The following is a 56232-nucleotide window of genomic DNA, read 5'->3' as shown; positions in this document are numbered from 1 at the left end:
GCTGGACGATTTCGGCGGCGGCTATCTGATGGGCGAGTATCTGGCGAAGAGGGGCCATCGCCGCATCGCCCATGTCACCGGGCCATCCTTTTTCAAGGAGGCGATGGCGCGTGCCGCCGGTTTCGAAAAAGGGCTCGCCGACAATGGCGTGCCAATCTCCGCCGATCTGCGGTTTGAGGGAAGCTATCTTGCCCCGTCAGGGCGGGAAGCGGTCACCTGGCTCAGGGAGAAGCACGGCGGACACCTGCCGTCGGCGATGTTCTTCGCCAATTATCTGATGGCCTCCGGTGCGCTGACCGAATTCTACGACCATGGGATCAATATCCCTCAGGATATCGCCATCGCAGTCTTCGATGACCTGCCTCAACTGGAATATGTCAGGCCGAAGCTGACCTGTGTCGGCAACAGTCCGACAATGCTTGCCAAGCGCGCCACGGAAATGCTGCTCGAACGGCTGGGTGGCAAAGTCGAGGGCGCGCCGCGCACCGAAGTGATCCCATGCGCGTTGAGCCCATTCGACAGCGCGTGACGCCAGATGCCGGCAAAGGGAACGGAGGTCCCTTCGCCAACGTTCGACCGAACAACATCCAAGGGAGGAATTGATGACTGACAAAACGACCCGCGACCGGCCATTGGCCAGCCTGAATCGCCGTCGGCTGATCCAGGGCGGCGCCACTTTCGCTGCCGCCGGCCTCACAGGCTTCCCGTTCATCAACAGGATGGCCGTGCGCGCTCAGGAAGCGCCGCTGAAATTCTGGCAGTTCTATGCGCCTCGCGGAGACGTGAAGCCGCAGGTCCAGTGGTTCGAAAAGCTGGTGGCCGACTGGAACGACGGCCACGACCAGAAGGTCGAGCTCGAATATGTCGTCAACAGCGAATACATCTCCGGTTCCAAGCTGGCAACGGCCTTCGCGTCGGGCGAGGGTCCTGACATCTTCCTCATCAGCCCCGGCGATTTCCTGCGTTATTACAATGGCGGCGTGCTTGCCGACCTGACGCCGCATATCGAGGATGGCGCCAAAGCCGATTTCCCGGAAAGCGTCATCGCCAACCGCATGGTGGACGGCAAGATCTACGGTGTGCCGATGGAAGTCGAGCCGATGGCCTTCTACTATTCGGTCAAAGCGTTCGAGGATGCAAAGCTCAACGAGAACGACGTGCCGAAGACCTGGGACGAGCTGTTGGCGGTCGCCAAAAAGCTGACGACGCCCAGCCGCTACGGCGTGCTGTTCGAAACGACTCCCGGCTATTACCAGAACTTCACCTGGTATCCGTTCCTGTGGCAGGGCGGCGGCGAATTCCAGGGCAAGGACGGCAAGAGCGCCTTCGATTCGCCGGCCACCGTCCAGGCGCTGAAACTCTGGCAGGATGCCATCAATACCGGCGTGGCGCCGCGTCAAGTGGTCGGCGGTGGTTTCGACATAGTCGCCAATCTCGGGGCAGGGCTGTGCGCCATGCAGAACTGCGGCATCTGGGGCATTTCGGCGATGGACAACAACGCCAAGGATGTGCCCTACGGCATCTTCAAATTGCCGACGCCGGCCAATGGCAAATACGTCACTGTCGGCGGCGGCTGGGCCTTCGTCGCCAATGCCGGGGGCAAGAACCCAGATGCCTCCGCCCAGTTCTGCGCCTGGGCGCTGGCCTCGATGGACCAGGCCTCGATCGACCGTGTCGTCAACTGGTGCACGGTCGCCAAGAGCGACATGCCGCCGCGCAACAGCGCGCTGAAGGCCGGCGCCGATGTCTTCAGCACGGGCAAGTTCGGCACCTTCGCCAAGGAGATCCACCCGGGAACGCGTGCCGAGCCGCGGGTTCCGCCGGAGGCGTACAAGATCATCTCCGACGCCATCCAGTCGGCACAGCTTGGCGGGGTTGATGCCCAGCAGGCGGCGACGACGGCCAGTCAGCAACTCGATGCGTTCCTCGCTTCCTATTCCGGCGCGCCGATCCTTTAGGCCCTTTCCAGCATGGATCAGTTGAAACCGCCAGCCGCGGGCGCGAATTCCGCCCGCGGCCTCACCGCCAAGCAAAGGGAGCGCTGCGCCGCATGGCTGTTCGTCCTGCCCGATGCGGTTGGCCTGCTGGTGTTCGTCGGCGTGCCGATGCTGCTGTCGCTCGCCGTCGGGTTCTTCGAGGTCAACGGCTTCGGCGGCTACAGGTTCGTCGGGTTCGGCAATTACAGGCGCATGTGGGGCGACCCGCTGTTCTGGTCGTCCGTGAAGGTGACGGTAGCCTATGCCGTCATGCTGGTGCCGGCGCTCTACGTCGCCGGACTGGGACTGGCGCTTCTGGTGCAGAAGACCAACCGCTTCAACGCGGTCATGCGCTCGATGTTCTTTGCGCCGCAGATGGTCAGCCTGGTCGTGGTGGCGCTCGTGTGGCAGCTCATGCTGGTCGAAAAGGTCGGCATCGTCAGCCGGCTGGCGCCGCTCGTCGGCCTCGGCGGAATTTCGCTGCTCGGCGATCCAAATCTGGCGCTGTTCACGCTGGTGCTGGTCAGCGTCTGGTTCCTGATGGGTTTCTACATGCTGATCTTCCTCGGCGGGCTCCAGGACATCCCGGCAGAGTACTACGAAGCCGCAAAGATCGACGGTGCCGGGCCGGTGACAAGCTTCTGGTACATTACTTTGCCCCTGCTCAAGCCGACCAGCTTCTTCGTCCTCCTGGTCTCGCTCGTCGCGGCTGTCGCCGGCGGCCAGGTCTTCGACCTGATCTATGTGATGACCAAAGGCGGTCCGGTCAATTCGACCTCGGTGCTGATCATCTACATCTACAAGCAGGCATTCCAGTTCGGCGCGTTCGGCTATGCATCGGCAATGGCATCGCTGCTGGTGCTGGCGCTGATGCTGGTCACGGTCTTCTTCTTCGTGCTGACGCGCGGCGGACGTTTCGAGCATGACTGACGGCCGAACTCATTCCGGCCGTTCGCAGATACGAGCGGCGAGGCTTGCCTGGATGCTGGCGACCGCAGCGCTTGGCCTGATGACGGTGTTCCCGCTTGTCTGGATGCTGGTCATCTCGCTCAAGCCGGCGAGCGACGTCTTCACGCCGAGCCTCATTCCGGAACGGCCGACGCTCGGCAATTTCCTCTATGTGCTGACCGAGGTGCCGTTCCTGCGCTATCTCTTCAATTCGTTCTTTGTGTCGGCCACAGTAACCGTCGCTGCGCTGTTCTTCCATTCGATGGCCGGCTATTCGCTCGCACGGCTGCGTTTTCCGGGCCGCGACACGCTGTTCCTCGCCATGTTCTCGACCTTTCTGGTGTCGCTGCCGGTAATCATCGTGCCGCTGTTCATCCTGACGCGGATGCTGCACATGCTGGACAGCTATGCCGGGCTGATCATTCCGGCGATCTTCAACGCGTTCGGCATCTTTCTGCTCAGGCAATACTACCTGTCGCTGCCCAGGGAACTGGAAGAAGCGGCGATCATGGATGGTGCCGGCTACTGGCGCATCTATTGGAGCATCATCCTGCCGCTCAGCCGGCCGATCCTGTCGGCACTGGCGATCCTGTTCTTCCTCGCCAACTGGAACGCTTTCCTGTGGCCGTTGACGATCACATCGGACCTCAACCTCTGGGTGGTGCAGGTAGCCATTGCGAACTTCAAGAGCCAGTACGCCGCCGCCTGGAATTATGTCATGGCCGCCTCGACCATCGTCGCCGTGCCGATGCTGGTCCTCTTCGTGATCTTCCAGCGCCAGATCATGGAATCCATCAAGACAAGCGGCCTGAAATAACCGCTGAAGCAAGAGGAGAAACACATGGATAATGCCGGCCTGTCGCCGCTTCGCGGGCTCGCCAAATTGCGCGACGCCAAAACCCGCCGGTTCTCAAGCTACGACCGCACCGGCGGCAATGACGACCGGCTGCACATTGAACCCGGCCAGACGGTGGTGATTGCCGAGCATGACGGTGCCGGCATCGTCACGCATATCTGGGCGACGCTCGCCTGCGAGAGCGAGGCGTTCCTGCGCAAGATCGTATTGCGCGCCTATTGGGATGGTGAGGCACATCCGAGCATCGAAACGCCGATCGGCGATTTCTTCGGCATGGGCCATGCCCGCACCCGCAATTTTGCCAGCCTGCCGGTGCAGGCAAGTCCAGAGGATGGCAAGGCCTTCAACTGCTACTTTCCGATGCCGTTTGCCAGCCACATGCGCTTCACCGTCACCAATGAGGCTGAGGACGACCTGCTTTTCTATTACTATGTCGATCTCGAACTGCATGAGGAACTCGAGGAAGGCCTGGGCCGCTTCCACGCCCAATACAGGCAGCAGCGACCTGACGGCATAGACGAGACGGGGCTGGCCAACGAGCAGGTCCTGTTTGGCGGGGAAAACACCGACGGGAACGGCAACTACACCATCCTGGAGGCGGAAGGTCATGGCCACTATGTCGGCGTACTCTATTCCGTCTATTCGCGGCGGCGTTCCGCACTATGGGACTGGTATGGCGAGGGCGACGACATGATCTTCGTCGATGGCGAGCCGGGCATTTCCGTGCCGGATACAGTGCGCAAGCCCGATCCGCGCATCGGACCGAAGGCCGAACTGATCGACGATCGCGGCGAGACCGGCCCCGGCGCCAACGATGCCTGGCCGCCGACGCTGCACGGCACCGGCACGGAAGATTATTTCAATACGGCATGGTGCCCGACACAGGACTACAGCGCGCCCTATCACGGCATCATCGCCGCCGGCGGGCCGAACTGGACCGAGCCGGTTACGCTCTATCGCTGGCACATAGAGGACCCGGTCATCTTCCACAAACGCATCCGGGTGACCATCGAGCACGGTCACGCCAATCGCCGCTCGGACGACATTTCGTCGGTCGCCTTCTGGTATCAGGCCGAACCGCACAAACCGTTCGAAGCGCTTGTCGATGTCGAGGACCGCATCCCCACCTATCGCGCGCCTTATCACAATTGGAATGCCGCCTTCGACGAGAAGAGGCGTTAGGCCGGGATGCGTTCGAATTGAACCGTGCATCCCGCGCTATCTGTGTCGGGGCACGACCCTGCCGCAGCGTGCCGTCTCAGCTGCGAGGTGGAAGTTGCTGGACAGACCAGGTGTTGCCGTCGGGATCCTCAAAGAAGACAAATCTGCCCCAGGGAAAATCCTTGATATCGCTGACCTCGATACCTTGAGCGGCCAGGTACCGGTGAGCCTCATCGATATCGGGCACGACGAGTTGCAGGCCCCTTATGGATCCCGGGGGGCTGTCGACGAGGCCCTTGCCCATGGCAATCGAACAGGCCGAACCGGGCGGCGTCAATTGCACGAAACGTATCTCGTCGCTTACGGTGTGGTCGTGATCGAGATGAAAGCCGACCTTCCCAACATAAAAGGCAATTGCTCTATCGACGTCCGATACGGGGACCGGGACCAGCTCCAGCTTCCAATCCATGACAGCCCTTTCGCAGCTTGATCGCCAAGTGGTGCCGAACACCGTGGGCGCCATCCCGCCATCTTCCCAATGCCATTGTCGGCGCGGGCCGCTCAGTCAGTCAAGAGATACCCGGGCTCGGGCAACGTGAGGACTGGTCTCATTGCTGAGACGGCGTTCGGAACCGATGAGCACAAGCTCAGTTAGGCGGAGGACAACCACCTTTCGGATCAGCAAGGCCGACTTTAATGATCGGAACGCAGGCGCCGAATACAACTGTGGGAAGGTTGAACGGGCGTCGTTGACGCGCGAAGGGATTGCTTGGAAGCGACGCTCGCCGAAGCTGGCGAGATCGTCGGACGGCGAAGCCGAAGCGCAATTATGCCGTGAATGCCTACGATTCGGCCTGCCTTCTCCTTGCCGCGATCAAAGACGCCAGCACTGTATCCAAGGGGACATCCGAGCCGGCGCGACGTTCTGGCGGCGGTGCACAATATCCGTTTCAAGGGAATCGCTTATCGCGAGCCCGTTCGGTGGGATGAAAAGGGTGACAATCTGGCCGCTGTGACTGCACTCAACGGGGTGGAAAACGGCCGCTTCCGACAGATCGCCGAAATCCAGCAGATGCAGAGTGTCGAGCAGACCTGACGCCGACAGGCTCTCCGACCGAACCGGTTTCCGCCGCTTTGCCAGGACGATTTTCACAGGACCACGAAACAATAATCTCCGGTCGCCGTTTCGCCCGCAGAACCTTTCGAGGAGGCGACGATGAGCGCAACCGGCTTGGACGTTTTCGACAAAACGCTGCAAATAACAAACATCTGGCTTGACGAGATCATGGCGGATCTTGGTCCGGATCGACACGTCGCCTGGCATACATTGGGCGCCGTTCTGCGAACCCTTCGCGACAGGCTGCAGATCGGACTGGCGGCCAAATTGGGAGCGGAACTGCCGCTGCTCGTGCGCGGCGCCTACTATGATCGCTATCGGCCCGCCGACATGCCCGACAAGACACGCTCGCTCGAGAAATTCCTGCAACACATCGCCGATGAATTGAAATCGACCCGTCCTGTCGATCCCGAGGATGCGGCACGCTCTGTGCTGCGTGTGCTTGCACGGCATATCGACCTTGGCCAGTCGGCAAAGGTGCGGGATGCGCTGCCAAAGGAAATCCAGGTCCTCTGGCCTGAAAGCGTGGGCGTCAAATAGCGGCGATCCTGCTCATGCGGACGCGCGACGGACCAACTGCCACGAAACGCTGAAAAGGGTAGGTATTGCGCCCGGTGTTGCCGAGATCAATGAGATCAGATGATCGGCAAGATGGTCGTAGTGGGCAGTTTCGGGGCCGATTGTCGTCAATGCCGGATGACTGAATTCGCCCTCGTCGATATTGCCGCAGCCGATGACTGCAATGTCGCCGGGCACGGAGAGGCCGGCCTCCTCGAATGCGTGCAGGGCGGTCACGGCGGCAAGATCGGATTCGACGAAAAGCGCGGTCGGCCGATCCTTGCGGGCGGCCAGCGCCGTAGCATTGGCAAATGCAGCCTTGCGCGCCTCTGCACCGCCGATCACCAGGTCGTCTCGCAGCGGAAGGCCGCGTGCTTGCAGGAAGCTGCGATAGGCGGCGAGACGGCTCCCGTCCACCGCTTGCTCATGCACCATATAGGCGATGCAGCGATGGCCAGCTCGGTAGAGGTAGTCGAGTGCCTCGAAGACGGCCCTGCCGGTATGCTGGCGCACAACCGAAAAGCCTGCCGGCTCGATGGTCGGATGGAAGATCACCGCTGGCCGGCCCGCGGCCGCCAGGCGCGCGGCCAAGAGCATCACCTCGGGCTCGGAGAGATGCTGCCAGTCGGCGATAATGCCGTCTGCCAGCCCGCTCTCGATTTCCCTCACGATCCGGTCGGTTCGCTCCAAGGTGTCTCCCGCGGTGATAATTGTCGAAAATCCCCTCAGCGCCGCTGCAGATTGGATATCCTGCGCGATCCGGTCGCTGAACGGCACGCCGAGACGAGGCAGTACAAGGCAGATTCGCTCGGCCTGCTGGCGGCGCAGCTGCCGCGCGGTGCGGTTTTGCACGTAGTTGAGCTCAGCGACGGCCTCGAGGATGCGCTGCCGCGCCTCCTTGCCGACGAACTTCAGGCGCGTGCTGTCGCCGCTGAGCAGGTACGACACGGCAGCGGTCGATACATTGGCGCGCCGGGCGACATCGGCCATGGTCGGCGCCTTTCTGCGATCGGAACTTCTCTCGTGCATTGTTGGATCCGCTACGCGACGTGACATGATCAACTGTCGCTCAGCCGGATTTCATTCCAGCTTCCATGCCCGGCGGCAAGGATCTCGGGCCTTGCCTCGCCGGCCTCCTCCATCAGGGCAACGATGCGGCCTCGCAGCCATGCACGCGTCTCTGCGTGATCGGGCGAAGCTATGAGATTGGTTAGTTCGTTTGGATCGGCATCGAGGTCGTAGAGCCTCGCCTCGACATAGAAATCGCTGCCGGAATCCCGCCAGCCGTCTTTTCCCGGCGCCTCGACCTCATATTTCCACCGTCTGGTGCGCAACGCGCGGCCGACATGGTGCTCGCTGATTTGAATGAATATCTCGTCGCGCGGCGGCCGTTCGCCCTGCAGTGCGTCGAGCAGCGAGACGCCCTGCATTGAATTGGGCACTTTCAGGCCGGCCGCGGCGAGCAGGGTCGGCGCGAGATCGACGAGGCTGACCAGGCCTTCATATGTGCCGATGCGCTGGAAGCCGGGGCCGTGGAATAGCGTCGGCACGCGGATCGACGCCTCATGACAGGAACGCTTGTATTCGTTGTTGCGAGTCTTGAAGTGACATCCGTGGTCGGAGGTGAAGAGGATGATCGTGTCGTCAAGCCGGCCAAGGCTGTAGAGCGCCTCGATCAGCCGTCCAAACGCCTCGTCGAGGCGTGCGACCATGCCCAGATAGCCGGGGAAATGTTCCGCTGTCGTGCCGCCAAGTGCGGCGAGATCGCCGGGAATGGCGAGCTTCTTGCGGATCCTGTCCTCGTATCCGAGCGGGGCAGGGTAGTTGTCCGTCTGGTTCTGGTGATGCGGCTCGAGGAAGGACAGGAATAGAAAGAACGGCTCGTCTTCCCTCGATGCGACATAGCGGATTGCAGCGTCGGTTAGGGCATCGACGCGGTATCCCGGCAGCTTCACCGCCTTGCCGTCATTGTCGTGGACGACGGTGTCGAAGGGGCCGGAAGTGAACTCCAGGATGTTGGAGGCCAGCCAGTAGCGATAGCCGCCGCGTTGTTCCTGGGTGACCGGCTCGGCGGAGCCCAGGTGCCACTTGCCGATGTAGGCGGTGTCATAACCTGCCGCGGTGAAATGATGCGCGAGCGTGCGCTCGCTCTTCGGCAGTGGGATGTCGTTGCGGTAGCAGCCGGTGATGGTCGGGTACCGCCCCGTCTGGAATACGGAGCGGGCGGGTCCGCAAACGGGCTGGCAGGTAAACGAATTCGCCACGAACGTGCCGGTCCCGGCGAGGCGGTCGAAATTTGGCGTAAGCTCGAGCGGATTGCCATGGACGCCAACGGTGTCCCAACGCTGCTGGTCGGTGAAGAAGACGATTACGTTCGGTCGGCGGGACGTCATAGGGTGCAATGGCTCCGAATGGTCATTTCATGCCTGCCAGCATCACGCTGCGGACGAAGTAGCGCTGCGTGAAGAGGAACAGCAGCAGGCTCGGGATGAAGAGAATGATCCCGCCCGTCGCCGTCAGGTTCCACTGGGTGAAGAATTCCTGGTTGAAAAGCGTCAGTCCCGTCGTGATCGGCCGCATTTCGGTGGTGTTGACGGCGACCAGCGGCCAGAGGAATTCGTTCCACTGGAACACGAAGGTGAGGAGGGCCAGCGTCGCCAGTGCCGGACGGACCTGCGGCAGCACGATGCGCCAGTAAAGGCCGAGTTCCGAGCAGCCGTCCATCCGTGCAGCGTCAAGCAACTCGTCGGGAATTGGACGGATGAACTGCCGCATCAGGAAGATTCCGTAGGCGCTCATGGCGAATGGAAGGATAAGGCCCTGATAGGTGTTGAGCCATCCCATCCGCGCGGTGAGCACATAGAGCGGGATCATGCGGATGAAGAATGGGATCATCAGCGTCGACAGCACCGCGACAAACATGACGCGCTTACCGGCGAATTCCATCTTGGCGAAGACGTAGCCGATCAACGGATCGAAGATCAGATGGAGGAAGGTAATCCCGCCGGCGATGATGAAGCTGTTGAGCGTGAAACGCGCGAACGGCGCCTTCTGCCAGATGTCGATGTAATTCGTGAATTGCCACGTCTCGGGGATCAGAATCGGAATGCCGCTGAAGACGTCGGCATCGCTCTGCAGCGACAGCGAAAGCATGTAGAGGAACGGAAAGATCGACAGCGCCACGCAGAAGAGCAGCAGTAGGTAGGACGGGAGCGTTTTTGCCAATGTCATGCCAACCTCAATAGGTGGTTTCGCGGTTGAGCAGGCGGAACTGAACGAAGGTGATGGCCAGGATCAGCAGGAACATCAGGAAAGACAGCGCCGAGGCGTAGCCGATGTTGAGCTCGAAGAAGGCTGCCTCGAACACGTGCAGGCTGAAGAACCGCGTCGCGTCGGCCGGTCCGCCCTTGGTTATCAGGTAGGCCGGCGCCAGCTCCTGCAGTTGGCTGATCGTGCTGACGACCGCGATGAACAGCGTGGTCGGCGTCAACAACGGCCAGGTCAGATAGCGGAATTGCTGCGTCGGCGTGGCGCCGTCGATGGATGCGGCATCATAGAAGTCGGACGGGATCGACTGCAACGCGGAGAGGTAGATCAGCATGGCATAGCCGACATCCTTCCAGACCGTGATGGCGATGAGGGTCGGCAGCGCGGTCGAGGTGTCGCCGAGCCAATTCTGGGTCGGCAGCCCAAGCTCGGCAAGGAAGCTGTTCAAGATGCCAGTGTAGGGATCGAGAATTGCCTGCCACATCAACGCGACGATCACGAAGGAGGTGATGTAGGGAAAGAAGATGATTGCGCGGATCAGAGTGCGCCCCGGGATCGGCCGGTTGAGCACGACTGCCAGTCCGAGGCCAATGGCGATGCTGGCCGCGGTGACGCCTATCGCGAAGGCCAGCGTCACGAAGAGCGACTGCCGAACGCGCGCGTCGCCGAGCGCAGCAACGTAGTTGTCCAATCCGGCGAATCGGCTCTCGCCGATCAGCGGCTGGCCGCTGTACAGGCTCGCCCAAAACTCTAGTCCGATCGGATAGAAGAAATAGACCGAGAAATAGAGGATTGCTGGCGACAGCAGCAGGTAAGCGAGAAGCGTTTGCCGGGTGCGCCGGCTGAAGCGGCCAGTTCGCCGGGTCGGCATCGCGCCGACGCGAATGTCCGTATCGGCCGTATCGGTGCTGCCGCTGATAAACATCGGCCTAGTTGTTGGCCAGGATGACGTTGGCCTCGGCCGCGAATTTCGGCATGATCTCGGCTGCTGGCTTCTGATTGTAGATGATATCCTCGAGCGCGCTTTGCAGGAGCTTCTCGATTCGCGCGTGCTTGCCGGTGAGGCGCAGCTCGGCGGTGACGTCTTGCGCGTAAGGCAGGCATTTGCTGAAGCTGCCGATGACCGGATCGGCCTGAACCTCGGCGTTGTTGGCCCAGGATTTGCGCGGCATCGTCATGCCCGCTTCCTTGGTAGCCGCCAGTTCCGTGTCGAGCGCGACGAGCCGCTTCAACAACTCCCAGGCCTCTTTCGGGTGCTTGGCGTCCTTAGGGATCATCACGCTGACGCCGCCCGCGAACGTCGCCTGCACCTTGTGCTTGAGTGATGGCGCAACCGCCCAGTTGAGCTTCGGGCTGCCCGAGCGGATCGGCTTCACGTCCCACGGACCGGTTATGATCATGGCGACCCGGTTGGCCGTGAACAGCTTTTGCGGACCCTCATAGTCAGCACCCGCCGCCGGCTTGGTCGCTGCTTTTTCCTTGTGGATCAGGTCGGCGAGGAACTGGATCGCTTCGATCGCCTCAGGACTGTCGAGATTGACCTTGTTTGTCTTGGGATCGTAATAGCTTACGCCGTTCTGCAGCAGCCACGACGAATAATATCCGATGCTCGGGTTGGGAGCGAAGCCGAAGCGGGCGCCGGTCGTCGTCGCCTTGGCAACCTTCAGGAACTCCTCCCAGGTCGCAGGCGGCGCGTCGAAGCCCGCCTGCTTCAGCATATCGACGTTGTAGACGAGGGTGGCGCAGGTGAGGTGGATCTGGATGCCATAGTACTGGCCGCCGAGTTTGTTGCGCTCCACGGAATAGGCTTGCCAGTCGTCGGGATAGCCGATCGCCTTGCCGTCTTGTTCGATGAAGTCGTTCAGCGGCCGCAGCAGATTCCGCTGGCCGAATTCCTGCACCCAGCCGCCGGGTTCGGCGACGAGATCGGGCGGGCTCTTCGCAGCAAAATCCGCCACCAGCTTGGTGCGCATATCCGGCCACTGGAATTTCTCCCACTGCACCGACCATCCGGGATGATCGGCCTCGAACTTTGCTATTGCGTCGGCATAAGCTTGATACGCGTGGCCGGCGTTCCAATAGAGCGTCAGGGTCTCGGCATGGGCTGCACTCGCGGTCGTCAGGGCCACGCCTAAAACCACACCGTGCAGGAACCCGACTGACTTGTAGCGGCGCATCTTGGTCTCCTCCAGGTTTGCCACCGCCTTCCTCACAATGGATGGCGACATATTATTCGATTAATATTCCCGCTATACCGCCGTTTTTGTCAAGCTCCGACTGTAATGCAGTGCATAGTTCTGGCCGAACTCGGGCGGAGCTATCTACAGCGCGCGATGCCGAAGTTGCTGGTCTGGACGATCGCGGCCTAACCTGGAAAGATCGTGAAACCGCCATCGACGCGGATTACCTGCCCGTTGATGAAGCGCGCGCGCGGACCGGCGAGGATGGCAACCGCTTCGGCGATCTCTTCAGGCTCCGCATACCGGTTCAGCGATTTCTTGCTCGAATCCATGCGCTGTGGATCGACCACGCGGCTCGCCTGGAACCGTGCGGTCTTGGTGGCGCCGGGGCTCACCGCATTGACGCGTACGCCATCGTCGATCAGTTCCTTGGCGAGGCAGCGCGTATAATGGACGACAGCCGCCTTGAGCGTCGAGTAGACCACCTCGGGCGAGCAGCCGATATGCGCTGCCGCCGAGGCGATGTTGATCACCGAGCCCGAGCCACGCTTGACCATCGGCGGAACGAACGCCTGGCAGACCAGCATCGTGCCGATGAGGTTGTTCTCGGTTAGAACCTTGATGTCTTCGTAGTCGATGTCCAGTGCGTTGTTGGGATTGGGCTTTACGCCCTTGGCGCCGATGTCGCCGCCGGCGCAGTTTACCAAGACGTGCACGTCGCCGAGCTCCGCCTCGATCTTCCTCTTCATTTCCGCGACAGCTTGCTTGTCGCCGATGTTGCCGGTGACCGCGGTGATGCGCGTCCCGTGCTTCTCCAAGCCCCTGGCAGAGTCGCCGAGGTCCGCGAATTCGCCATATTGAGATGGCCGGGCCCAATCGAGGTCGTGGACCGCGACGTTTGCGCCAAGTTCGGCCAAGCGGTCGGCCATCACGCGGCCGAGGCCGCGTCCCGAGCCGGTGACGAAGGCGGTCAGGCCGCTGAGTTCTCGGGCAGTCATGCTGATTTCTCCATTGCAATGAAATCGAATTTCATCATGTTGGCGGCGCTGCGCCGGATCATGTCGAGCTCGTACGAAACGAGCGCACCGTCATCATTGCGCTCCCATGGCGTGCGGTAGTCGGCGTCGTCCGCAAGGCGGTTCAGGCGCGCGGCACTCAGGCAGGCCGCGAATTCGCGGGCGGTCTTCGGCGCATATCCGTTCCACCAGTCGTCGGTGAGACAGCGAACGTGACGAGCCTCCAGCGCGCCGGGCTCAAGCACCGCCGTCAGCGTGTCGTGGTGCCCGCCAAGGATGGCTGCCAGTTCGGCGAAAGGCACGGCGCCGTCGCCGATCGCGCAGCGGACCAGGCGATAGCCCTCATCCGTGAACTGGACGCGATAGTCCTTGAGGTGAACGTGGCGGACATGGGGCGCGATCCGGCGCGTGAAGGCAAGCGGCGCCTCGCCGACAGGAAAGGTGTTGCCGGTGTCGTAGGTGATGCCGACACCCGGCCCGCCAAGTTCGCAGAACGCAGCCAGTTCGTCGCTGCCGAAGTCCTGATGGTTCTCGATGCCGAGCACGCGTCCCTCGGCCGCCGCACGCGGCCCCCATTCCGTCAAGGCAGCGCGAATCGTTGCGTTGAACTCGCTCCATTTCGGACCCCACGCATTGCGGTCGCCGCACAGGACAGGCGTCAGTGCGATACGGATCGTCGTCGCCTCGAGCAGGCGCGCAGCCCGGAAGGCGTTGTCCAGCGGACCTGCCACCAGCAGTCCGCCGCTCACCACCGGGACGATGTCTAGCGCGGCAAGACGCCTGCGCAGGGCGACGATTTCGGCGTCAGTCAAGTCGGTCAACCAGGGTTCGTAGATCTCGAGCGTGCGTGCGCCCAGTTCCTGCGCCAGCGTGATGAAGCCTTCCAGCCCCACGCCGTCCGGATTGTGCCGCGGCGTGCCGCGGCCCTGCAGGCCGAGATAGTAGGTCAGTCCGTAGGGGTTGAGGCCGAGACGAAGCATCAGCTTGGCGATTCCAATGGAGAGCGGAGAGGCGTCACTAGCGCAGACCGGCATCGACGGTTATGGACTGTTTGGTGATCATGCGGCTGTCGTCGGCCGCCAGGAAGAGCACGGTGCGTGCAATCTCCTCGCCCAGCAGGACGCGGCGGATCAATTGCCGCTGCACCGTCTGGTCGACTGCCTCCTGCGTCTTGAACCACAGCTCGCGCTGCCGCTCGGTCATGACGGCGCCGGGTTCGATCGCATTGACGCGGATGTTATCCGGTCCGAACGACCGCGCCAACGCACGCGTCAGCGCCACCACGGCCCCCTTGGCGGTGGCATAGGCCACCATCTGGTCCGCTCCGAACCGCCAGGCAATGGAGGAGAAGTTTATGATCGAGCCGAAGCCGAGTTCCTTCATATGCGGATGCACTGCCTGCGCGGCGAAGAAGTGATGCCTCAGATTGACATCGAAGCTGCGGTCCCAATAGTCGGCCGTTACCGCGTCGATGGGATGGCGCTGATCATTGGCTGCGTTATTCACCAGGACGGCGACCGGACCAAGCCGCGCGCGCACGCCTGCTACCGACGCCTTTAGCGCATCGACGTCGGTCACATCGCAATGGAGATATAACGGAGCCTGCCCGGCGGCACCAGCGAGCTCGCGCACCAACGCCTCCGCTGGTTCGTCCTGCACATCGAGAAAGGCTATCCGGGCGCCGTTCGCCACGAAGGCGCGGACCATATCGGCGCCAATGCCGGAGGCGCCGCCGGAGATCAGCACGACCCGACCGGTCAAGCTCGGATAAGTCGCGAATTGTACGGACATCAAACTACAGAAGCGCCTTGGTTGTTGGATCGAACAGACAGGCGCGCGACATGTCGATGCCGAGCGTTATCGTCTCGCCCATGACGGGAGCGTCATCCGGCTCGAAACGGCCGGTGATCTCCAGGTCACCCAGCCTGAGCACGGCAAGCGTCTCGGCCCCGGTAGGCTCGACCAATTCGACCGGCGCCTGCATGGACGCCACAGCAGGTTTGCGCGACTTCAGATCGGTCGTGAAACGGTAGATGTGTTCCGGCCGGATACCGAGCACGACGTCCTTTGGCGCACCGGCGGGCATCGGCGCGGCAAGGGCGAGGCTGGCGTCGCTGCCGTCAGCGGCGCGTACCGAGATGCTGGTCGAGCCCGTAAGCCGGGCGGGAATGAAATTCATCGCCGGCGATCCCATGAAACCGGCAACGAACATGTTGGTCGGCCGGTCGTAGATCCGTTTCGGCGTGTCGAACTGCTGTACCGAGCCCTGGTTCATCACCGCAATGCGGGATGCAAGCGTCATCGCCTCGACCTGATCGTGGGTGACATACACCGTGGTCTTGCCGACGCGATGGTGAAGCTTCTTGATTTCGGTACGCATGTCGACGCGCAGCTTGGCGTCGAGGTTGGACAAGGGCTCGTCGAACAGAAACAGCTTCGGGTCGCGCACGAGGGCACGCCCCATCGCAACGCGCTGCCGCTGGCCTCCCGAGAGCTGGCCGGGCTTGCGTTTAAGCAGTTGTTCGATCTGCAGGAGTGCGGCAACCCGCTGGACAGCTTCCGCCTGCGCTGCTTTTGGCACGCCGCGGCTCTCCATGCCGAAGGTGATGTTCTGGCGCACCGTCATGGTGGGATAGAGGGCGTATGACTGGAACACCATCGCAATATCGCGGTCCTTGGGTTGCACCGAGTTCACCAGCCGGTCGCCGATCCATATCTCGCCCGACGTGACGGTTTCCAGTCCGGCGATCATGGCGAGCAAGGTTGACTTGCCGCAACCCGACGGGCCGACAAGGGCGACGAATTCTCCGGTCTTAGCCTCGAGATCGATGCCGGCAAGAATCTCGAGCGAGCCGTAGCTCTTGTGAAGGTTGCGGATCATCAACGCGGACATGGGCGACGCCTCATTTGATGGCGCCCTGGGTGAGGCCGCGCACGAAGTATTTTCCACCGAACAGATAGATGAGCAGCGGAGGCAACGCGCCGATCAGCACGGCTGCGCTCATCACATCGTAAGCACGCGCGGTCGTGCCGCCGGCCGTGAGCGCGACCAGTGCCGCTGTGATCGGCTGCTGCTGGCCCGATGTGAAGACGACGCCGAACAGATACTCGTTCCAGATGCCGGTGAACTGCCAGATGACGGTGACGATCAGGATGGGCGGCGACAGGGGCAGGATGATCTTGCGGAAGATCCGCCAGAACCCGGCGCCGTCGATGCGTGCCGCCTTGATCAGGTCGTCCGGTATGCTGACGTAGAAATTGCGGCAGAACAGGGTGGTGAACGAGATGCCCTGGACGACATGGATCAGCACCAGCCCATATGTGGAATTGGTCAGGCCGAGCTTGCCGAGCAGGAACGCCCACGGCATCAGCGAAATCTGGCCGGGCATGAATACGCCGAGCAGCATCAGATTGAAAATCAGTTCAGAGCCCCTGAAGCGCCATTTGGAGAGGATGTAGCCGTTCATGGCGCCGAGAATGGTCGAGATGATGGTGGCGGGGATCGTCATCGCCAGGGAGTTGAAGAAATTGCGCTTCATTCCCTCGCAGGTACCGCTGACGCAGTAGGATCCCCAGGCCTGCGCCCACGCATCGAACCGGAAGCTGCGCGGTACGGAGATGAGGCCGTTGCGGGCAATCTCCGACTGCTCGCGCAATGAGTTGAAGATCACCACCAGCAGCGGCACGAGATAGACGACCGCGAAAAGCGTCAGCACGGCATAGACAAGGAAGCGGCTCCAGAAATGCCGGCGCGTGGCAGCGGCTTCTTCCGGATCAAAACGGGCATTAGGGGCAATTTCAGCCATTGCGGCCCTCCGCTCGCCGGCGCCAGACGATCCACAAGGAATACGGCACCAGCACAACCGCGACCGCAGCGAGCATCATCATCGCCGCGGCGGCACCTTCGCCGATTTGGCCGCGCTGGAACATCAGGTCGTAGACATAGATGGCGGGGAAGGTGGTGGACACACCTGGGCCGCCTCGCGTCAACGCCGCCACCAGGTCGAAGGTCTTGATGGCGAATTGTATCTGAATGACCGCCACCGCCAGGAATATCGGGGCGATGGTTGGCAGGATGACCCTCCGATAGGTCCGGAAAACCGACGCGCCGTCGATTTGCGCGGCCTTGACGAGATCCGGATCGACCGACCGCAGACCGGCCAGGAAAAGTGCCATTGCGAAGCCGGACGACTGCCAGATACCGGTTATGATCACCGCATAGATCGCAGTGTTGCGGTTGGCCGTCAGGGCGAAGCTGAAGTCGGTCCAGCCAAGCCCGCGAACGAAGGCCTGGATACCGTCGACAGGATTATAGAGCCAACTCCACACCGTACCGGTGACGATGAAGGACACCGCCAACGGATAGAGGAAGATGGTGCGCCAAACCGCCTCGCCGCGGACGCGCTGGTCGATCGCGATCGCGAGCAGCAGGCCAACGGCCATCGAGCCAACGATATAGAAGCCGCTGAACAGGAAGAGATTGGTATAGGCGATGTTCCAGCGCCGGTTTGCCCAGAGCGAAGCGTAATTGTCCAGGCCGACGAACCCATAGGTCGGCAACAGCGACGAATTGGACAGCGAGATGTAGAGCGTCCAGAGCGTGAAGACGAAAACATAGATGAAACTCGCCGCTATCGACGGCGCCAGCACCAGAATGGGCACCATCGTGCCCAGGCGCTCGCGCCACGGACGGGCCGCGGCAGCTGCGGCTGGTACAATCAGATCATGGGTGGACATCGGGCTGCTCCGGCGAGGTCTGGCCGGGAGCTTCACCCCCGGCCATCATCGGCAGCGTCACTTCTGCGCTTCGGCCGCATCCGCCATCGCATTGGCCGCGTCCTGCGCACTCATATCCGGCGTTGCTACAAACTCCGTGATGCTATCCATTATTGCGCCGCGGACCTTTTGCGGAACCGTCATGTTGTGCGCCATCGAACGCACGAGCGTGCCGGCGGCGATCGAGGCTTGCAAATCCTTTTGCGAGAGTTGCTGGCAGGGATTGAAGCCGTTCGAAAGATCGACATCGAGGCGCGCCGGAATGGACCCTTTGGTCTGATTGAAAATGGTCTGGAATTCGGGCGACAGGATGATGCTGGCAAGCAGCTTCTGTCCCTCGATATAGTCCGGGTCCTTCTGCTTGAAGAACACGACCGAATCTGAATTCAGGATGAAGCCCGGCTTGCCCCAATCGGTCGGCGCCTGGGCGCAGACATAGTCGGTGCCCTCCTTGAAGCCGCCGGCCGTCAGCAGGCCGATCGTCCAGTCGCCCATGATGTGAAAGGCGGCCTCGCCGCGGCCGACCAGATGCGACATGGTATCCCAGTCACGCCCGTTCATGCCGGGATCCATGTACTTCGAGGTCATGGTGCGGAACTGCTCGAAGGCCTTGACCATGCCGTCACTGCGCATGGCGTCGACGTCGCCCTCGACGAAGGCTTTCTTGTAGAGATCGAGGTCCTGACCGTACACGACCACTTCGAAGACGGTCGAGTCGGTCCAGTCGGCGGTCGAGTGCGAAATGCAGATCTTGCCGCTGGCCACGATCTTGTCGCAGGCGGCATTGAATTCCGCCCATGTCTTCGGCATCTCGGTGACGCCCGCGTCCTTCATGACCTTCGGCGATGCCCACAGCCAGTTGATGCGGTGGATGTTCATCGGCGCGGCCACCCAATTCCCGGTCGGCTTCATCACCGGCAGCAATTCGGGAGCGACGACCTTCTCCCAATTTTCCGCTTTCGCCAGGTCGTCGAGATTGGCTGTCATGCCCGTCTCGTTCCATTCGGCGATCTCGGGGCCCTTTAGCTGCACAGCGGGAGGGGCGTTGCCGGCGATCACATCGGCACGCAGTTTGGCCAGGGTATTGGCCGTATGGCCCGCGATGGAGGTCTGCTGCCAGGTGCCACCCTTGGCGGTAAACATCTCGCCGAGCTTGGCGATAGCCTGGGCGTCCGATCCGGTGGCCCATTGATGCAAGAGGTTGGTCTTCGGCTCCGCGAGGGCTGTTCCGGTAATCAAGGTGAGGGCGGTAGCGGCCGCAAAGGCCGTCCTCAGGTATTTCATCGTTTCACTCCCATATATGATGCACGGTTCGTATCGACCGCTTGTGGCCCGCGATTTGAGGTCGTGGCCGGCGAGATGCAGTAATCTCCGTTCTTTCCAAGATGACATATCTGGGCTATCAGTCAACGTGCTTTGTGCCCATCATGAACAAACCTTCGCTTAGAAATTGGCTAATCGACAGGCCGTCCGCGTCGCCGGAGAGCCTGATCGTCCGATGCCTGCGCGAGCGCGGCGTGCTTTCTGCGTCGCAAATTACCCGCATTACCGGTTTGGCGCGGTCGACGGTTTCAACCGCGCTCAATGGCTTGAGAAAGTCGGGGATGGTAATCGAATCCCCGGCCCATCATGACGCGGCGAGGGGTATTGGCAGGCCTGCCACGACATTGACGCTCAATCCCGCTGCGGGCACCTGCGTCGGCATCCATCTGGGCCTCGACGAGATGCGGTGTGTCGTCGCTGACGTCTCGCATTCTTTCGTTGCCGAACAAACCATCCCCATGGGTCTGGACTACCAGCCGCAACAAGCGGCCCAGCTCGCCAAGTCAGTAATTGCCCGATGCTATGAAGAGAACGGTCTGCCGATGGCGGGGCTCCTGGGGGTTGGGGTCTCCGTCTCGGGCCCAGTCAGCCGCGAAGGAGTGGTGCTGCGCGCGAGTATCGTTCCGACCTGGGCCGGGGTCAACATCCGCGATGTGTTCGGGCCGGTCCTCGAACAGCCGATCTTCGCCGACAATGAGAGCAACTGCTCGGCCATTGCGGAGCTGATGTGGGGTGCGGCCGTCGGCCAGGACGACTTCGTGCTGTTCAAGGTCGATCTGGGCGTCGGCGGGGCCATTGTCCAGCACGGTCGGCTGGTGAGCGGCATCGCCGGCGGCGCCGGCGAATTCGGGCACATCAGCATCGATCCCAGCGGCGACCTTTGCCGGTGCGGTAATCGAGGATGCCTGGAGCTCTATGCCAGCTTTGCCCGACCGCTCGAGCAGATTTCGCGCATCCTGCGGCGGCCGGTCACGATGGACGACGTGATCATGATGGCCGAGCAGGGCGACGTGAGGGCGCTGCGGATGATCGAGGACACCGCCGAGTTCGCCGGCCGTGGCCTTGGCCTGATCGGTTCGGTTCTCAATCCGCCGCTCATCATCATCGGCGGCCGCATGGCCTTGGCGGGCGACATTCTCCTGGCGCCACTGATCGCATCATATGAACGCCACACGCTCATCAAGTCCCGCGATGTGGCGCCTGCGCTGCGCACGCGGATAATCGTTGGCAAGCACACGGAGAACGACGCATTGCTCGGCGCGGTCGGCCTCGTGCTGCGTCACAACAGCCGACTTCAGTGACCCGGCTTGCTTCGGGTGGCGCTCTGATTTTGCGAGCTGCTCGCCGAAGCAGCGGAACTGATGTTTGCCTACGCGACACGCACCGTGCGCTGTCTCGGCTTGATCGCGGTGGCGAGCAGCAGGCCGGCGATGATGAAGGCGGCGCCGGCGAGATCGTAGTCGTGCAAGCTTTCGCCAAGGACCAGATAAGCGAGAACGGCGACGAAGGCGGTCTGGAGATAGAGCAGCATGCTGGCGCGCCCCGCACCAAGCGTCTCGACGCTACGGTTGTAGAGATAGTACATCAGAGCACCGCCGGGGCCGGCAACATAGGCGAGAGCCAGAAGGCCGTTCGCATGCAGCGCCGAACGATCCCCGGAAAACAGTTCCCAGAGATAGAAGGGCAGTGCGGCCAGCGCGCCGGCTCCCAGCAGCAGGACCACCATCGGCAGAAGCTCGATAGCGAATTTGGCGCGACGCAGCAGCACGGTGTAGAGGCCCCAACAAAACGCGCTGCCGACGATCCACAACTCGCCGGAATTGAACTGCAGCTGCATCAGCGCGGCAAGGTCGCCGCGCGCCACGATCACCACCATCCCAGCCAGAGCGACCAGCGCTCCAAGCGCTTTCCAGACACCAAGGGGCTCGCCGAGCGCGAAGCGGGCAAGCACCATGGTCATGATCGGCGACAGCGCCATGATGATGCCGGCGGTCGTCGCGTTGGTGTAGTTGAGGCCCGTGTAGATCATGCCCTGACACAAGGTTAGCCCGATAGTGCCGATGACCAGCACCTCGATCACCCGGGATTGGATCAGCACGAGCATCGCCCCGTGATGACGATGGACGATCGGCAGCAGGATCGCGCACGCGAGCGTCAGCCGCCAGAAGCAGAGCGCCCAAGGCGGCATCTCGGGGGCAACCCACTTGGCGGCGATATAGACGCCGGCCGACAGGAGCCAGCAGAGCGTCGCGAGGGAATAGGCGAGCGAAAGTGATGCTCCGGGTGTCGCCTTCGCTACACTTGGATGTGCTATCGGCAGCGATTGGATATCCGTCTCCTCCCACCGCAGACTTTAGCAGATTGGCAGCGTCTTGCTAAGCAGCAACAACAGCTGTTTCACCAGATGGCGCAATCGGTGGGTCATTGTGGGTCCCGCCGTTCACGGTCTCCTTCCATTCGAACGCATGTTGGCCCATGAGCAACTCGATACCGAACAGCGCAAGCCGTATCGATTTCGCGCGACACGAATGTGAGATTCATATCGCGCGACAGATATTCGCGCGGTTGCCACAATCTTCTCGCGCCATATTTCTACCGAGAGCAGATCTGTCGCGAATTCCTGGTTCCTAGGATCACGAGCGCCGCTGTTTCGAAGCAATTGGAAGAATAAGCCACTGACTTCCGTTTACACAAAGAGCGCGACACAGATCCATGCGGAGGACGTCCGATGCATGCCGGCTTCCGAGGAAGCGTACTCGTAGCGGTGTTGGGCACCGTCATGGCAAGCTGCGCTGGCATTCCGGCGCAAAAAACCAGGGCAATAACCGGCTATGGCCCCAACCCCACTTTACCGAAACCAAGACCGACGCTGATCCCGACTGTTAACATCGCCGAGGCGAAAGGCTGGCAGAAAGAAGGTATGCCGACCCCGGCGAAGGGGCTGACGGTGAACGCCTTCGCCATCGGCCTCGACCATCCGCGCTGGCTACATGTGCTTCCGAACGGCGACGTGCTGGTTGCTGAAACCAATGCCCCTGCCAAGCATGATGAAGGCTTCAGTCTTAGAAAGGTCTTCATGGACCTGGCTATGAAGCGGGCTGGCGCCGCGACCAAAAGCGCCAACCGCATCACGCTCCTGCGCGACACCGATGGCGACGGCATTGCGGATGTGCGCACGACGTTCGCGGAAGGCCTCAATTCGCCCTTCGGCATGACGCTGTCCAAAGGCAAACTCTTTGTCGCGAATACCGACGCGCTCGTCGCTTTCCCCTACTCCAATGGCCAGACCCGAGTCAGCACGTCGCCGGAAAAGATCATCGACTTGCCGGCCGGGGACCTCAACCATCATTGGACCAAGGACGTGATCGCAACTCCGGATGGACGCAAGCTCTATGTCACCGTTGGTTCCAACAGCAACGTTGGAGAAAACGGCATAGCCGCCGAGAAGAACCGCGCCGCTGTCCTTGAAGTGGATCGGTCTACCCGCCGCACTCGGGTCTTCGCCTCGGGCCTGCGCAACCCGAACGGGCTCTCCTGGAATCCTGAGACTGGCCAGCTTTGGGTCGCCGTGAACGAGCGTGACGAGATCGGCGACGACCTTGTGCCGGATTACATGACCTCGGTTCGTGACGGCGCTTTCTACGGTTGGCCCTACAGCTACTACGGACAGAACGTCGACGAACGCGTCAAGCCGCAGCCCCCCGATCTCGTGGCGGCAGCGATCAAGCCCGATTACGCCCTGGGCTCTCATACCGCCTCGCTGGGACTGACCTTCTCCAAAGGCGCGCGGCTCGGTCCGGCCTACGGCAACGGCGCCTTCGTCGGCCAGCACGGCTCGTGGAATAGAAGCGTGCATAGCGGCTACAAGGTCATCTTCGTGCCGTTCCATGGTGGCAAACCGAGCGGTCCTCCGGAAGATGTGCTCACTGGCTTCATCGGGCGTAATGACGAGGCGATGGGCAGGCCGGTCGGCGTCGCTATCGATCAGACTGGCGCACTGCTCGTCGCCGACGACGTCGGTAATGTCATCTGGCGGGTCCGCCGGGCGAATGGCCGTTGAGCGCAGGTGGCCTTTCTGATTCCGATCTCACCAGCCTTCGGCTACATTCGGCGGAGGCGGATATCCTAAACAATTAGCTAGCAGCACGCCCGAAGATAGTCGTGTCAAACATGCTTGCGCCCGCCTGCCTCGCGGAACCAGCTGTCAGGATAGGGATACCACCAGCCCTGAATCTCCGGTCTGTGGTCGATGATGACCATCTTCGAGCGGCGGAATGCATCCAGACCCTGGCGGCCGAGCTCGCGGCCGAGGCCCGAAGCCTTCCAGCCCCCGAACGGCAACGCGTCATTGTCTATCAGCGGATTGTTGACCCAGACCATGCCGGCCTCGAGCCGCTCCGCGGCCTCATGCGCTTCGGCTAGATCGGTGGTGAAGACCGAGGCGCCGAGACCGAAGGGGCTGTCGTTGGCAAGCTCTATCGCCTGGTTGAAATCCTTGACCCGGCAGATTGCGGCGACCGGCCCGAAACACTCTTCGCGCACGATTGCCATATCGGCGGTGATGCCGGTCAGGATGGTCGGCTCGTAGAACCAGCCTACATTATGTGCCGGCGGAATGCGTCCGCCGGTGATCGCTTTGGCACCGCTGCGGATTGCATCGTCGACCAGCCGGATGACCTTCGCACGCGCGGCCTCGCTGACCAGCGGTCCGATCTCGGTTTTGTCGAGGCCGTTGCCGATACGCAGCGCGCGCGTTTTCTCGGCAAACAGATCGACGAAGCGGTCGTGAACGGCATCAACCACGAAGAACCGTTCGGCCGAAGTGCAGACCTGGCCAGTGAGATGGAAGGCAGCCGTGACGCTGCCGGCAGCCGCCACGTCCAGTGGGGCGTGTTGGCTGATGATCAGGGGATCGCTGCCGCCGGCCTCGATAACGCAAGGCTTCATGCGCTCTGCACATGCGACGGCGACAGCCTTGCCGGCGGCGACCGAACCGGTGAAAGCAACCGCATGCGTGCGGTCCGAGGCGATCAGCGCCTGCGCCGTTGCTGCTCCGCCTGGCATGCAGGAAACCAGGCCCTTCGGCAGGGAGCGGAACACGGTCATGTAATCCAGCGTCGACAATGTTGTCGCTTCGGCGGGCTTGATCACGCAGGCATTGCCGGCGGCAAGCGAGGCGGCGACGGTCCAGCACATCAACAGGATCGGAAAATTGTAAGGCATGATGTGCACCGACGTGCCGTAGGGCTCGTAGCGGGCATACTGGAACGAACCGGCCTGCGTCGTGCCGGCGATCTTGCCGGCGTCGTCACGCGCCATTTCGGCGTAATAGCGGAAGATCGGCGCGCAATTGGCGATCTCGCCGATCGCCTCCGGATAGGGTTTGCCCATCTCGCGCACCATCAGCTCGGCGCAGTGCGTGAAGTCGGCCGCCTCGATGGCGTTGGCGACGGCGTGCAGATGCCGGGCACGGCTCTTGGCGTCGAGCTTTTTCCAGGCCGTTTGCGCCTTGGTCGCTGCGGTGAGCACGGCGTCGATCTCGCCGTCGCTGGCTGCGGTGATCGCGCCGACGGTTTCGAGCGTCGCCGGATCGATCACCGGTTTTGCCGCACCGGTCATTGGCCGATAATCCGGATTGACGAAGAAGGTCGGCCGGTCAGGTGAAAAGTCCATTCTGTCCTCCCGTGTGCACGGAACCTTTTTGAGAATTCACCCTGCCGAGACAGGCGGCGTGGTTTTCGAGAACCGAAGCGGAGCGGAGATTAAAGTCCATGAGCATCGGAAGCGGAGAAAACGGCGTCACGTGTCCGGTAGGGTAGAATTATCGTGAAGGTTCAGCGGATCATGTAGACTTTCTTGATGGTCTCGTGGACGGTGCAGACGCCTTTCCAGTCCTGCGGAAAGAACGCTGCGGTGTCCGGTTCGATCTCGATCACCTCGCCGGATTCGTGGACATAGGTGCAGCGTCCCTCGAGGAAATGGCAGAACTCATCGCGGGTGACGTGGCAGTGCCATTTGCCCGGCGTGCAGACCCACAGTCCGCATTCGGAGCGGCCCTCCGGCCCCTTGTGCAGCAGCTTGCCGGAACTGCGGGATTCGCCGTCGATCAGGGTGGGGATGACGCCCCAGTCGACCAGGTCGGTGAGGGCGAGCGGCGATTTCATGATCGGTGTCGGCATGTCGGGAGCTCCAGTGGCCGGCTTTAGGCCAGCATGTAAACGTTGCGGATGGTCTCGTGGACGGTGCATTCGCCGGTCCAACCGGCCGGGAACATGACAACCGTGGCGGCGGATACCTCGATCACCTCGCCGTCGACCGATCTGTAGGTCGCACGGCCGGCAACGAAATGGCACAATTCGTCGCGCGGAATCGCCAGCCGCCAGCGACCGGGCGTGCAGACCCAGATGCCGGATTCCGGCTGGTTGTTCGGCCCTTTGTGCACCAGCCTGCCGGTGGAGTGCGAAGCGCCTTCCAGCGCGTCGGGCTGGGTGCCCCAGTCGACGAGGTCGGTGCGGGTCGAGGCTTGGTGGAGGTGTGGGGCAGAGATCACAGCAATTTCTCCAGCAAAGCAGCCGCTTTCTCCGGGCCGTTCTGCGACTGCATCTGGGCCGACGTCTTGGCCAGCTTGGCCCTGATTGCCGGGTCGGTCAGGCAGGTTTCGATCCTGGCGATGAGCTCGGCGTCGCTCCAGTCGTAGCGCGGCATGCCGAAGCCGTGGCCGGTCTCCTCGACCCGCGTCGCATTGTCGTGGCCGTCCCAGACGTAGGGCATGATGATCGCCGGCTTGCCGAAATACAGGCACTCGGTGAACGAATTGTTGCCGCCATGATGGATCATCGCATCGACCTGCGGGATGACCGATGGCTGCGGGAACCAGCTCTCGACGATGACGTTTTCGGGCACTTGCGCGTACTGCTCCTTGTAGCCGCCGACATTGACCAGCGCCCGGTAGCGCGTCTTGCCCAACGTTGCGACGATGCGCTTCAGCAGATCGACATCGCCGGCGCCAAGGCTGCCGAAGGAAACATAGAGCAGCGGCCCGTCATTATTCTTCGCAAAAACCGGCACGATGTAGGGCTTCTCCTGCCGCACGCAGCCTTCCAGATATTGGAATTTTGCCGGGTCGAGCGGATAGCGGCGCTTGAACTTCGCCGCCTCGGGATAGAGCAGCAGATTGAGGTACGGCGAGGCCTCGAAGAACTGGCCGATCGGATACGGCGCTTCGTTGTTCGCTTTCAAAAACGCATTGAAGTCGTCATGGATCGGCTTGATGACGGCGTTGAAATGGTCGCGGTAACGCCGATGGCAGGCGTGGTCGTTCTCGCCGCAGCCGGACAGATGTGGCGGGATGTCCTCGTCCTCGATCTCGTTTTCCGAGCAGGAGATGACGCGCACCCAGGGCTTGCCATACTGCTTGATTGCCGGGAACAGGATGACGTTGTCGACGCAGATGACATCAGGCTTGATCGTCGCAAGCACGCCAGGCAGATCCTTCTCAGCCCATTTGGCGCTGTCGACGATCGCCGTCCAGCAATCCTTCACGTAATTGTCGACCTGGTCGTAGGGCGATTTGCGGAAGTTCGGGATGTGGCCGTTGATGAAGTCTTCCCAGAACTTGGCCATCTGTTCCGGCGGCATCGGCTCGGACAGGTTCACCGGATGAGCCTCGAAGCCGTAGCCCTTGTAGACGTCGACGAAACCGGGGTCCGACAGGAACACCGCTCTGTGGCCGCGCGCCTCGATCGCCTGGGCTATGCCGACGGAATTGAGCGCGGGGCCATAGGCGGCCTCCGGAAAGAACGCGATCGTCTTCTGCGCCATGAGAGGTTCTCCTTCGATCAATCCGCGAAAATTCTGACGTCAGCCGCATCCCAGCCGAGCTCGACTGTATCGCCCGACGAGACCGGGCGGCGGTCGGCGGCGTCGGCGGTGACGCGCACCAGGAACGGCTTTGGCGACAGGGCGGTGCGGACGTGCAGCTGCAGATCGAGTCCCTGATAGGCCAGCGCCTCGACCGCGCCGAAGATACGGTTGGCCGTTTCTGCCGACGGGAACAGCCGGATGCGTTCGGGCCGCACTGAAGCTACCGCCGCAGCGCCGGGCGAAATTGTTGCGGGAACATCGCCGGCGATCCGCACGCCGTTGCTTGCCAGCACGCCGTCGCCGGCGGCTTTGCCCGGTACGAAATTCATGACGCCGATGAAGTCGGCGACGAAACGGTCCCCCGGGTGCTCGTAGACCGCATGGGGTGTATCGCATTGCAGCAGCTTGCCGTCCCTGAGCACTGCCATACGGTCGGCCATGACGAGCGATTCCTCCTGATCGTGGGTGACGATGACGAAGGTGATGCCGACCTCGTGCTGCAGCCGCTTCAGCTCCAGTTGCATGGCCCCGCGCAATTTCTTGTCGAGCGCGCCAAGAGGTTCGTCGAGCAGAAGCAGCCGTGGTCGCTTGACCAGCGCTCGGGCAAGCGCGACGCGCTGCTTCTGCCCGCCGGACAATTGCTCCGGCTTGCGGTCGGCGAAGGCAACGAGTTCGGTCGTCGCCAAAATGGCGTCGACAAGGGAGCGGATTTCCTTTGCAGGCAAGCGTTCCATTTCGAGGCCGTAGGAAACATTGGCCCTGACGCTCATATGCGGAAACAGCGCATAGGACTGGAACATCAGATTGACCGGCCGCTTATTGGGCGGGGTCCTGCCGATGTCGCGGCCGTCGAGCAGGATGCGCCCGTCATTGGGCGTCTCAAAGCCGGCCAGCATGCGCAGCAGCGTTGTCTTGCCGCAGCCCGAAGGTCCAAGCAAGGCGAAGAATTCGTTCTCGCGGATATCCAGCGAAATGCCGTCGACCGCCGTCACCCGGCCGAACTTCTTCGACACGTTGTCGATCGCCAGCAGCGTGCGGGGCTCGTTCATTGGCCGATCACCCCACGGTTGAGCCGCTGCGACAGGGTCAGCGCGGTGATTGAGACCGCCATGACGATAGTCGCCAAGGCATTGATCTCCGGCGTGATGCCGAAGCGAATCATCGAATAGATCTGCATCGGCAGCGTGGTCGAGGCGCGGCCGGCGCCGGCGGTGAAGAAGGCGATGATGAATTCGTCGACCGAAAGGGTGAAGGCGAGCAGCGCGCCGGCGACGACGGCAGGCAGGATCACCGGCAACGTCACCCGCCGAAATGTCGTGAGCGCGGAAGCACCGAGATCGGCAGAGGCCTCGACGATCGACCAGTCGAAGCTTTTCAGCCGCGCGCGCACCACGGAGCAGACGAAGGCGAGATTGAAGACGACATGGGCCAGGATGATGGTGTGCAGGCCCAAGGTGAGATCAAGCATCGAGAAGAAGCTGAGCAGCGCGATCGCCAGCACGATGTCGGGAATGATCATCGGCGCAAAGATCAGCGCCTCGAGACCTTTGCCGTATTGCCGGCGTATTTCGACGCCGATCGCCAGCAGCGTGCCGAGCAGCGTGGCGATGGCGGTCGAGACAAGCGCCACGATCAATGTGTTGAGCGCGGCAGAAAGGATTGCGGCGTTTCCGATTAGCGAGACATACCATTTCAGCGAAAAGCCCGACCAGACGGTCGGCAGCCCGCCTTGGTTGAACGACAGCGCCACCAGCACGGCGATCGGGATGTAGAGGAAGGCCAGGACCAGTGAAAGCACGAGCCAGAGCGCGCGCCTCGTGGCGAGGGAGCGCTCAGCCATCGGCGCCTCCTCTCGCTTCGGCGGTACGGCCCGAGGCGCGATCAGCAGCCAGGGCCTGCGCCGTCAGCACCAGCAGCATGATGGCGATCAGCACCATTGCCAGTGCCGCACCGAAGGGCCAGTCATTGGCGGTCAGGAACTGCTCGTAGACGACATTGCCGATCATCTGGAAGCGCCCACCGCCGAGCAGAGCAGGGGTCACGAAATTGCCGATCGACAGCACGAAGACGAAAACAGCACCGGCGGCGATACCCGGCACGGTCACTGGCAGGATGACCCGGCGAAATGTGGTCACGGCCGACGCGCCGAGATCGCGCGAGGCCTCTGCGAGCTCCGGATTGAGCCGCGACAGCGGCGCGTAGCAGGCCAGGATGACGAAGGGCAGATAGTTGTAGACCAGACCGGCGATGACGGCGCCTTCGGTATAAAGCATCGACGGCGGCTCGCCGGTGTAGCCGAACCAGCGCAGCAGTTGTGTGATCAGCCCTTCGCGGTTGAGCAGCACGATCCAGGCATAGGTACGGATCAGGTAGTTGGACCAGAAGGGCAAGACGGCAAAGAACAGAAACACCGGCTGCCGTTGCCGGGGTGCTGCCGCGATCGCATAGGCGGCGGCATAACCGATCACCACCGCGACCAGGGTTGCCGTGCCGGCAATGCGCGCCGAATTGAGGAAGATGCCGGCATAGAGCGGGTCGAACACCAGCCCGAAATTCTCCAGCGTGAAAGTGTAATCGATGCCGCCATAGATGCCGCGCCGAAAGAAGGCGAGCGCCAGCACCAGCGCGCATGGCACGACCATCAAGGCGGTGAGCCAGGCCAGCGCCGGCGTCATCAGCAAGAATGAGCGAAGTCTTGTTTGGGACAAGATTGCGGTACCGCATTCAACGGTCGGCGGCGAAAACCCCGCCGTCGACCGGGATTTCTGATTTTGATGTCGGTTATTGCGCGGCCTTGATTTCGCTGACGATCTTCGAGTAGTCGCGTTGGGCATCGCCGACATCGCGCAACTGCTCGAACTTGACCAACGCTGCCACCGGCATGCTCATATTGGGAAATTTGGCGAGAAAATCCGCCGGCAGGCTTTCCATGGCCGGCTTGTTCGGTACCTTGTAGTCGATGTTCTGGGCCGCCCAGGCGTGGTTCTTGGCGTCCAGCATGAAGTTGATGAACTGGAAGGCGGCGTCCTTGTTGGCCGATGCCTTCATCACGACCATCGTATCGACCCAGAGATCCGAGCCTTCTTTCGGTATGGTGTATTTAATTTGTGGATTCTCGGCGATCCCGTAATTGCACCAGCCATCCCAGGCCTGAACCATCAGCGCCTCGCCCGAGACCAGCTTTGAATAAAAGGTCGTGTCGTCATAGGCCAGCAAGGTCTTCTTGGCCGAGATCAGCAAGTCCTTGACTTCGCCGAGCTTTGCCGGATCGGTCTCGTTCACCGAATAGCCCTTGGCGAGTTGGCCGGCGGCAAGCAGCCAGCGGTCGGTCGCCAGCATCGTCGTCTTGCCCTTGAGCGCATCGGACGGGGCGAGAAGGTCGTTCCAGCTGACCGGCTCCGCCTTCACCAGATCCGAACGGTAGCAAAGGCCGGTGGTGCCCCAAGTGTAGGGCACGGAAAAATTGTTGCCGGCGTCGTGCGGCAGCTTCGCCGCCTCGGGATAGAGATTAGCGAGGTTAGGGATCTTGGCATGGTCGATCGCCTCGATCAGGCCGAGCTTGTTCAGCACTTCGGCGAAGGGCGAGGAGACGAAGACCACGTCATAGCCCTTGCCGCCGGACGCGACGAGCTTGCCCATGATCTCCTCGTTAGTGGCGTGAACCACGACTTCACCGGAGACACCGGTCGCCGCCTTGAAAGCTTTCATGGCATCCGGCGCCATGTAGCCGTCCCAGTTGGAGATAACGAGGTCGGAGGCAGCCGCCGGCGCTGACAGCGCCAGGCCAAGGCCAAGTGCGATCAAGGACTTCCTTAACGGACGGTGCCGCAGGTGGGTGGTGGTCATGACAGACTCCCATTCTGGTTGATCATCGAACTAGTCGTCGGACCAGCGCCTGCAGCCGTAGCCGCTTTGATCCTGTTCCCCGGTCTTTTATTGCCGATTGATCTCACAGTACTATTGCAGAAAAAAGTACGTCAATCCATAATTTGTCAAACTACGGTGAATCCCGGCCGATCGCATCCGCAAGGGCAATCGGCCAAATCTCAGCCGCCAAATCCTTCACGAGAATTGCCATGCAAGTTGCAGCTCGACGTCCCCGTACCAACCATCTCGACCTTGCACAGCGCATTCTCGATGTGGCCCGGAAACGCGGCTTTGAACCCGGCGCTCATCTCCCGGAGCAGCAGATCGCTTCGCTCTGCAACGTATCCCGAACTCCGGTGCGGGCCGCGCTGCGTCTGCTCACTGAAAAAGGCGTGGTTCGATGGGAGGCTGAGTCCGGCTATCGCTTGGCGGTAGACCTCACGAGCCAGGCGACCGTCGCCGCCGACCTGCCGAGCGCCGAGGAGGATGAACTTGCCGACATGATCCTGCGAGACCGCTCGGCGCGCCGACTGGACCAGACGGTCACCGTCGGCGCGCTGATGCGACGGTATAATGCCGAGCGCAGGACGGTACTAAAATCGCTGAAGAAACTGGCCGAGGAAAATCTTCTGGACCGCGCGCCGGGGCAGTCCTGGCTTTTCAGGAGAGCGCCGGACGATCTTGGCGCACAAGGGGAGAGCTATGAATTCCGGCTGTTGCTGGAACCCGCCGCCCTTCTGGCGCCTGGATTCCGGCTGGATGGGACGCGCGCGGCAGCCTTGCGACAGGGCATGGAAATGCTGCTGGCTCTGCCCGACGCGGCATTCGATTCCAGAGAGTTCCAACGGCTGGACATCGATTTTCACGGGATGATCGCCGGTGGCTCCGCCAACCGCTTCGTCGCCGAGGCGTTGGCCGATCATCTCAGGCTGCGCCGGCTGCCGGGAACGTATGCCGGCGTCAATGTCTTCCGGCTGAAGCAATCATTGCGCGAGCATCTGACCATACTCGACCATCTGGAGAGCCAGCAGTACGAGGTTGCAGCCGATCTGCTTCGGGTCCATCTGCGGCTTTCACGCAGCCAGCGACCGCAGGCGGCTAGTCGCGGGGCGCCCGCGCTGTTCGGCATGATCAGCCGGCCGGAATAACGAGGATCATGCGCAAAGGCAGCCCGACCATCGCACTGTTTCCGGAAGCGAGCTTCGGCGCTGCGCTGAATTGCGTTGGCATAGCGCAGGCCCTGCGCGCTCGTGGCGCCCGTCCGGTGTTCATCTGCCATGCCGGCTTTTCTGGCGTGTTCGCCGACTATGGGTTTCAGGAATACCAGTTGCCGACTGACGATCCGTTGACCGACAGCGAACGCCAGAGCTACTGGCAGGCCTTCGTGCGCCGTCATCTGCCGCATTTCAGGCTGAGCCCCATCGATCAGCTCGAAACCTACGTTGCCCCGACCTGGCAAGCAATCGTAGACACTGCGGTCAACGCCGAGGCGCCGCTGCGCCAATTGCTGGCGCGGCTGAAGCCGGACGCCGTGGTGCTCGACAACGTCGTCATGTTCCCGGCATTGGCGACAGCCGGCTGCCCGTGGGTGCGCGTCGTCTCCTGCGCCGAAACCGAGCTTCCCGATGCCAATGTGCCACCCTATCTGTCCGGTCTCGCCGCCGACGACCCGAGCCGCGCGGCGTTCGAGGCGCGCTACCTGGCAGCGGTCGCTCCGGCCCATGACCGCTTCAATCGGCTTCGGACCGACGCCGGTCTTGCGCCCTTGCCGACGGGTCTTTTTCTGGAACCTTCGCCCGCCCTCAATCTGCTGCTGACCCCAACGATTGTGCGAAGGCAGCGCGCCGAGCCGCTCGACCCTGCCAGCTTCGTCTATCTCGAAGGCTGCGTTCGCTCGGAAGGGCCGTTCGACGTGCCGGTTTTTCCGCGCGATGGCGGACCGCTGGTTTATGTCAGTTTCGGTAGTCTTGGCGCCATGGATGTCGGCCTGATCCAGCGGATGCTCGCCGTTTTCGACAGGCTGCCGGCCCGCTTCATTGTCAATGCCGGAGGTCTGCGCGACAGCTATCGCGCCGTTCCGGACAATGTCTATCTCGATGCCTGGTTTCCACAGCCTTCGGTCGTGGCGAAATGCGACCTCTTCATTCATCATGGTGGCAACAACAGCTTTTGCGAAGCACTGCGTTTCGGTGTGCCGTCGCTGGTCATGCCCTATTGCTGGGACGGGCATGACAATGCGCAACGTGCCGAGGAAACCGGCGTCGGGCGCCACATCAGCCGCGATGGCTGGACGGAAGACGAATTGGAGCGAAGCATTCTTGGCCTGATGGCCGATGCTGCAATGCGCGCACGCCTCCGGGAGAATGCAGTGCATATGGCGCTGACACCCGGAACGGACGTGGCTGCCGAAGCCATTCTCGCTCTTGCAAGGACCCGACCTGATGCTTGACACCACAACAACGGATGCCTCGACCATGAACGGCACCAACGACCCGAAAGACTGGTTGGCCGCTCACGCTGTCAGCGAGGTCGAGTGCCTGGTGCCCGACATGAACGGCGTGCTGCGCGGCAAGGCCCTGCCAGCGGCCAAGTTCCTCAAGGCGATCGAGGACCGAGCACTCTATCTGCCGAGCAGCGCGTTCCTGGTCAGCATCGACGGCCGCTATTCCGGTTCCGTCGACGAGGGGTTCGCCTACCAGGACCCCGACATGCGGATGGTGCCGGATGTCGCAACACTCTGTCTGGCGCCCGGTGGCGGGCCAGGCAAGGCCTATGTCTTCGCCGATGCGTTCCACATGGACGACCGGCCGTGGATGGCTTCGCCGCGGCACGTGTTGCGGGCCGTGCTCGATCTATATCGCCAGCGCGGCTGGCGGGCGGTGGTGGCGCCGGAGCTTGAATTTTATCTCACCGCGCCCAATCCCGATCCCGACAGGCCGGTGACGGCGCCGGTCGGGCGCAATGGCCGCTCCGAAAGCGTGCAGCATCCCTATGACATGGCGGCACTGGAGCAATTCGAGCCGGTGATCCGGCGCCTCTATGACTATGCTGCGGCAGCCGGACTGCCGCTCGACACGCTCATCCATGAATCGGGCACGGCCCAACTGGAGATCAATTTCCTGCATGGCGACGCGCTGCCGCTGGCAGACAAGGTGTTGCTGTTCAAGCGAATGACGCGCCAGGCCGCGCAGGAATGTGGCATGCAGGCGACCTTCATGGCCAAACCGATAGCTGCACAAGCCGGCAGCTCAATGCATCTCCACATGTCTGTCGTCGACGAGGCCGCCAACACGCTGTTTGCCGGGCGTGACGGCGCCGACACCGAGATGTTCCGGCATTTCATCGGCGGCCTGCAGAAATACATTCCCAAGGTGATGCCGCTGTTTGCGCCGAACGTGAATTCGTTCCGCCGCATCCGGCCGAACCACAGTGCACCCGCCAACATCGAGTGGTCGCACGACAACCGCTCCTGCGGCCTGCGTGTGCCGGCCGGCGGGCGCACCGCGCGGCGCGTGGAAAATCGGCTGCCCGGCGCCGATGCCAATCCCTATCTGGCGATAGCCGGCTCGCTGCTTTGCGGTTATCTCGGCGTCGAGGAGAAGATCGCTCGTTCGACGGAAGCGTCGGGCAATGCCTATCGCAGCAGGAGCACGCTGCCCAAAACCATGGAAGAGGCGCTCGACCGCTTCGCTGCGTGCGATCCGGTTCGGGCGGTGCTCGGCGAGGATTTCTTCCAGACCTATTTGCGCGTCAAGAGCGTTGAGCTCGACCTGTTCCAGAGCGTCGTCACCTCTTGGGAACGCGACCATCTGCTGCTCAAGGTGTGATGATGGGCTTCAATTCTGGGGGCTTCAACTCCGGCCTGGATATCGGCAAATCCTACTATGTCGCGACGGCCAATCCGGCTCCGGACCATCCGGCGCTGCAGGGCGACGTCGACGCCGATCTGGTGGTGGTCGGCGGCGGTTGTACCGGCCTCTCCGCAGCCTTTCATGCAGCCGAACGCGGCCTGAAGGTGGTGCTGCTCGAAGGCGGCAAGATCGGCTGGGGGGCGTCGGGGCGCAATGGCGGCCAGATGATCCCCGGCCTGCGCAAGGGCGCCAAGGGGCTGGTCAAGCTATATGGGCCGGAACGGGGGAGGGCGCTGTTCGATCTCGCCTTCGAGGCGCGGGCCCTCGTGCTCGGTCTGATCGAGCGCCATGCCATCGATTGCGACCTCAGGCTCACCGGCCATCTGGCTGGTGCGGTCAACGGTTCCGACCTGCGCGACCTCGAAGAAGAGGCCGAGTGCCTTTCTACGGTGATGAACTTTCATGATGTCGAGATGCTGTCGGCAGCGCAGGCGCGCGGAATGGTGAACACACCTTATCACGGCGCGATGTACGAGAAGCTCGGTGGCCATATGCATCCGCTGAACTACACGCTCGGTCTTGCTCGCGCCGCGGCTGCGGCGGGCGTCACCATCCACGAGAATTCGGTGGCGCTGCGGCTGGAGCGGGAAGCTTCCCCCCGGGTTTCGACGGCCAAAGGCTCGGTCCGGGCCAGGCATGTCGTACTGGCCGGCGATGCGCTGCTCCACGGGCTTGAGCCGCGCGTCAACAGCCGCATCATGCCGGTCGGCAACTACATCATCGCCACCGAGCCGCTGGGCGACACGAGCGACGTCATCCCAAGCAATGTGGCCGTCTCCGACACGCGCTTCGTCGTCAATTACTACCGGCTGTCGGCGGATGGACGCCTGCTGTTCGGCGGCGGCGAGCGCTATACGCCGTCGCCGCCCGCCGACATTGCCGGCTTCGTGCGGCCGCACATGGAAAACACCTTTCCGCAATTGCGCGGCCGCCGCATCGATCACGCCTGGGGCGGGCTGGTCTCGGTGACGACATCGCGCCTGCCGCATGTCGGTCGCTATGGCGACGTCTATTTTGCGCATGGCTATTCGGGCAAGGGGGTGATCCTGTCGACGCTGTCGGGCAAGCTGCTCGCTGAGGCGATCACCGGTGATGCTTCGCGGCTCGATCTGTTTTCGACCCTAAGCCCGCTGCCGTTCCCCGGCGGCACGGCGCTGCGCGGCCCGCTCTATGTGCTCGGCATGCTTTGGTACGCAATGCGTGACCGCATCAAACATTGAGCGCAGGCATGCGCAATGAGGCCGAGCGCCGCCACCAAGCGATTAACGGCTGATTTCGCGGCGGCGTCCGACTTGATCGATGCTTGAACATGGTCCGCAGGCAATGGTCGCGAGTCGGTTCGTGCCCTGCTCCCGAAGCCTGAGCGCCGATAGACCTGCCTGCTATTTCCTCAGCTAATAGATCGATATGATTGCAGGATTAACTGTTTCATAGCCCAGGCGCGGCTCCGATTTGTCTTTCGAAATCGCGCTGGAGACAGTTCCGGTTGAACTGCAATCCAATTTTGTTTCCCTGTTTTTCTTGATCGTGCTGCCCGACAGGTCGGCGCCGGCCGACGTTACTTCTGTACTGACCACTCTCTTTTTCTCGTGCGCAATGGCGGCGGTGGATACGGCCATCACAATTGCCGCGCAAACAATCGTCAATCTCATTGTTTCCCCCTTAGAGCACCGCAAAAATGTGGTCGACTGCCTTGAGACGCCGGCGAAGACGGTACTCGCGCTTAGCCGGCCCATGCAGCTTCCGACTGCACAAGATTGTAACTACATTAGCTGCAGCGCAAGTAACCATTTCGGACTAGGGAACGGGTTCCCTTCAATCGAAAGCGTTGGGCTGCCGGCGAAAAAGCAGGCGTTTTAGCCGTTCTCGCCGCCGAGCGCCTTCCAATTTTGGGACAGAGGTTGGCTGATGCCCCTAAACTCACGGCTACGCATTGGTTGGATCTATGCAGCGACAAGGCCAACCTTGGCAAAGCCTCTACATGGTCACCTTCGGGCAGCACCAGTCTTGGAATTCACGCCCTCAAGCAAGGCGAGCAGGCCTTTCAGAATTTCGATTGGCGGCGGCGGACAACCTGGAATGTGCAGATCGACAGGCAAGGCCTCGGACACTCCGCACACCACCGCATAGCTGCTGGAGAAACAGCCGCCATTGCCTGCGCAATCTCCCAGTGCGACCACCCATTTTGGGTTGGGGGTTGCGTCGTAGGTCAGCTTCAATGCCTCGCGCATGTTTTTTGTGACCGGCCCGGTGACGAGCAGTACATCGGCATGGCGCGGTGATGCGACGAACCGGATCCCAAAACGCTCGATGTCATAGAAGGCGTTGTTCAGCGCGTGCATCTCAAGTTCGCAGCCGTTGCAGGAACCGGCATCGACCGCCCGGATCGACAGGCTTCGCCCCAATCGTTTGTGAGCAGCCCCATCGAGCGCGCGTGCGAGTTCGTCGACTGCCGCGCTGCTTGCCAACGGCGGACGCTCGGTGAGAGGGGGGCGTATCAGGCTTTCAAAAAGAAGCTTGCGCATGACAGCGTGCCTTCAGAGATCATGGCCCGAATAAGAGCAGTTGAACGATTTGTTGCACAGCGGAAAGTCGGCAACGATGTTTCCTTCGATCGCCGCTTCAAGGAGCGGCCACTGAAACCATGACGGATCACGGAGGTGACAGCGCTCGACCAAGCCGCCCTTGCCAATGCGCAGCCAGGCCAGAATGTCGCCGCGAAAACCTTCGACGAGCGCCATGCCTTCATGCGATCGGTTTGTCTGCGCGAAATCGACGCGGATCGGTCCGTCTGGCAGTTGTCGCAGGACTTGTTCGATCAGGGACAGGCTCTGTTCGACCTCGTGGATACGAATCCATACACGGGCGTTCACATCGCCTTCCTGGAGGAGAGGTACATCGAAGGCGAGTTCGCCATAGGGTGGATAAGCGAGATTGCGTCGGGCATCGAAGTCCCGACCGGAGGCCCGGCCAACGTAGCCTCCGGCGCGATATTGACGAGCGAGTTCCACCTTCAGCCGGCCAGTTGCGACAGTCCGATCCTGCAGCGACGCCGTGTTGTCGTAGAGCTCGACCAGCGCGGGAAACCGCTGCCTGATCTCTGCGATCAGGGACCTGAGCGCTGTCGTGCCCTCATCGCTCAGGAAGCTTGCCACGCCTCCGGGCACGATGCAGTCGCGCATCAAACGGTGACCGAAGGCAGCATCGCTTGCCCGCAATACGCGCTCACGCAGCACCCCACAGTGGGCATGCATGAGCGCGAAGGCGGCATCATTGCAGATTGCGCCGATGTCGCCCAGATGATTGGCCAGGCGCTCCAACTCGGCCATGAGCGCTCGCAGCCAGACCGCGCGTGGGGGAACCTGGACACCCAGCGCCGCCTCGACCGCGCGGGCAAAAGCGAGGGAGTATGCCACGGTACTGTCGCCAGAGGTTCTGCCCGCCAATTTGGCTGCACGGTCGATGTCGGACCCCGCCATCAGGCCTTCTATACCCTTGTGCGCGTATCCGAGGCGCTGCTCCAGCCGGACGACCGTTTCACCGCTCGCCGTGAACCGGAAATGGCCCGGCTCGATGATGCCGGCATGCACGGGCCCGACTGGGATCTGATGCAGGCTCTCCCCCTCGGCAGGCAGGAAACTGTACGGGAAGGCAGTCGCAGCAGACGTCCGGACGCGGGTACTCAACGGATAGCTGACACCCCAGTGGCCATGATCAAGCCACCGTCTCATATCAGGCGCGCCTTGTGGCAGGAGCCCGAACAGGTCAGCAGCCGCACGTTCGAGCCGCAATGCGGGCGGATGCAGCCGGCCGACCGATGGGTAGCGGCCACTGGGGCATTCCAGGCTGACGACGCCGATGTCCCCGGCGCTTTCATCGAGAAGTGCCATGTGGACGGCGCCTGGCTCACCCCATAGGCCGAGCAAGCTCCAGTGGCCCTCGGCCAGTTGCTCGACGGCAAAGCCCCATTTTTTCGGAGTCACCACGGCGCGCGACCACGGGAAATGATTTTCGACACGTTGGCCAGCAAGGATGAGGTCGATCAGCGCGGGCATGCTCTTTCTCTCCTCTGCTCACCCCAGGATACTTGCGACGTGCTGGAACCATGTGACCAGCGGTGGCGGCAGATAGATGCCGGCGGCAAACACCAACGCCAAGTGGGAATACATCGGAATGTAGGACGCCTCGGCGGGTGCAGTGCTGCCGCGCGGTTCGCCGAAAGCGACGCCGGTCAGTCGAAGCAGCAGGGCGCCGAAACCGAGCAGAATCCCGAAAACCAAGGGCATCGCCAAAAGAGGGTGTCTTGCAAATGTCGAACTCACGACCAGGAATTCGCTCATGAAGATACCGAGCGGAGGGAGGCCGGCAATGGCAACGACGCCGATGACGAGCGCCCAGCCAAGGGCAGGATGTGTTTCCGTCAGTCCCCGGATTTCGGCGATGTTCTGTGTCCCCTTGACCTGGGCAATGTGGCCGACCGTGAAAAAGATCGCCGACTTGGTCAGGCTGTGCATGACCATGTGCAGCAGCCCGGCAAAATTGGCGAGCGGGCCTCCTATGCCGAAGGCGAACACGATGATGCCCATGTGCTCGATCGAGGAGTACGCGAACAGGCGTTTGATGTCGCGGCGGCGGTAGAGCATGAAGGCCGCGAAGACAAGCGACGTCAGTCCCATCGTGATCATCAATGGCCCAGGTGCGATCGCTTCCGGGCTTGCCGCGAGCAATAGCTTGAAGCGCAGCACGGCATAGAGTGCGACGTTTAACAGCAAGCCCGACAGCACTGCGGAAATCGGCGTTGGACCCTCAGCATGCGCGTCTGGCAGCCAGGCATGTAAGGGCGCAAGGCCGACCTTCGTCCCGTAGCCGAGCAGCAGAAAGATGAAGGCGACATTGAGCAGAGCCGGATCGAAGCGCGCGGCGTGAGCGATGAGCACCGTCCAGACCATCGCATTCGTCCCCTCGCCAACAACCGGCTGTGCAGCCATGTAGACGAGGATGGTGCCGAACAGTGCGAGCGCGATGCCGACGCTGCCCAGAATGAAATATTTCCAGGCTGCCTCCAGCGCTTCGTGCGTGCGGTAGATGCCGACCATGAGCACGGTGGTCAGCGTGGCAAGCTCCACCGCCACCCACATCAAGCCAATATTGTTGGACACGAACGCCAGGTTCATGCCGAACATCATGACCTGGTACATTGCGTGATAAAACCGCAAGTTCGGGACTGTCAGCCGCCCGGTCTCCAGTTCGTGGGCAATGTAGGAAGCGCTGAAGACGCTGGTGGTGAAGCCGACGAATGTGTTGAGCACGATGAAGACGATATTGAGATCGTCGACGAGCAGATACTGCCCAGGCTGCGGGCGGTCGGTGACAAGAAGCGACAGTGCGGCGAGCAAGGTCAGCAAGCTCGCAGCGACATTGACGCCCGCCGATATCCGGTATTTCGGCAGCGCCGCCAGAAGTGCGGCCGCGAAGACCGGTATCAGCAAAATGGCGGCCACCGCATCGAGGGAAAACGCGGTCAACGGTGTTCTCCCCTGTAGTCGTCGAGCGCGCCGACATCCACCGAGTCGAACCTCTCGCGGATGCGGAACAGGAAGACTCCGATGACGATGAAGGCGATAAGGATCGAGAAGGCGACACTGATCTCGACGACCAGAGGCATGCCCTTGGCCCCCGTGGCGGCGAGGACCAGACCGTTCTCGAGCGACATGAATCCGACAACTTGGCTGACGGCGTTGCGGCGGGTGACCATCACCAGCAGCCCCAGCAAAATGATGGACAGCGCGAAAGCCAGGTCCTCGCGGGCGAGGGGATCAGCCTCGGGAGTGACGCGCAGCATCAGGACCATGGACAGGGTCACCAGGCCTATCCCCGCAAGCATCGTCGTACCGATGCCGACGGCGGTCTCGACGTCACGATGGATGCCGAGCCGCTGAATGATGCGATGAAGCCCGACAGGAATGACGATCGCCTTGAAGACGAGGGCGATTGCCGCCGTGACGTAGAGATGATGCGCGTCCTGAATGTATGCCTGCCAAGCTACGGACAGGGCCAGCACGATTGCATGAAGCGCAAAAACGTTGATCAGAGCAAAGAGGCGATCCTGATACAGCATCATGAAACTGACCAGCACCAGGCCGCCGGCGAGCAGGTGAGCGATGTCGAAGGTGAGGCCGTTCATCAGAGGCTCCGTGAGACGAACAGCAGGAGCGTGCCGAGCAGGGCCAGCATCAGCGCTGCCCCGAGGAAATCCGGGACGCGGAAGACGCGCATCTTGGCGATGGCAGTCTCAAACACGGCGAGGAGAACGCCACAGACGGCAAGCTTGCCGACATAGGCGACGACACCCGGAGCAAGGGATTCCAGTCCTGCACCGGCGCTCGCCAGTCCCCAAGGTAGGAAGACGCAGGAAATCAGCGACACATAGAGCAGAAGCTTGAGGAAGGCGGCAAACTCGATCATCGCCAGATGGCGACCGGAATATTCCAGCACCATCGCCTCATGAACCATGGTGAGTTCCAGATGGGTCGATGGGTTGTCCACGGGTATGCGGGCGTTTTCGGCGATCGCCACCATCACGAGGGCGATGAGCGACATCCCGAGCGACACCCGCAAGCCAACCTCCGGTGACCCCATGAAGGCGGCGACCGTTGAGAGTTGCGTAGCACCCGCGACGAGCGCCAGGCTGAACACGATGAGCAGCATGGCGGGTTCGGCCAGCGAAGCGATCATCACCTCGCGGCTCGAGCCGATGCCGCCGAAGCTCGTGCCGACGTCCATGCCTGCCAGCGCCAGGAAGAACCGGGCGCTTCCCAGCAGTGCGACAATGGCTATGAGATCGGCGGTCCAACTGAATGTGAGGCCGGCGGCGAATGTCGGGATGAGCGCCGCGCCGACCCAGGTGGTGGCAAAGATCAGATAGGGCGTCACGCGAAACAGCCAGGATGCGTTGTCCGCCAGAACGACTTCCTTGCGCATCAGCCGCAAGAGATCGCGGTAAGGTTGGATCAGGGAAGGACCCTGGCGGCGCAAGAGCCGTGCCTTCACCTTGCGCACGAATCCGGTCAGGAGCGGCGCCAGCAAAAGCACCAGCGCCATCTGCGCGCCTTGAACGGCCAACTCGAGAATCACGGCCATAGTGCGAGCACCAGGAGCAGGACAATGAGAAAGAGAAAGACGAGGGTCAGGTAGCGCCTGATCGTCAGGAACTGCAGATGGTTGAGGTGGTCGGTCGCAAAGTCGAGGGCCCGGCCGATAGGCAGGTACAGCGTCTCCCAGATCACATCATGCATTTCGACATTCAGACGAGCCGGACCGGTCTCGCCAGGTGCCGGCATTTCGACGGTTTCCCTTGCACGGAATACGAACGTGCCGAAGACGCGGCGGATAGGCTGCGCGAAGCTGACGGCCGTGTACTGCGAGCTCGGGACCACATCCGGGAAGCCACAACCCCAGGCGGGACCCCGACGGAGTGCATGTGATGCAAAGCGATGGATCACATATGCCGCAGCGGATGCGGAAAAGGCGATGAACAGGAACACCAACAGGCCGTTGTAGGAACTGCGGCTCGCTGCAATCGGCACGATAGACAGCCAGGGCTGGGCCACCTGCACAGGCATCCGACTGCCGATCAGTGGCAGTGTCACCGATGAGAGGCCGTCTATCACAAGACCGGGCAGAATGCCGGCCAGGAGACAAAGGGCAGCGAGAATGAACATTGCCGCCAGCGAGTAGCGGTCGACCTCATGCGCCAGTTCCACCGCGGCCGAGCGTGGCCGGCCGAGGAATGCAATCCCGAACGCCTTTACAAAGCAGGCCGCGGCCAGTGCCGCTGACAGCGCCAGCAGACCGCCAACGGCGGGCACCATGACCTTCAGTCCCCATTGTGGCAGATCGGGGCTCTGCAATATGGCCTGAAAGGCCAGCCATTCGGAGACGAAGCCGTTGAAGGGTGGAAGTGCCGAGATCGCGACGCAACCGACGAGAAAGGCAAAACTTGTAAAGGGCATGCGGTGGATGAGACCGCCCAGCTTCTCCATATCCCGCTCTCCGGTTGCCGTCAGCACGGCGCCCGCGCCGAAAAACAGCAGGCTCTTGAAAAAGGAATGGTTGAGGACGTGGAACAGCGCGGCGGTGAGCGCCAGCGCTGCAGCCGATGGCATGGCGTTCGCCTTGAAAGCGAGCGCGAGACCAAGGCTTACGAAGATGACGCCGATGTTTTCAATGGTGCTATAGGCAAGCAGTCGCTTCAGGTCCTTTTCCATCAGCGCGTAGAGGATGCCGAGAACCGCCGTCAGCCCGCCAAGGAAAAGCACGGCAACGCCCGACCACCATGCCGGCTCACCGAGCAGATCGAAAATAACGCGTATGAAGCCATAGACTGCGACCTTGGTCATCACGCCGCTCATGAGAGCCGAGACGTGGCTTGGCGCGGCCGGATGGGCGAGTGGCAGCCAGACGTGCAGCGGGACGAGTCCGGCCTTGGAGCCGGCGCCCAGCAGCATGAGAACCAGGACGAAAGCAGCGGCGAACGGGGTGGGATCGGCGGCTCGCATCGCGTCGAATGTGTAGGTTCCATCGGATCCGGCGAGCAGGCCGAACGCAAGCAGCAGCGCGAGTGTGCCGAAGCTCGCCATCACGAGATAGATGTAGCCCGCCCGCGCATTGTCCTGCTTGCGATGGTGCGCCATGACGAGCGCCCAGGAGGCGAGCGACATGAATTCCCAGGAAAGCAGGAAAGTGAAGGCGTCGTCGGCCACCACGACAAGGTTCATTCCGGCTAGGAAAGCCGGGAAGAACGGCAGCACCCGATGCGGCGCAGACTCATGCCTGCCGTAGCCGAGGCCATAAAGACTGGCCATGGAGCCGCCGAAGTTGACGACGATGAGGAAGAAAGTCGACAGCGCATCCAAACGGAAATGAGCGCCAATCCATGGCAATCCAAGAGGCAACGCCACAGTCGACGGGGTGACGGGATTGTCGGCGATGCGGCTCGCGAGAACCATGAGCACGGCCGCCGATATACCTAGCGTCAAGCCGTAGATCAGGCGTGTTCCCAAGTCGGATCTGCGGCTTTCCGCAATCGCAAGCACCGCAGTCCCCAGGAGCGCAGCGACGCCCCACAGGAGGACCGCGGCCCCCGAAATCACGCCACGCTCCTCACGGGGAGTTTGGCATCCGTATCGACTCCGCCAAGGATTTTGGCGGGGTCAAAATCCGCTTTCAGTCGCACGCCGCGCCCGCCGATTTGGCTGGAGGCGCCTTCAGCGATCAATTCCACGCCGGCGAGGTCAAGTGCCCCGATCAGCTTCATGAGAGAATCGACGTTACCCCGAATAATCGACTCGCTGGCTTCCATGCGTTGAATTGTCGGCACGGAAAGACCGGACAATTCGGCAAGCCTGCGCTGGTCGATGCCAAGGAGCGCCCTCGCGGCACGCAACTGTGGAGCAGTTATCACGGTCGCATCCCCCTTTTTGATCAGCTTTGAGATATTATCTCTACGTCTTGCAGCATATATTAAAATGCGGCGCATTCAATTAGTGATGCGTGACGCATCTGTATTGAGGCTGTAGAAAACCGGGCGATACGCCCTGCCTCGAACCAAAGCCATGCGGCCATTCCCGTCACGGCCAGTCTTGTCGCCAGCCATCTCGGATTTGCGCGTGATGGGGCTGGCAATGGGCCCTTAGCTCGGCCGGCCACTCGATTGGAGCCGCCGCGGGCGCGTCGGCTATCTCTTCGACCTCACTCTACGCTATGAGTGGGTATGGCTGAGTTCGCTTGCTCTTGTCGTTGGGCCGATCTCATCGTGTTCGTGCTTCAGGATCGGCCAAAACAGATAGCTGCCGAAATCCAGGAACAGCGCCTTCGCGAATGTGCTGCCAAATCTGGCATGCGGCAAAGCTCTGCAGCGCTACTGCCAAAGCCGCCTCATGCGAACGGAGACGTCCTCCAGGACTGGCATGGAGGCCAGCACGAGGAGAATGGCCGCCAGAAACAACGTCGCCGCGAAGCCGACATGCTTGAAACCCACAGCGCCGACGACGCCGCCGAGAAAGAACAATGCTGGTCGTCACGCTCTCGCTTTATGCCATCCAGAACGCGCTGCTCAGCCGCAGCGGCGCCGGTCTGCGCTAGGAGGCCCGGATGTCCTCCCCGCGATCAACCACCACCAGCCGGCTTGGCCGCTTCGGCCTCGGGCTGACGGCCATGATGGTGCTGGCTTTCCTCATGGCGCCGCTGATCATCATCGTGCTGTTCTCGTTCAAGAGCAGCGGCGATTTCACCTTTCCCATCACCGGCTGGTCGCTGAAATGGTACCGCGAGTTCTTCTCGATGCAGACCTGGATGGATGCCCTGCGCAACAGCCTGGTTCTGGCTGTCTCGACGACACTTTTGGCGACGCCGCTAGGCACCATGGCCGCGCTCGGCCTCGCGGCGCCTAATCTGCCAGGTCGGCGCACGATCTCCGCCTTGCTGCTGGTGCCGATGATCGCGCCGGTGGTCATCGTCGGCGTCGGCATGTATTTCGTCTTCTCGATGGCCGGCCTGACCGCGACCCTTCCCGGCCTCATCCTCGGCCATACCTCGCTCGCCGTTCCCTTCGTCGTGGTGACCGTCTCGGCCGTTCTCACCGGTCTCGACAGGCGGCTGCTCTGGGCGGCCGCCAGCATGGGGGCGCCACCCTTCCTCACCTTCCGCAAAGTCACGCTTCCGGTCATTCTGCCGGGCATCGCGTCGGGCGCGCTGTTTGCCTTCGCCACCTCGCTCGACGAAGTCGTGGTGACGATGTTCCTCGCCGGTCCCGGACAACGCACCTTGCCGCGCGAGATGTTCACCATCGCGCGCGACACGCTGACGCCGACCATCGCGGCTGCTGCCACAGTGCTGATCGCCGCCTCGATCGTTTTGCTGATTGCGTCCACAGCGCTCGGCCGCTCGAATCGATAGCGCCGGCCGTCCCGACAAGGAACCCCTCGGCTTCTGGCCACGGGTTTGTCGATCAAACGCATGTTGCCCAAAACTGCACAGCGGCTCGGGACAGCGGCTCGGATTGAAACAGGAGCGCAAAAGCGCGTCAGCGGATCGTGGTCTATCGCGTAATAAAGCCTTTCAGGAACGCGGCCAGCGATGGAAGTCGAGTTAATCCTGATCGTCCAGCAAAGCGATGGCATCGAACGGTTGTTCGCGCGGCACCCGGATTTCGGCGCCGATACTTTGAAGGCTGGCAAGGAGTGCCGACACCCTTTCGGGCTCTTCCGGGTTCTGTTTCAGCACGCCGCCGGCAAGTCGGGTCAGCGGGCTATGGAGGAATTGCCGCTAGCGGGCAAAGGTGATGCGGATCGCTCCATAGGGTCCGAAATCGGCAGCGATAGTGTCACTGTGGCGACACTCCACGGGCCGGATGAACGAGCCCGACAGCACGACCTGTCCGGCGGATATCTGCATGCCGTACTGATGCAGCCGGTTGGCCAGCCAGGCGATGCCCTTCGCCGGATGATCGAGCACCCCGGCGCCGAGCCCGGTCTCTTCGACCTCGCCATTGCGCGACAGGATGGCGCCGATCCAGCGCAGGTCGGCCTCGCGCGGTCCGGCACGACGGCCGCCGACGACGACGCCGGCATTGGCGGCATTGTCGGAGATGGTGTCGAAGAAGGTCCGTATCCTGCCGCTCTCCTTGTTGACGCGCTCGATACGGGTGTCGAGGATCTCCAGCGCCGGCGTGATGTAGTCGGTGGCGTCGAGCACGTCGTCGATCGACACGTCCGGACCGGCCAGCGACGCCTTCATGACGAAGGCGATCTCGGCCTCGATGCGCGGCTGGATGAAGCGGCCGGCTGGAACGGTGCCGCCGTCATCGAAGAACATGTCGTCGAACAGCACACCGGAATCCGGAATGTCGATGGCGAGCGCCGACTGCATCGCCTTGGAGGTCAGGCCGATCTTCCAGCCTTTGATCGTCAGGCCCGAGGCCACTTTTCGTTTCACCAGCGCCGCCTGGACGAGATAGGCGTCATCCATCGTCGCCCCGGGGAAATCGAGGCTGAGCAGCCTGATCTGGCGGCGGTCGCGCTCGGCCTCGAACAGCCTCGCGGCCGCGTCGACCTGTTCCGGCGTCATCATCGACCGGTCCCTTCGTCGACGACGCCGTTGCTGAGCAAGCCAATGCCGTCGGCCTCGACCTCGATCACATCGCCCGGCTTCAGCCAGATTGGCGGGTCGAACCGGGCGCCGGCGCCGGTCGGCGTGCCGGTGACGATGATGTCGCCCGGCGCCAGCGTGGTGAAGGTCGAGATGTAGTTGATGATCTTGCGGAAGGAAAAGATCATGCGGCCGGTGCGGTCCTGCTGGCGAACCTCGCCATTGACGCGCGTGGTCAGCGCGATGTCGGCGATCTGTGCCTCGTCGGTGAACGGCACCAGCCAGGGGCCGATAGAGCCGGTCAGGTCGAAGTTCTTGCCCTGGGTGACATTGAACTTGGCGTGGCGCACCCAGTCGCGGATGGTGCCCTCGTTGCAGAGCGAAAGTGCTGCGATATGGCCCAGCGCATCCGCCTCGGCGATCCTGCGGCCGCCCTTGCCGATGACGATGACGATCTCGCCCTCATAATCGAGCTGCGGCGATTCCGACGGCCGCACGAGGGGCCTGCCATGGCCGACGAAGGAGCGCGGGAAGCGGATGAACAGCGACGGGTTCGAGGGTGCGGCCTGTCCGTCCTTGTACTCCTCGTTGCGGTCCGGATAGTTGACGCCGACGCAGATGATCTTTTCGGGCGAGGGGACGGGTATCTCGTAGGCGATGGCGTCGAGCGGGAAATCGGCGGCGAAAGCGTCCGCCTCTTCCGTCAGCCGTCGCAGTGCGCCGGCCTCTATCACCTCGCGCAAACTCGGCCACTGTGCGTGTCGCGCCGACAGGTCGACGCCGCCCTTGTCGGTGATTGCGCCGTAGCGCGTTTTGCCGCCAACGGTGAAGGTGGCGAGACGTGCCGCGCTCATTTGTTTCCCCTGCAGTTAGCCGACGTCACGGCGCGACGATCGGCGAGGCCGCCAGATCGGACTTGCGCGGCTCGACGCCGGCAAAAGTGCTGCCTTCCTCGAACCAGCTCTTCGGCGCCGGTGCGCCCCACAGCGTCTGGCGCTGCGGGTCCTTGAGGTCCCATTTGATCGGCTCTAGGTCGGGATCTACCGTCTGGTAGTCCGAGCAATAGATCTCGATGCGGTGATTGTCGGGATCACGGATATAGAGGAAGAAGGCGTTGGAGATGCCGTGCCGGCCGGGGCCGCGCTCGATGTTCGGCAGCCAGCCGGTGGTGGCCATCAGGTCGAGCAGATCGATGATGTTGAGCGGTGTCGGCACCCAGAAGGCGACGTGGTGCAGGCGTGGGCCAATGCCGTTGGTGAAGGCGATGTCGTGGACACCGCCCTTGCGGTGCGTCCATGCCGCCCAAAGTCTTCCGGTCGCGGCATCCTCCGTGTACTCGGTCACGCGGAAGCCGAGCTCGTTGTAGAACGCCACCGATTCATCGACATTGGGCGAGAAGCAGTTGAAGTGGTCGATGCGCAGCGGCTTGACGCCTTTGTACAGCGCATACTTCTGATGGATCGGCGGCAGCCGCTCCATTCTGGAATAGAATTCGAGCGGAATGCCGTGCGGGTCGCGGGTGCGGAAGGTACGCGACTGGTAGGGCCGCTCGACCCATTTCACAGGCAGACCCCTGGCTTTGAAGAAGTGCTCGGCCTTGTCGAGATCGTCGTCGGAAAACAGCTTGAAGCCGAGGTCGCGGGCTTCCGGCGCGGCACCTTTCCTGAGCACGATGCAATGGTGGCCGCGCTCTTCCATGGCGCGCAGATAGATGGCGTCCTTGGTCTCGTCGGTCACCTGCAGGCCGAGCGTGTCGACATAGAACGCGCGCGACTTACCGAGGTCCGTAACAGCCAGCTCGACGTGGCTGAGCCGCACGATGTTGAATGCCGGGTAGAGATTGGGTGTGGGCAAGGGCATCGTTGGGGTCTCCGGTCAGCCGCCGAGCTTCTGGATGGAATGCGGCGCCGTGGCGAACGCGATGTTCTTGGTTTCCATGTAGAAATCGAACGACCAGTCGCCGCCGTCGCGGCCGATGCCTGAGTTCTTGGCGCCGCCGAACGGCGTCGGCAGGTGGCGCACATTCTCCGAATTGACCCAGATCATGCCGGCGTCGAGCGCGTCGGTGAAGCGGAAGGCGCGGGTGACGTCCGAGGTCCAGAGATAGCCGGTCAGGCCGTATTGCGTGTCGTTGGCCAGCGCCAGCGCCTCGGCCTCGTCCTTGAACGAGATGGCGGTCAGCACGGGTCCGAATATCTCTTCCTGGGCGATGCGCATCTTGTTGGTGGCGCCGACGAACAGCGTCGGGCTGACATAGCAGCCGCCGCCCGGACCGGCGAACTTGCCGCCGCCGGCGGTGACGACAGCGCCTTCCGACTTGCCGATCTCGATATAGGACAGCACCTTTTCCTCATGCACCGGATGGATCAGTGGGCCAACCACGGTTTCGGGGTCGAGCGGATGGCCTATCCTGATGCGCTTGGCCTTCTCCGCCACCAGCGCGGTGAACTTGTCGTAGATGCTTTCCTCGACCAGCAGGCGTGAGGACGAGGTGCAGCGCTCGCCGTTCAGCGAATAGATCATGAAGACGGCAGCGTCGGCCGCCCGCTCCAGATCGGCATCGGCAAAGACGATGACCGGGTTCTTGCCGCCGAGTTCGAAATGCACGCGCTTCAGCGTGTCGGCACCCTGCTTCATGATCATCGAGCCGGTGCGGCTTTCGCCGACGAAGCCGATCGCCTTGATGTCGGGGTGTTCGGTCAGCGCTCTGCCGGCGTCCTCGCCAAAGCCGTTGACGAGGTTCCACACGCCCTTCGGCAGGCCGGCCTCCTCGGCGATCTCGACCAAAAGCCGCGCGGTCAGCGGCGAGAACTCGGCTGGCTTGTGGACGATCGTACAGCCGGCGGCGAGCGCCGGCGCGATCTTCCAGGTCGACAGCATGAAAGGTGTGTTCCACGGCGTGATCACGCCGACCGGGCCGACCGGCACGCGCGTCGTCATGTTGACCTGGTTCGGTGCGCGGATCGTGTGGCCGTCGCGGGCCTCCGGCGCGCGGTCGGCGTAGAAGCGGAAGTTCTCCGCGCCGCGCAGCGCTGCTTTGGCCATGAACTTCAATGACTGGCCGGTGTCCATGCATTCGACGAAAGCGATTTCCTCGGCCCGCGCGACGATGGCGTCGGCTATTTTGTGCAACTGCTTCTTGCGGGCGTCGCCTGATATCGCCGCCCAGTCGCGGAAGGCAGCCTTCGCCGCCTTGGCGGCGCGGTCGATGTCGGCGGCCTTGCCGCGTGCCACCTTGGCGATCGGCTTCAGGTCGATTGGCGACAGCGTCTCGTATGTCGAGCCGTCGGCGGCCGGCACGGTTTCGCCGCCGATCTGGTTGAGCACGCCAGCGCTTCTGAAGCGCTCGAGATAGGCCTCGGCCTTTCTCAGATTGTCGTCCAATGCCGCCATGATATGGGTTCCTGTCACTTGCCGCGCAGGCGCGGGTGGATGGCATTCTTCTTCCAGCTTAGTTCGGCATCGATCTCGCGGATCTCCAGCGACAGCGCGAAATGCGGCGTCGTGAACAGAGATGCGAGATGATCCGAAACAGTAGTGAAGATCGCCTCGCCGGTGCGTTTCTTTTCCTCGGCGCTGCGGCCCTTGCCGATGCGGAAGTTCATGTCGATGAACCCGTTCTCCGGGAGGCGATCGGCGATCGCGTATGCCTCGGCGCGAAAAGCGCGTACCCTCACCGCGCCATGTTCGAACAGGCCGGTTTCGAGGATGGTGCGAGCGACCAGCGTGCAAAGCGCGCTGATGTCGACCTTGGCGTCGAGATTCGCCGAATATTCGATCGCCATATGTGGCAAGGTTTCCTCCACCTTGTAATTAACATGTGAATTACATCTTGACGGCGGAATGTCAAGTGTCGTTCTCTATGCAGATACAGCTCTCGATGGTGGGATTGCCGCCCCCGGCGAAATCGCGGATATAGCTGCGATCCGAGTCTCATTGTGTGGTGCGAGTCGTACCGGAATTGGAATTTTTTGGAGACCTGACCTTGCTACCGCCCAGCACCCGCCGCTCCCTGCCCATGGCTCTGCTTCGCGCCCGCGAAGTGATCATGGCGCATTTCCGGCCGATGCTTGCCCGCCACGACATCACTGAGCAGCAGTGGCGCGTGCTGCGTGTGCTTGCCGAAGCCGGGCCGCTCGAGGCAACCGAACTTGCCCATCGCGCCTCGATCCTTCCGCCCAGCCTGACCCGCATCATCAAGGCGATGGAGGAACGGCAGTTCATCACCCGCAACAAGGTCAAGGATGACGGTCGCCGGGCGCTGCTCGCAATCAGCCCGGCCGGGCTGGCGCTGATCGAGGATTTGTCGCCCGAGCGCATCGCCATCTACGATGCGATCGAGCAGCGCTACGGCGCCGAACAGCATGAGCACCTGCTCGACCTGCTCGAAAACCTGATCCAGTCGGAATCATCCGAAAACCAGACTTGACAGCCTCTACCCGCCAAAACTGCCGAGTGCACTCGGCTGCGTGTAGTTGCGGCCGACATAGAGCAGCGCCGCCTCGTCGCTGCCGTGGCGGATGTCGACGACGCGGCCGAACATCACATTGTGCGTGCCAACCTTGTTCACGTCGCCGATCTCGCAATCGAAGCTGACGATGGCGTCGAGCAGCGCCGGCATGCCGGACGGCATGGTCTGCCATCTTGCCGCATTGTAGCGCTCGCCCATGTCGCGGATCGTACCGGCGAACTTTGCCGCCAGATGGGTGTGTAACTGCGTCAGCACGTTGACGCAGAAACGCTGGTTGGCGAGGAACAGGCCGGTCTGCGCCGAGCGCTCGTTCATGCACACAAGCAGCGTCGGCGGATCGTCGGAAACGCTGCACATGGCGGTCGCAGTGAAGCCGCCGCGGCCGGCCGGACCATCAGTCGTGACGATGTTGACCGGCGCACAGACCCGCGCCATCGCCTCACGGAACTCCAGCCTTGCAACTTGTGGCTCCATGGCCGGGACCTCAGCTTGCGCCAGCCGGCAGCGGCGGCAGCCAGGTGTCGCCGGTCCAGCCCTTTTCGTCGTAGTCGGCCATGCAGGTGTCGACCAGTTCCTCCATCGCCCTCAGGCGCCCGCCGCGCTCAGCACCCTTCAGCACCTGCAGCCGCACCTCTTCCGGCGCACCGGCATAGTTGAGCTCATAGAGCGCGTGGCGGCCGCCGAACTCGGTGCCGGTCGCATCCCACAGCAGCTTCATGATCTTGATGCGTTCGACATGGCCCATGTCATTGGAGCCGCGCACGTACTGGGCAAGGTACTTGTCGATCTCCGGATTGTCGAAATCCTTTGCCGAGGACGGCAGGTAGATCAGCCCCGAAGCGATGACTCGGCGCACCGTATCGATAACGCGCGGATAGGCCTCCGACATGAAAGTGCGATAGGCGAGCGCCGCTTCGAGATTGGGCAGCACGGCGCCGTTCGCCCATGGGATCGGGTTGTGCGCCATGGCGTTGGAAAAGCTCCAGAACATGTGGCGCAGCGCAATTACTTCGCCGAGGGCCGCCTGGTTGCCGCGGAAGGCATCCCCGCCCGTCGCGCGCAGCGCCTTCGCCAGCAGGCCTGCGAGGAAGTCGAGCTTGACGGCGAAGCGCGTGCAGCCCTGAAAACAATAGCCGTGCATGAAGCCCGACGCCGGGTGGAAGGAGAGGATCTTCTGCGCATCGCGCAGCACCAGCACGTCCTCCCAGGGGATGAAGACATTGTCCAGCACCAGGATCGCATCGTTCTCGTCGAAACGAGACGACAGCGGATAGTCGAAGGGATGGCCGACCGTGTTGGCCGTCTGCTCGTAAGAGACGCGGCAGAACATCTTTATCCCCGGCGCGTTCATAGGCACGATGAACATCACCGACAATGACGGGTCCTCGGTGACCGTCGCCGAGCTCTGCGCCAGGAAATTGTAATGGGTGAGCGCTGACGACGTCGCCACCACCTTGGCGCCGGACACCCAGATGCCGGCGTCGTTCTCCTTCGTGATGTGCACGAACACGTCCTTCACCTGCTCGGCCGGCTTGTGGCGGTCGATCGGCGGGTTGACGATGGCATGGTTCATGAACAGGGCCGCTTCCTGGGCGCGTTTGTGCCAGGCGAGTGCATTGTCCCTGAACGGGCCGTACCACTCGGCATTGGCGCCGAGCGTGTTCATAAGTGCTGCCTTGTAATCGGGCGTGCGCCCCATCCAGCCGTAGGACATGCGCGACCAGTCGGCGATGGCGGTCTGCTGTGCGGCGAGATCCGCGGCGGAATGGGCGACGCGGAAATATTTGTGCGTGTAGCCGCCAGAACCGGTGTCGGTCGGCGAGGTCAGCACCGCCTGCCGCGCCGGATCGTGCAAGGCATCGTAGAGGCGGGCCAGCGAGCGCGCCGAGTTGCGCATCGCCGGATGGGTGGTGACGTCGGCAATCCGCTCGCCATTGATATAGACCTCGCGCCCGTCGCGCAGGCTCTGCAAATATTCGGCACCGGTAAACGGCCGTTTCGTGTCGGCCCGGAAATCTTCCGATCGCATCATGATCCTCCTTTAACGCGTCAACTGTAGCGATCGTCGTGACAAAGGTTTATGGACGAAAGTATAGAACCACTTGGATTTTTTCGCCGTGATGAGCCAGACTGCCATTCCCGAATTCTTCGTCTACGGCGAACCGGCGCGTGCGCTCGACGTCGGATTCCTGCATGTCGAGACTGTTCTTGCGCGTGCCTCCGTGCATCGCGGCCAGGTTCTCGCGCACAAGCACCCGCAAATGGCGCAGATCACCTTCTGGACCGGCGGCAGCGGCATTTATCGGATCGAAGACGAGACCTGGAGTTTTTCGGCGCCGACGGTGAGCTTCATGCCGAGCGGCGTGGTCCACGGATTCAGCATCGAGACGGGCGCCGACGCCATCGTTGTCTCGGTCGCCGATGCTGCCCTTGCGGCGATCGCTGAGCAGTCCGCGCTGCCGCTCGACCAGCCGGTCTTCGTCACCGGACGCGGTGAAACGGCCCTCTGGGAAAGGCTTGGGTGATACGGTTACGATGATCCAGGCGGAATATGCCGACAGGTTGCCCGGTATGGAGAAAATCCTGCCGCCGCTGATCGCCGTGGCATTGTCGGGCATCGCCCGCCTCGATGCGCAGTCGCATGCTGTCGCGGTGCCGGCGACGGTGGCGCTGGGCGGCCGGCTGCGGCGTCTGATCGACCGACACTTTCGCGACGACTGGCCGGTCGAGCGCTATGCCGCCGCGCTCGGCACCACGCGCCATCTGCTCGACAAGGCAGCGCGGCAGGTGCTCGGCGCGGGCGTACGCCAGGCGGTTGGTGAGCGGCGGCTGGTCGAGGCCAAGCGCCTGCTGCTGTTCACCGTGCGCCCGGTCGAGGACATCGCCTATGAGACCGGGTTCAACGACCCGGCTTATTTCTCGCGCTTCTTCCGCGCCGCCGTCGGCCTCTCGCCGGCGGCGTGGCGACGCCTGCGGCTCGGTCAGGACTGAGCGTCACCGTCGCTCAGGCGGCTGCCGTCAGTCCGGCGTCGAGAGCCTCGGCGATCTTTGCCACATCGGCGGACGAGATCACCAGCGGCGGCGACAGGATGATGGTGTTGCCGGAGACGCGCAGCATGACGCCGGCCTTGTAGGCGGCCTCTGCGGCGGCATTCATCGTCTTCTTGTCGGCCGGCTTCTTGGCGGCACGGTCGGAAACCAGTTCGAGCGCCGCCATCAGCCCTTGGTAGCGCACATCGCCAACCAAAGCGTGCTTCGCCTTCAGCGCCTCCAGCGCCTTGCCGAGCTCGACACCGCGCGCCGCCGCATTCTCGTTGACGGCAAGCCGCTTGGTCTCGGCGAGTGTGGCCAGCCCCGCCGCGCAGCCGACCGGATGGCCGGAATAGGTGTAGCCGTGCCCGATCGAGCCGAAGCTGGTCTTGTCGGCCTCGAAGACGTCGGCAACCTTGGCGCTGATCAGCGTGGCGCCGAGCGGGAAGTAGCCTGAGGTGATCGCCTTGGCGATGGTCATGAAATCCGGCTTCACTCCGGAGAGCCGCGAGCCCGACCAGGCGCCGGTGCGACCGAAGCCGGTCACCACCTCGTCGGCGATGAGCAGGATGTCGTGACGGTCGCAGATCGCCCGCACCATCGGCATGAAGCTCTCATGCGGAACGATCACACCGCCGGCGCCGAGCACTGGCTCCATGATGAAGGCGGCGATCGTGTCGGCGCCCTGGAAGGCGATCTCGTCTTCGATCGCCCGCGCGCAGAGTTTCGCCAGCTTCGCCGGATCGGTCTCGTCGAACGGATTGCGGTAGGTCCATGGCGCCGGTGTGTGGAAGACGCCGGGCAAAAGCGGCTCGTAGTTGCGCCGGAAATTGGCATTGCCGTTGACCGAGGCGCCGCCGAAATGCGTTCCGTGATAGCCCTTCTTCAGCGCCAGGAACTTCGTCCGGTCGCCCTGGCCCCTGATCTTCCAGTATTGCCGCGACAGCCGCAGTGCCGTCTCGACCGAGTCCGAGCCGCCGGAGGTGAAGAAGGTCCGTACCATGCCCTCGGGAGCGAACCAGTCGCACAGCTCATAGGCAAGCTCGATCGACGGTCCGGTCGAGGTGCCGCGAAAGCCGGAATAATAGGGCAGGGCGTCGAGTTGTGCTGCGATCGCCTTCTTGATCGGATCGCAGCTGTAGCCGAGGTTGACGTTCCACAGGCCCCCGACTGCATCGAGGACGGTGCGGCCTTCGGCATCGGTGACCGAGACGCCTTCGCCCTTCATGATGATCTTTGGCGGCGTCGCGCGCATCTCGGCCGGATGCGCCATCGGATGCCAGATCGGCTTGGCGTTGTTCTCGGTGAGGAAGTTGATGTCGCGCATCGGTGGGAACTCCGTTTCTTGAATTCTTAGGCCGCAACGCCGAAATGGCCGAGCGCCTCTGCATAGCCTTGCCCCGGTTGGGCGACGTCGAAATGCACGGCCAGCATGCCGGCGGCGACCGCGCCGTCGACGTTACGCTTCTGGTCGTCGACGAAGACGCAAGCCGCGAGCGGCAAGTGCAGTGCTTCGCTCACCATCGCATAAGCGCGCGGATCGGGTTTCAGGATGTGCGTGTAGGTGGCGTCGATGATGGTCTCGAACAGCGACAGCAGCGGCAGGCGCTCGCGAAAGCTGTTGCCGTAGAACAAGTCGAGCTCGTTGGAGAGGATGGCGAGCCGGATGCCAGCTTCATGCGCCGCACGGATCGCTCGTTCCGCCTCTGGCCGCACCACCGCTTGCGGGTCGGCGCCGCGCGCCCGCTGCACGAAAGTCGACATG

At 62.4% G+C, this 56232-nt stretch carries 55 protein-coding genes and 1 pseudogene (2 of these 56 running past the window's edge); 16 read left to right on the top strand and 40 right to left on the bottom strand.

Going from position 1 to position 56232, the window contains the following annotated elements:
• The 5 genes from NKI72_RS04495 to NKI72_RS04475 all read left to right on the top strand — a co-directional run.
• Window positions 1-529 carry the 3' portion of a LacI family DNA-binding transcriptional regulator gene (locus NKI72_RS04495; protein WP_352469815.1) on the top strand. The gene continues 476 nt to the left of window position 1, outside the view, so only the last 529 of its 1005 coding nucleotides appear in the window; its start codon lies beyond the left edge, outside the window; it ends in the stop codon at window positions 527-529.
• Between the two features lie 73 nt (window positions 530-602).
• Window positions 603-1958, top strand: coding sequence for an ABC transporter substrate-binding protein (locus NKI72_RS04490; protein ID WP_352833846.1), 1356 nt, complete (start codon window positions 603-605; stop codon window positions 1956-1958).
• Between the two features lie 12 nt (window positions 1959-1970).
• The gene (locus NKI72_RS04485; RefSeq protein WP_352767192.1) at window positions 1971-2906 is read left to right on the top strand and encodes a carbohydrate ABC transporter permease; all 936 of its coding nucleotides are present in this window, start codon (window positions 1971-1973) and stop codon (window positions 2904-2906) included.
• On the top strand, window positions 2899-3741 hold the full coding sequence (locus NKI72_RS04480) for a carbohydrate ABC transporter permease (protein WP_352833848.1): 843 nt from the start codon (window positions 2899-2901) through the stop codon (window positions 3739-3741). Before NKI72_RS04485 ends, NKI72_RS04480 begins: the two co-directional genes overlap by 8 nt.
• A gap of 24 nt (window positions 3742-3765) precedes the next feature.
• The gene (locus NKI72_RS04475) at window positions 3766-4962 is read left to right on the top strand and encodes a glycoside hydrolase family 172 protein (RefSeq protein WP_352833851.1); all 1197 of its coding nucleotides are present in this window, start codon (window positions 3766-3768) and stop codon (window positions 4960-4962) included.
• A gap of 76 nt (window positions 4963-5038) precedes the next feature.
• Here NKI72_RS04475 and NKI72_RS04470 read toward each other — a convergent pair whose 3' ends face one another.
• Window positions 5039-5464, bottom strand: coding sequence for a VOC family protein (locus NKI72_RS04470; RefSeq protein WP_352469607.1), 426 nt, complete (start codon window positions 5462-5464; stop codon window positions 5039-5041).
• 411 nt (window positions 5465-5875) lie between these two features.
• Between NKI72_RS04470 and NKI72_RS04465 the strand changes: the two genes are divergently transcribed.
• Together NKI72_RS04465 and NKI72_RS04460 are read left to right on the top strand one after the other, a co-directional pair.
• On the top strand, window positions 5876-6037 hold the full coding sequence (locus tag NKI72_RS04465; RefSeq protein ID WP_352448134.1) for a hypothetical protein: 162 nt from the start codon (window positions 5876-5878) through the stop codon (window positions 6035-6037).
• A gap of 120 nt (window positions 6038-6157) precedes the next feature.
• Window positions 6158-6598, top strand: a complete 441-nt coding sequence (locus tag NKI72_RS04460; protein WP_352448133.1) for a DUF2267 domain-containing protein — start codon at window positions 6158-6160, stop codon at window positions 6596-6598.
• Window positions 6599-6610: 12 nt separating this feature from the next.
• Here NKI72_RS04460 and NKI72_RS04455 read toward each other — a convergent pair whose 3' ends face one another.
• From NKI72_RS04455 to NKI72_RS04400, 12 genes are all read right to left on the bottom strand, one after another.
• Window positions 6611-7606, bottom strand: coding sequence for a LacI family DNA-binding transcriptional regulator (locus tag NKI72_RS04455; RefSeq protein ID WP_352833853.1), 996 nt, complete (start codon window positions 7604-7606; stop codon window positions 6611-6613).
• A gap of 68 nt (window positions 7607-7674) precedes the next feature.
• Window positions 7675-9009 (bottom strand): sulfatase family protein, encoded by a 1335-nt coding sequence (locus tag NKI72_RS04450; protein WP_352833856.1) that lies wholly within the window; start codon window positions 9007-9009, stop codon window positions 7675-7677.
• A 22-nt stretch (window positions 9010-9031) separates the two neighbouring features.
• Window positions 9032-9847 carry a carbohydrate ABC transporter permease gene (locus NKI72_RS04445; protein ID WP_352539303.1) on the bottom strand — a complete coding sequence of 272 codons (816 nt, stop codon included), beginning with the start codon at window positions 9845-9847 and terminating at the stop codon, window positions 9032-9034.
• A gap of 7 nt (window positions 9848-9854) precedes the next feature.
• Window positions 9855-10808, bottom strand: a complete 954-nt coding sequence (locus NKI72_RS04440; RefSeq protein WP_352833859.1) for a carbohydrate ABC transporter permease — start codon at window positions 10806-10808, stop codon at window positions 9855-9857.
• Between the two features lie 4 nt (window positions 10809-10812).
• Window positions 10813-12060, bottom strand: a complete 1248-nt coding sequence (locus NKI72_RS04435; protein WP_352833862.1) for an ABC transporter substrate-binding protein — start codon at window positions 12058-12060, stop codon at window positions 10813-10815.
• Window positions 12061-12248: 188 nt separating this feature from the next.
• Window positions 12249-13061: an SDR family NAD(P)-dependent oxidoreductase gene (locus NKI72_RS04430; protein ID WP_352818015.1), complete on the bottom strand. Its 813-nt coding sequence runs from the start codon at window positions 13059-13061 to the stop codon at window positions 12249-12251.
• A complete protein-coding gene (locus tag NKI72_RS04425; RefSeq protein WP_352814243.1) occupies window positions 13058-14059 on the bottom strand; it encodes a sugar phosphate isomerase/epimerase family protein in 1002 nt (333 codons plus the stop codon). The genes NKI72_RS04430 and NKI72_RS04425 overlap by 4 nt, the downstream gene beginning before the upstream one ends.
• Window positions 14060-14096: 37 nt before the next feature.
• Window positions 14097-14870 (bottom strand): SDR family NAD(P)-dependent oxidoreductase, encoded by a 774-nt coding sequence (locus tag NKI72_RS04420; RefSeq protein WP_352814241.1) that lies wholly within the window; start codon window positions 14868-14870, stop codon window positions 14097-14099.
• A 4-nt stretch (window positions 14871-14874) separates the two neighbouring features.
• Window positions 14875-15972 (bottom strand): ABC transporter ATP-binding protein, encoded by a 1098-nt coding sequence (locus NKI72_RS04415; protein ID WP_023675506.1) that lies wholly within the window; start codon window positions 15970-15972, stop codon window positions 14875-14877.
• 10 nt (window positions 15973-15982) lie between these two features.
• Complete coding sequence (locus NKI72_RS04410) at window positions 15983-16885, bottom strand: carbohydrate ABC transporter permease (RefSeq protein ID WP_292660005.1); 903 nt, start codon at window positions 16883-16885, stop codon at window positions 15983-15985.
• Entirely contained in the window at window positions 16878-17816 is a 939-nt protein-coding gene (locus NKI72_RS04405; protein WP_352466746.1) for a carbohydrate ABC transporter permease, read from the bottom strand. The genes NKI72_RS04410 and NKI72_RS04405 overlap by 8 nt, the downstream gene beginning before the upstream one ends.
• Before the next feature lie 57 nt (window positions 17817-17873).
• Entirely contained in the window at window positions 17874-19139 is a 1266-nt protein-coding gene (locus NKI72_RS04400; RefSeq protein ID WP_352539298.1) for an ABC transporter substrate-binding protein, read from the bottom strand.
• Between the two features lie 101 nt (window positions 19140-19240).
• On the opposite strand from NKI72_RS04400, the gene NKI72_RS04395 reads away from it, so the two are divergent.
• Window positions 19241-20479, top strand: a complete 1239-nt coding sequence (locus NKI72_RS04395; RefSeq protein WP_352833864.1) for an ROK family transcriptional regulator — start codon at window positions 19241-19243, stop codon at window positions 20477-20479.
• A 68-nt stretch (window positions 20480-20547) separates the two neighbouring features.
• Here the strand turns inward: NKI72_RS04395 and NKI72_RS04390 are convergent, their stop codons facing one another.
• Window positions 20548-21507 carry a DMT family transporter gene (locus NKI72_RS04390; RefSeq protein ID WP_352818438.1) on the bottom strand — a complete coding sequence of 320 codons (960 nt, stop codon included), beginning with the start codon at window positions 21505-21507 and terminating at the stop codon, window positions 20548-20550.
• A gap of 399 nt (window positions 21508-21906) precedes the next feature.
• Between NKI72_RS04390 and NKI72_RS04385 the strand changes: the two genes are divergently transcribed.
• On the top strand, window positions 21907-23238 hold the full coding sequence (locus NKI72_RS04385; protein ID WP_352818006.1) for a PQQ-dependent sugar dehydrogenase: 1332 nt from the start codon (window positions 21907-21909) through the stop codon (window positions 23236-23238).
• A gap of 104 nt (window positions 23239-23342) precedes the next feature.
• Here NKI72_RS04385 and NKI72_RS04380 read toward each other — a convergent pair whose 3' ends face one another.
• The 8 genes from NKI72_RS04380 to NKI72_RS04345 all read right to left on the bottom strand — a co-directional run bounded on the left by NKI72_RS04380 (window position 23343) and on the right by NKI72_RS04345 (window position 30887).
• Window positions 23343-24851 carry an aldehyde dehydrogenase family protein gene (locus NKI72_RS04380; RefSeq protein WP_352767556.1) on the bottom strand — a complete coding sequence of 503 codons (1509 nt, stop codon included), beginning with the start codon at window positions 24849-24851 and terminating at the stop codon, window positions 23343-23345.
• Window positions 24852-25012: 161 nt separating this feature from the next.
• A complete protein-coding gene (locus NKI72_RS04375) occupies window positions 25013-25357 on the bottom strand; it encodes a cupin domain-containing protein (protein ID WP_352767554.1) in 345 nt (114 codons plus the stop codon).
• Window positions 25358-25380: 23 nt separating this feature from the next.
• Window positions 25381-25728, bottom strand: coding sequence for a cupin domain-containing protein (locus NKI72_RS04370; protein ID WP_352767552.1), 348 nt, complete (start codon window positions 25726-25728; stop codon window positions 25381-25383).
• Entirely contained in the window at window positions 25725-26999 is a 1275-nt protein-coding gene (locus tag NKI72_RS04365; protein ID WP_352818003.1) for a glycosyltransferase, read from the bottom strand. Before NKI72_RS04365 ends, NKI72_RS04370 begins: the two co-directional genes overlap by 4 nt.
• Window positions 27000-27016: 17 nt before the next feature.
• On the bottom strand, window positions 27017-28090 hold the full coding sequence (locus NKI72_RS04360; protein WP_352833869.1) for an ABC transporter ATP-binding protein: 1074 nt from the start codon (window positions 28088-28090) through the stop codon (window positions 27017-27019).
• Window positions 28087-28881 carry an ABC transporter permease gene (locus NKI72_RS04355; RefSeq protein ID WP_352454154.1) on the bottom strand — a complete coding sequence of 265 codons (795 nt, stop codon included), beginning with the start codon at window positions 28879-28881 and terminating at the stop codon, window positions 28087-28089. Before NKI72_RS04355 ends, NKI72_RS04360 begins: the two co-directional genes overlap by 4 nt.
• Window positions 28874-29716 (bottom strand): ABC transporter permease, encoded by an 843-nt coding sequence (locus NKI72_RS04350; RefSeq protein WP_352818434.1) that lies wholly within the window; start codon window positions 29714-29716, stop codon window positions 28874-28876. Before NKI72_RS04350 ends, NKI72_RS04355 begins: the two co-directional genes overlap by 8 nt.
• Before the next feature lie 106 nt (window positions 29717-29822).
• Entirely contained in the window at window positions 29823-30887 is a 1065-nt protein-coding gene (locus NKI72_RS04345) for a polyamine ABC transporter substrate-binding protein (protein ID WP_352817998.1), read from the bottom strand.
• A gap of 230 nt (window positions 30888-31117) precedes the next feature.
• On the opposite strand from NKI72_RS04345, the gene NKI72_RS04340 reads away from it, so the two are divergent.
• From NKI72_RS04340 to NKI72_RS04325, 4 genes are read left to right on the top strand one after another with little or no spacing between them, the layout of a single operon-like run.
• Window positions 31118-32056, top strand: a complete 939-nt coding sequence (locus NKI72_RS04340; protein WP_352817994.1) for a GntR family transcriptional regulator — start codon at window positions 31118-31120, stop codon at window positions 32054-32056.
• A 5-nt stretch (window positions 32057-32061) separates the two neighbouring features.
• The gene (locus NKI72_RS04335) at window positions 32062-33357 is read left to right on the top strand and encodes a nucleotide disphospho-sugar-binding domain-containing protein (RefSeq protein WP_352767900.1); all 1296 of its coding nucleotides are present in this window, start codon (window positions 32062-32064) and stop codon (window positions 33355-33357) included.
• A complete protein-coding gene (locus NKI72_RS04330) occupies window positions 33350-34735 on the top strand; it encodes a glutamine synthetase family protein (RefSeq protein ID WP_352833877.1) in 1386 nt (461 codons plus the stop codon). Before NKI72_RS04335 ends, NKI72_RS04330 begins: the two co-directional genes overlap by 8 nt.
• Entirely contained in the window at window positions 34735-36039 is a 1305-nt protein-coding gene (locus NKI72_RS04325) for an NAD(P)/FAD-dependent oxidoreductase (RefSeq protein ID WP_352833880.1), read from the top strand. Before NKI72_RS04330 ends, NKI72_RS04325 begins: the two co-directional genes overlap by 1 nt.
• 174 nt (window positions 36040-36213) lie before the next feature.
• Here the strand turns inward: NKI72_RS04325 and NKI72_RS04320 are convergent, their stop codons facing one another.
• From NKI72_RS04320 to NKI72_RS04280, 9 genes are all read right to left on the bottom strand, one after another.
• Complete coding sequence (locus tag NKI72_RS04320; protein WP_352849950.1) at window positions 36214-36471, bottom strand: hypothetical protein; 258 nt, start codon at window positions 36469-36471, stop codon at window positions 36214-36216.
• 333 nt (window positions 36472-36804) lie between these two features.
• Complete coding sequence (locus tag NKI72_RS04315; protein ID WP_352836791.1) at window positions 36805-37344, bottom strand: NADH-quinone oxidoreductase subunit B family protein; 540 nt, start codon at window positions 37342-37344, stop codon at window positions 36805-36807.
• Window positions 37345-37356: 12 nt separating this feature from the next.
• On the bottom strand, window positions 37357-38874 hold the full coding sequence (locus tag NKI72_RS04310) for a hydrogenase large subunit (protein WP_352682058.1): 1518 nt from the start codon (window positions 38872-38874) through the stop codon (window positions 37357-37359).
• 18 nt (window positions 38875-38892) lie between these two features.
• Complete coding sequence (locus NKI72_RS04305; protein ID WP_352849948.1) at window positions 38893-40344, bottom strand: hydrogenase 4 subunit F; 1452 nt, start codon at window positions 40342-40344, stop codon at window positions 38893-38895.
• The gene (locus tag NKI72_RS04300; RefSeq protein WP_023675519.1) at window positions 40341-41003 is read right to left on the bottom strand and encodes a hydrogenase-4 component E; all 663 of its coding nucleotides are present in this window, start codon (window positions 41001-41003) and stop codon (window positions 40341-40343) included. The genes NKI72_RS04305 and NKI72_RS04300 overlap by 4 nt, the downstream gene beginning before the upstream one ends.
• Window positions 41003-41959: a respiratory chain complex I subunit 1 family protein gene (locus tag NKI72_RS04295; protein ID WP_023675520.1), complete on the bottom strand. Its 957-nt coding sequence runs from the start codon at window positions 41957-41959 to the stop codon at window positions 41003-41005. The genes NKI72_RS04300 and NKI72_RS04295 overlap by 1 nt, the downstream gene beginning before the upstream one ends.
• On the bottom strand, window positions 41950-43971 hold the full coding sequence (hyfB, locus tag NKI72_RS04290; RefSeq protein WP_502898642.1) for a hydrogenase 4 subunit B: 2022 nt from the start codon (window positions 43969-43971) through the stop codon (window positions 41950-41952). The genes NKI72_RS04295 and hyfB overlap by 10 nt, the downstream gene beginning before the upstream one ends.
• Complete coding sequence (locus NKI72_RS04285) at window positions 43968-44282, bottom strand: helix-turn-helix domain-containing protein (protein WP_023675522.1); 315 nt, start codon at window positions 44280-44282, stop codon at window positions 43968-43970. The genes hyfB and NKI72_RS04285 overlap by 4 nt, the downstream gene beginning before the upstream one ends.
• Before the next feature lie 456 nt (window positions 44283-44738).
• The gene (locus NKI72_RS04280) at window positions 44739-44888 is read right to left on the bottom strand and encodes a hypothetical protein (protein WP_352469632.1); all 150 of its coding nucleotides are present in this window, start codon (window positions 44886-44888) and stop codon (window positions 44739-44741) included.
• Between the two features lie 83 nt (window positions 44889-44971).
• Here NKI72_RS04280 and NKI72_RS04275 point away from each other — a divergent pair, with 83 nt between their 5' ends.
• Window positions 44972-45775: an ABC transporter permease gene (locus tag NKI72_RS04275; protein WP_352612811.1), complete on the top strand. Its 804-nt coding sequence runs from the start codon at window positions 44972-44974 to the stop codon at window positions 45773-45775.
• A gap of 369 nt (window positions 45776-46144) precedes the next feature.
• On the opposite strand, the gene hpaH is transcribed toward NKI72_RS04275, so the two are convergent.
• From hpaH to NKI72_RS04250, 5 genes are read right to left on the bottom strand one after another with little or no spacing between them, the layout of a single operon-like run.
• Window positions 46145-46948, bottom strand: a complete 804-nt coding sequence (gene hpaH / locus NKI72_RS04270; protein ID WP_352849947.1) for a 2-oxo-hept-4-ene-1,7-dioate hydratase — start codon at window positions 46946-46948, stop codon at window positions 46145-46147.
• Complete coding sequence (locus tag NKI72_RS04265) at window positions 46945-47820, bottom strand: fumarylacetoacetate hydrolase family protein (protein WP_352836785.1); 876 nt, start codon at window positions 47818-47820, stop codon at window positions 46945-46947. The genes hpaH and NKI72_RS04265 overlap by 4 nt, the downstream gene beginning before the upstream one ends.
• A 25-nt stretch (window positions 47821-47845) precedes the next feature.
• The gene (hpaD, locus tag NKI72_RS04260) at window positions 47846-48826 is read right to left on the bottom strand and encodes a 3,4-dihydroxyphenylacetate 2,3-dioxygenase (RefSeq protein WP_352469637.1); all 981 of its coding nucleotides are present in this window, start codon (window positions 48824-48826) and stop codon (window positions 47846-47848) included.
• A gap of 15 nt (window positions 48827-48841) precedes the next feature.
• Window positions 48842-50359 carry a 5-carboxymethyl-2-hydroxymuconate semialdehyde dehydrogenase gene (gene hpaE / locus NKI72_RS04255; protein ID WP_352836783.1) on the bottom strand — a complete coding sequence of 506 codons (1518 nt, stop codon included), beginning with the start codon at window positions 50357-50359 and terminating at the stop codon, window positions 48842-48844.
• Window positions 50360-50373: 14 nt separating this feature from the next.
• Window positions 50374-50760: a 5-carboxymethyl-2-hydroxymuconate Delta-isomerase gene (locus NKI72_RS04250; RefSeq protein WP_352503132.1), complete on the bottom strand. Its 387-nt coding sequence runs from the start codon at window positions 50758-50760 to the stop codon at window positions 50374-50376.
• 224 nt (window positions 50761-50984) lie between these two features.
• Between NKI72_RS04250 and hpaR the strand changes: the two genes are divergently transcribed.
• Entirely contained in the window at window positions 50985-51395 is a 411-nt protein-coding gene (hpaR, locus tag NKI72_RS04245; protein ID WP_352685406.1) for a homoprotocatechuate degradation operon regulator HpaR, read from the top strand.
• Window positions 51396-51401: 6 nt separating this feature from the next.
• Here the strand turns inward: hpaR and NKI72_RS04240 are convergent, their stop codons facing one another.
• Window positions 51402-51911: a flavin reductase gene (locus NKI72_RS04240; protein ID WP_352836781.1), complete on the bottom strand. Its 510-nt coding sequence runs from the start codon at window positions 51909-51911 to the stop codon at window positions 51402-51404.
• 10 nt (window positions 51912-51921) lie between these two features.
• Window positions 51922-53466 (bottom strand): 4-hydroxyphenylacetate 3-hydroxylase N-terminal domain-containing protein, encoded by a 1545-nt coding sequence (locus tag NKI72_RS04235; protein WP_352814583.1) that lies wholly within the window; start codon window positions 53464-53466, stop codon window positions 51922-51924.
• Window positions 53467-53557: 91 nt separating this feature from the next.
• On the opposite strand from NKI72_RS04235, the pseudogene NKI72_RS35420 reads away from it, so the two are divergent.
• Window positions 53558-54428 (top strand): annotated as a pseudogene (locus NKI72_RS35420) (helix-turn-helix domain-containing protein).
• A gap of 13 nt (window positions 54429-54441) precedes the next feature.
• Here the strand turns inward: NKI72_RS35420 and NKI72_RS04220 are convergent.
• Together NKI72_RS04220 and NKI72_RS04215 are read right to left on the bottom strand one after the other, a co-directional pair.
• Window positions 54442-55794, bottom strand: a complete 1353-nt coding sequence (locus NKI72_RS04220) for an aspartate aminotransferase family protein (RefSeq protein WP_352503133.1) — start codon at window positions 55792-55794, stop codon at window positions 54442-54444.
• A 26-nt stretch (window positions 55795-55820) separates the two neighbouring features.
• Window positions 55821-56232 carry the 3' portion of an HAD family hydrolase gene (locus tag NKI72_RS04215; RefSeq protein ID WP_352836778.1) on the bottom strand. Its footprint extends 251 nt past the window's final position, so the window shows 412 of its 663 coding nt (coding positions 252-663); its start codon lies beyond the right edge, outside the window; the stop codon is at window positions 55821-55823.

The sequence above is a fragment of the Mesorhizobium sp. M0437 genome (genome assembly GCF_040321335.1).
Classification (GTDB): domain Bacteria; phylum Pseudomonadota; class Alphaproteobacteria; order Rhizobiales; family Rhizobiaceae; genus Mesorhizobium.
The sequence above is the reverse complement of the archived record's forward strand: the minus strand, read 5'-3'. Positions and strand labels throughout refer to the sequence as shown.

What these genes read in the sequence shown, in the direction of transcription:
- NKI72_RS04490 (WP_352833846.1), top strand. Translation starts at nt 603, where the DNA reads ATGACTGACAAAACGACCCGCGACCGGCCATTGGCCAGCCTGAATCGC.
- NKI72_RS04485 (WP_352767192.1), top strand. Translation starts at nt 1,971, where the DNA reads ATGGATCAGTTGAAACCGCCAGCCGCGGGCGCGAATTCCGCCCGCGGC.
- NKI72_RS04480 (WP_352833848.1), top strand. Translation starts at nt 2,899, where the DNA reads ATGACTGACGGCCGAACTCATTCCGGCCGTTCGCAGATACGAGCGGCG.
- NKI72_RS04475 (WP_352833851.1), top strand. Translation starts at nt 3,766, where the DNA reads ATGGATAATGCCGGCCTGTCGCCGCTTCGCGGGCTCGCCAAATTGCGC.
- NKI72_RS04470 (WP_352469607.1), bottom strand. Translation starts at nt 5,464, where the DNA reads ATGGCGCCCACGGTGTTCGGCACCACTTGGCGATCAAGCTGCGAAAGG.
- NKI72_RS04460 (WP_352448133.1), top strand. Translation starts at nt 6,158, where the DNA reads ATGAGCGCAACCGGCTTGGACGTTTTCGACAAAACGCTGCAAATAACA.
- NKI72_RS04455 (WP_352833853.1), bottom strand. Translation starts at nt 7,606, where the DNA reads ATGGCCGATGTCGCCCGGCGCGCCAATGTATCGACCGCTGCCGTGTCG.
- NKI72_RS04450 (WP_352833856.1), bottom strand. Translation starts at nt 9,009, where the DNA reads ATGACGTCCCGCCGACCGAACGTAATCGTCTTCTTCACCGACCAGCAG.
- NKI72_RS04445 (WP_352539303.1), bottom strand. Translation starts at nt 9,847, where the DNA reads ATGACATTGGCAAAAACGCTCCCGTCCTACCTACTGCTGCTCTTCTGC.
- NKI72_RS04440 (WP_352833859.1), bottom strand. Translation starts at nt 10,808, where the DNA reads ATGTTTATCAGCGGCAGCACCGATACGGCCGATACGGACATTCGCGTC.
- NKI72_RS04435 (WP_352833862.1), bottom strand. Translation starts at nt 12,060, where the DNA reads ATGCGCCGCTACAAGTCAGTCGGGTTCCTGCACGGTGTGGTTTTAGGC.
- NKI72_RS04430 (WP_352818015.1), bottom strand. Translation starts at nt 13,061, where the DNA reads ATGACTGCCCGAGAACTCAGCGGCCTGACCGCCTTCGTCACCGGCTCG.
- NKI72_RS04425 (WP_352814243.1), bottom strand. Translation starts at nt 14,059, where the DNA reads ATGCTTCGTCTCGGCCTCAACCCCTACGGACTGACCTACTATCTCGGC.
- NKI72_RS04420 (WP_352814241.1), bottom strand. Translation starts at nt 14,870, where the DNA reads ATGTCCGTACAATTCGCGACTTATCCGAGCTTGACCGGTCGGGTCGTG.
- NKI72_RS04415 (WP_023675506.1), bottom strand. Translation starts at nt 15,972, where the DNA reads ATGTCCGCGTTGATGATCCGCAACCTTCACAAGAGCTACGGCTCGCTC.
- NKI72_RS04410 (WP_292660005.1), bottom strand. Translation starts at nt 16,885, where the DNA reads ATGGCTGAAATTGCCCCTAATGCCCGTTTTGATCCGGAAGAAGCCGCT.
- NKI72_RS04405 (WP_352466746.1), bottom strand. Translation starts at nt 17,816, where the DNA reads ATGTCCACCCATGATCTGATTGTACCAGCCGCAGCTGCCGCGGCCCGT.
- NKI72_RS04400 (WP_352539298.1), bottom strand. Translation starts at nt 19,139, where the DNA reads ATGAAATACCTGAGGACGGCCTTTGCGGCCGCTACCGCCCTCACCTTG.
- NKI72_RS04395 (WP_352833864.1), top strand. Translation starts at nt 19,241, where the DNA reads ATGACATATCTGGGCTATCAGTCAACGTGCTTTGTGCCCATCATGAAC.
- NKI72_RS04385 (WP_352818006.1), top strand. Translation starts at nt 21,907, where the DNA reads ATGCATGCCGGCTTCCGAGGAAGCGTACTCGTAGCGGTGTTGGGCACC.
- NKI72_RS04380 (WP_352767556.1), bottom strand. Translation starts at nt 24,851, where the DNA reads ATGGACTTTTCACCTGACCGGCCGACCTTCTTCGTCAATCCGGATTAT.
- NKI72_RS04375 (WP_352767554.1), bottom strand. Translation starts at nt 25,357, where the DNA reads ATGCCGACACCGATCATGAAATCGCCGCTCGCCCTCACCGACCTGGTC.
- NKI72_RS04365 (WP_352818003.1), bottom strand. Translation starts at nt 26,999, where the DNA reads ATGGCGCAGAAGACGATCGCGTTCTTTCCGGAGGCCGCCTATGGCCCC.
- NKI72_RS04360 (WP_352833869.1), bottom strand. Translation starts at nt 28,090, where the DNA reads ATGAACGAGCCCCGCACGCTGCTGGCGATCGACAACGTGTCGAAGAAG.
- NKI72_RS04355 (WP_352454154.1), bottom strand. Translation starts at nt 28,881, where the DNA reads ATGGCTGAGCGCTCCCTCGCCACGAGGCGCGCGCTCTGGCTCGTGCTT.
- NKI72_RS04350 (WP_352818434.1), bottom strand. Translation starts at nt 29,716, where the DNA reads ATGACGCCGGCGCTGGCCTGGCTCACCGCCTTGATGGTCGTGCCATGC.
- NKI72_RS04345 (WP_352817998.1), bottom strand. Translation starts at nt 30,887, where the DNA reads ATGACCACCACCCACCTGCGGCACCGTCCGTTAAGGAAGTCCTTGATC.
- NKI72_RS04340 (WP_352817994.1), top strand. Translation starts at nt 31,118, where the DNA reads ATGCAAGTTGCAGCTCGACGTCCCCGTACCAACCATCTCGACCTTGCA.
- NKI72_RS04330 (WP_352833877.1), top strand. Translation starts at nt 33,350, where the DNA reads ATGCTTGACACCACAACAACGGATGCCTCGACCATGAACGGCACCAAC.
- NKI72_RS04325 (WP_352833880.1), top strand. Translation starts at nt 34,735, where the DNA reads ATGATGGGCTTCAATTCTGGGGGCTTCAACTCCGGCCTGGATATCGGC.
- NKI72_RS04320 (WP_352849950.1), bottom strand. Translation starts at nt 36,471, where the DNA reads ATGAGATTGACGATTGTTTGCGCGGCAATTGTGATGGCCGTATCCACC.
- NKI72_RS04315 (WP_352836791.1), bottom strand. Translation starts at nt 37,344, where the DNA reads ATGCGCAAGCTTCTTTTTGAAAGCCTGATACGCCCCCCTCTCACCGAG.
- NKI72_RS04310 (WP_352682058.1), bottom strand. Translation starts at nt 38,874, where the DNA reads ATGCCCGCGCTGATCGACCTCATCCTTGCTGGCCAACGTGTCGAAAAT.
- NKI72_RS04300 (WP_023675519.1), bottom strand. Translation starts at nt 41,003, where the DNA reads ATGAACGGCCTCACCTTCGACATCGCTCACCTGCTCGCCGGCGGCCTG.
- NKI72_RS04295 (WP_023675520.1), bottom strand. Translation starts at nt 41,959, where the DNA reads ATGGCCGTGATTCTCGAGTTGGCCGTTCAAGGCGCGCAGATGGCGCTG.
- NKI72_RS04275 (WP_352612811.1), top strand. Translation starts at nt 44,972, where the DNA reads ATGTCCTCCCCGCGATCAACCACCACCAGCCGGCTTGGCCGCTTCGGC.
- hpaH (WP_352849947.1), bottom strand. Translation starts at nt 46,948, where the DNA reads ATGATGACGCCGGAACAGGTCGACGCGGCCGCGAGGCTGTTCGAGGCC.
- NKI72_RS04265 (WP_352836785.1), bottom strand. Translation starts at nt 47,820, where the DNA reads ATGAGCGCGGCACGTCTCGCCACCTTCACCGTTGGCGGCAAAACGCGC.
- hpaD (WP_352469637.1), bottom strand. Translation starts at nt 48,826, where the DNA reads ATGCCCTTGCCCACACCCAATCTCTACCCGGCATTCAACATCGTGCGG.
- hpaE (WP_352836783.1), bottom strand. Translation starts at nt 50,359, where the DNA reads ATGGCGGCATTGGACGACAATCTGAGAAAGGCCGAGGCCTATCTCGAG.
- hpaR (WP_352685406.1), top strand. Translation starts at nt 50,985, where the DNA reads ATGGCTCTGCTTCGCGCCCGCGAAGTGATCATGGCGCATTTCCGGCCG.
- NKI72_RS04240 (WP_352836781.1), bottom strand. Translation starts at nt 51,911, where the DNA reads ATGGAGCCACAAGTTGCAAGGCTGGAGTTCCGTGAGGCGATGGCGCGG.
- NKI72_RS04235 (WP_352814583.1), bottom strand. Translation starts at nt 53,466, where the DNA reads ATGCGATCGGAAGATTTCCGGGCCGACACGAAACGGCCGTTTACCGGT.
- NKI72_RS04220 (WP_352503133.1), bottom strand. Translation starts at nt 55,794, where the DNA reads ATGCGCGACATCAACTTCCTCACCGAGAACAACGCCAAGCCGATCTGG.